The sequence below is a fragment of the Pseudomonas sp. RG1 genome (assembly GCF_025910115.1).
Classification (GTDB): Bacteria; Pseudomonadota; Gammaproteobacteria; order Pseudomonadales; family Pseudomonadaceae; genus Aquipseudomonas; species Aquipseudomonas atacamensis.
Genome location: NZ_JAPCIK010000002.1, coordinates 228,699 through 286,369 on the forward strand (window position 1 = coordinate 228,699; position 57,671 = coordinate 286,369).

The 57,671-nt window shown below is 60.8% G+C and carries 46 protein-coding genes and 1 pseudogene (2 of these 47 cut by a window edge); 30 read left to right on the top strand and 17 right to left on the bottom strand.

All coding sequences use genetic code 11. The features are described from left to right. Positions 1 to 1,097, bottom strand: partial view of a 2,3-bisphosphoglycerate-independent phosphoglycerate mutase gene (gene gpmI / locus OK411_RS02750; protein WP_016772117.1) — the 5' portion only. 433 nt of this gene lie to the left of the window's left edge; the window shows 1,097 of its 1,530 coding nt (coding positions 1-1,097); it begins with the start codon at positions 1,095 to 1,097; its stop codon lies beyond the left edge, outside the window. A 153-nt stretch (positions 1,098 to 1,250) separates the two neighbouring features. Between gpmI and OK411_RS02755 the strand changes: the two genes are divergently transcribed. Genes OK411_RS02755 through secB form a run of 3 tightly spaced genes read left to right on the top strand, consistent with a single transcriptional unit; the run spans position 1,251 to position 2,463 of the window. Further along, the gene (locus OK411_RS02755) at positions 1,251 to 1,664 is read left to right on the top strand and encodes a rhodanese-like domain-containing protein (RefSeq protein ID WP_016772116.1); all 414 of its coding nucleotides are present in this window, start codon (positions 1,251 to 1,253) and stop codon (positions 1,662 to 1,664) included. Between the two features lies 1 nt (position 1,665). Next, entirely contained in the window at positions 1,666 to 1,920 is a 255-nt protein-coding gene (gene grxC / locus OK411_RS02760) for a glutaredoxin 3 (protein ID WP_016772115.1), read from the top strand. 57 nt (positions 1,921 to 1,977) lie between these two features. After that, positions 1,978 to 2,463 (top strand): protein-export chaperone SecB, encoded by a 486-nt coding sequence (gene secB, locus OK411_RS02765; protein ID WP_016772114.1) that lies wholly within the window; start codon positions 1,978 to 1,980, stop codon positions 2,461 to 2,463. A gap of 96 nt (positions 2,464 to 2,559) precedes the next feature. Here the strand turns inward: secB and OK411_RS02770 are convergent, their stop codons facing one another. Beyond that, a complete protein-coding gene (locus tag OK411_RS02770; RefSeq protein WP_122699876.1) occupies positions 2,560 to 3,015 on the bottom strand; it encodes a tRNA (cytidine(34)-2'-O)-methyltransferase in 456 nt (151 codons plus the stop codon). On the opposite strand from OK411_RS02770, the gene OK411_RS02775 reads away from it, so the two are divergent. The 3 genes from OK411_RS02775 to OK411_RS02785 all read left to right on the top strand — a co-directional run bounded on the left by OK411_RS02775 (position 3,014) and on the right by OK411_RS02785 (position 8,189). Further along, a complete protein-coding gene (locus OK411_RS02775; protein ID WP_016772112.1) occupies positions 3,014 to 3,454 on the top strand; it encodes a hypothetical protein in 441 nt (146 codons plus the stop codon). The genes OK411_RS02770 and OK411_RS02775 overlap by 2 nt on opposite strands. Before the next feature lie 187 nt (positions 3,455 to 3,641). Beyond that, the gene (locus tag OK411_RS02780) at positions 3,642 to 5,633 is read left to right on the top strand and encodes a leucine-rich repeat domain-containing protein (RefSeq protein ID WP_257221675.1); all 1,992 of its coding nucleotides are present in this window, start codon (positions 3,642 to 3,644) and stop codon (positions 5,631 to 5,633) included. Between the two features lie 84 nt (positions 5,634 to 5,717). Beyond that, positions 5,718 to 8,189 carry a leucine-rich repeat domain-containing protein gene (locus OK411_RS02785; RefSeq protein WP_264364381.1) on the top strand — a complete coding sequence of 824 codons (2,472 nt, stop codon included), beginning with the start codon at positions 5,718 to 5,720 and terminating at the stop codon, positions 8,187 to 8,189. A 543-nt stretch (positions 8,190 to 8,732) separates the two neighbouring features. On the opposite strand, the gene ntrC is transcribed toward OK411_RS02785, so the two are convergent. From ntrC to glnA, 5 genes are all read right to left on the bottom strand, one after another. After that, the gene (ntrC, locus tag OK411_RS02790) at positions 8,733 to 10,169 is read right to left on the bottom strand and encodes a nitrogen regulation protein NR(I) (protein ID WP_016772108.1); all 1,437 of its coding nucleotides are present in this window, start codon (positions 10,167 to 10,169) and stop codon (positions 8,733 to 8,735) included. Next, positions 10,166 to 11,251 carry a nitrogen regulation protein NR(II) gene (gene glnL / locus OK411_RS02795; RefSeq protein WP_024011230.1) on the bottom strand — a complete coding sequence of 362 codons (1,086 nt, stop codon included), beginning with the start codon at positions 11,249 to 11,251 and terminating at the stop codon, positions 10,166 to 10,168. The genes ntrC and glnL overlap by 4 nt, the downstream gene beginning before the upstream one ends. A gap of 230 nt (positions 11,252 to 11,481) precedes the next feature. Further along, entirely contained in the window at positions 11,482 to 12,069 is a 588-nt protein-coding gene (locus OK411_RS02800; protein WP_206421212.1) for a DUF4124 domain-containing protein, read from the bottom strand. Positions 12,070 to 12,101: 32 nt separating this feature from the next. After that, a complete protein-coding gene (locus OK411_RS02805; protein ID WP_206421211.1) occupies positions 12,102 to 12,614 on the bottom strand; it encodes a DUF4124 domain-containing protein in 513 nt (170 codons plus the stop codon). Between the two features lie 257 nt (positions 12,615 to 12,871). Beyond that, positions 12,872 to 14,278: a type I glutamate--ammonia ligase gene (glnA, locus tag OK411_RS02810; protein WP_016772104.1), complete on the bottom strand. Its 1,407-nt coding sequence runs from the start codon at positions 14,276 to 14,278 to the stop codon at positions 12,872 to 12,874. Between the two features lie 327 nt (positions 14,279 to 14,605). Between glnA and thiI the strand changes: the two genes are divergently transcribed. Both thiI and typA read left to right on the top strand, forming a co-directional pair. Continuing rightward, the gene (gene thiI, locus OK411_RS02815; RefSeq protein WP_024011233.1) at positions 14,606 to 16,060 is read left to right on the top strand and encodes a tRNA uracil 4-sulfurtransferase ThiI; all 1,455 of its coding nucleotides are present in this window, start codon (positions 14,606 to 14,608) and stop codon (positions 16,058 to 16,060) included. Between the two features lie 139 nt (positions 16,061 to 16,199). Next, positions 16,200 to 18,020, top strand: coding sequence for a translational GTPase TypA (gene typA, locus OK411_RS02820; protein ID WP_016772102.1), 1,821 nt, complete (start codon positions 16,200 to 16,202; stop codon positions 18,018 to 18,020). A gap of 214 nt (positions 18,021 to 18,234) precedes the next feature. Here the strand turns inward: typA and OK411_RS02825 are convergent, their stop codons facing one another. Further along, the gene (locus OK411_RS02825) at positions 18,235 to 18,672 is read right to left on the bottom strand and encodes a YkgJ family cysteine cluster protein (protein WP_016772101.1); all 438 of its coding nucleotides are present in this window, start codon (positions 18,670 to 18,672) and stop codon (positions 18,235 to 18,237) included. Between the two features lie 259 nt (positions 18,673 to 18,931). On the opposite strand from OK411_RS02825, the gene OK411_RS02830 reads away from it, so the two are divergent. The 5 genes from OK411_RS02830 to OK411_RS02850 all read left to right on the top strand — a co-directional run bounded on the left by OK411_RS02830 (position 18,932) and on the right by OK411_RS02850 (position 28,484). Then, positions 18,932 to 21,382 carry a glycogen/starch/alpha-glucan phosphorylase gene (locus tag OK411_RS02830; RefSeq protein WP_206421210.1) on the top strand — a complete coding sequence of 817 codons (2,451 nt, stop codon included), beginning with the start codon at positions 18,932 to 18,934 and terminating at the stop codon, positions 21,380 to 21,382. Between the two features lie 251 nt (positions 21,383 to 21,633). Beyond that, positions 21,634 to 25,215 (top strand): DUF2339 domain-containing protein, encoded by a 3,582-nt coding sequence (locus OK411_RS02835; RefSeq protein ID WP_264364382.1) that lies wholly within the window; start codon positions 21,634 to 21,636, stop codon positions 25,213 to 25,215. Continuing rightward, on the top strand, positions 25,212 to 26,576 hold the full coding sequence (locus OK411_RS02840) for a DUF3999 domain-containing protein (protein WP_264364383.1): 1,365 nt from the start codon (positions 25,212 to 25,214) through the stop codon (positions 26,574 to 26,576). The genes OK411_RS02835 and OK411_RS02840 overlap by 4 nt, the downstream gene beginning before the upstream one ends. Positions 26,577 to 26,867: 291 nt before the next feature. Next, the gene (locus tag OK411_RS02845) at positions 26,868 to 27,878 is read left to right on the top strand and encodes a class 1 fructose-bisphosphatase (protein WP_016772098.1); all 1,011 of its coding nucleotides are present in this window, start codon (positions 26,868 to 26,870) and stop codon (positions 27,876 to 27,878) included. 3 nt (positions 27,879 to 27,881) lie between these two features. After that, positions 27,882 to 28,484 (top strand): DUF924 family protein, encoded by a 603-nt coding sequence (locus OK411_RS02850; RefSeq protein WP_136492411.1) that lies wholly within the window; start codon positions 27,882 to 27,884, stop codon positions 28,482 to 28,484. A 107-nt stretch (positions 28,485 to 28,591) separates the two neighbouring features. On the opposite strand, the gene OK411_RS02855 is transcribed toward OK411_RS02850, so the two are convergent. Then, positions 28,592 to 30,484 carry a methyl-accepting chemotaxis protein gene (locus tag OK411_RS02855; protein WP_264364384.1) on the bottom strand — a complete coding sequence of 631 codons (1,893 nt, stop codon included), beginning with the start codon at positions 30,482 to 30,484 and terminating at the stop codon, positions 28,592 to 28,594. A 282-nt stretch (positions 30,485 to 30,766) separates the two neighbouring features. Here OK411_RS02855 and OK411_RS02860 point away from each other — a divergent pair, with 282 nt between their 5' ends. Further along, positions 30,767 to 31,021, top strand: coding sequence for a hypothetical protein (locus OK411_RS02860; protein ID WP_016772095.1), 255 nt, complete (start codon positions 30,767 to 30,769; stop codon positions 31,019 to 31,021). A 29-nt stretch (positions 31,022 to 31,050) separates the two neighbouring features. After that, a complete protein-coding gene (locus OK411_RS02865; RefSeq protein WP_016772094.1) occupies positions 31,051 to 31,620 on the top strand; it encodes a lipocalin family protein in 570 nt (189 codons plus the stop codon). An 86-nt stretch (positions 31,621 to 31,706) separates the two neighbouring features. On the opposite strand, the gene OK411_RS02870 is transcribed toward OK411_RS02865, so the two are convergent. After that, positions 31,707 to 33,071, bottom strand: coding sequence for a formimidoylglutamate deiminase (locus OK411_RS02870; RefSeq protein WP_264364385.1), 1,365 nt, complete (start codon positions 33,069 to 33,071; stop codon positions 31,707 to 31,709). 146 nt (positions 33,072 to 33,217) lie between these two features. Here OK411_RS02870 and hutC point away from each other — a divergent pair, with 146 nt between their 5' ends. The 15 genes from hutC (at position 33,218) to mdoH (ending at position 53,030) form a co-directional block, all read left to right on the top strand. Next, the gene (gene hutC, locus OK411_RS02875; protein ID WP_162999786.1) at positions 33,218 to 33,928 is read left to right on the top strand and encodes a histidine utilization repressor; all 711 of its coding nucleotides are present in this window, start codon (positions 33,218 to 33,220) and stop codon (positions 33,926 to 33,928) included. Continuing rightward, positions 33,925 to 34,497: a HutD family protein gene (locus tag OK411_RS02880; RefSeq protein ID WP_136492409.1), complete on the top strand. Its 573-nt coding sequence runs from the start codon at positions 33,925 to 33,927 to the stop codon at positions 34,495 to 34,497. Before hutC ends, OK411_RS02880 begins: the two co-directional genes overlap by 4 nt. A gap of 474 nt (positions 34,498 to 34,971) precedes the next feature. Continuing rightward, complete coding sequence (gene hutU / locus OK411_RS02885; protein WP_110602115.1) at positions 34,972 to 36,660, top strand: urocanate hydratase; 1,689 nt, start codon at positions 34,972 to 34,974, stop codon at positions 36,658 to 36,660. A gap of 148 nt (positions 36,661 to 36,808) precedes the next feature. Then, positions 36,809 to 38,281, top strand: coding sequence for a purine-cytosine permease family protein (locus tag OK411_RS02890; protein ID WP_136492408.1), 1,473 nt, complete (start codon positions 36,809 to 36,811; stop codon positions 38,279 to 38,281). A 71-nt stretch (positions 38,282 to 38,352) separates the two neighbouring features. After that, the gene (locus OK411_RS02895; RefSeq protein ID WP_041477544.1) at positions 38,353 to 39,321 is read left to right on the top strand and encodes an ABC transporter substrate-binding protein; all 969 of its coding nucleotides are present in this window, start codon (positions 38,353 to 38,355) and stop codon (positions 39,319 to 39,321) included. A gap of 68 nt (positions 39,322 to 39,389) precedes the next feature. After that, on the top strand, positions 39,390 to 40,241 hold the full coding sequence (locus OK411_RS02900) for an ABC transporter permease (RefSeq protein ID WP_016772087.1): 852 nt from the start codon (positions 39,390 to 39,392) through the stop codon (positions 40,239 to 40,241). Further along, positions 40,238 to 41,068 (top strand): quaternary amine ABC transporter ATP-binding protein, encoded by an 831-nt coding sequence (locus tag OK411_RS02905; RefSeq protein WP_042608737.1) that lies wholly within the window; start codon positions 40,238 to 40,240, stop codon positions 41,066 to 41,068. Before OK411_RS02900 ends, OK411_RS02905 begins: the two co-directional genes overlap by 4 nt. Before the next feature lie 184 nt (positions 41,069 to 41,252). After that, on the top strand, positions 41,253 to 42,776 hold the full coding sequence (gene hutH / locus OK411_RS02910; protein ID WP_264364386.1) for a histidine ammonia-lyase: 1,524 nt from the start codon (positions 41,253 to 41,255) through the stop codon (positions 42,774 to 42,776). 116 nt (positions 42,777 to 42,892) lie between these two features. Further along, entirely contained in the window at positions 42,893 to 44,425 is a 1,533-nt protein-coding gene (hutH, locus tag OK411_RS02915; protein WP_264364387.1) for a histidine ammonia-lyase, read from the top strand. A 131-nt stretch (positions 44,426 to 44,556) separates the two neighbouring features. Then, a complete protein-coding gene (hutI, locus tag OK411_RS02920) occupies positions 44,557 to 45,762 on the top strand; it encodes an imidazolonepropionase (protein ID WP_264364388.1) in 1,206 nt (401 codons plus the stop codon). A 10-nt stretch (positions 45,763 to 45,772) separates the two neighbouring features. After that, the gene (gene hutG, locus OK411_RS02925; protein WP_217879167.1) at positions 45,773 to 46,576 is read left to right on the top strand and encodes an N-formylglutamate deformylase; all 804 of its coding nucleotides are present in this window, start codon (positions 45,773 to 45,775) and stop codon (positions 46,574 to 46,576) included. Between the two features lie 241 nt (positions 46,577 to 46,817). Beyond that, the gene (pip, locus tag OK411_RS02930; RefSeq protein WP_024011249.1) at positions 46,818 to 47,789 is read left to right on the top strand and encodes a prolyl aminopeptidase; all 972 of its coding nucleotides are present in this window, start codon (positions 46,818 to 46,820) and stop codon (positions 47,787 to 47,789) included. Beyond that, positions 47,786 to 48,223, top strand: a complete 438-nt coding sequence (dtd, locus tag OK411_RS02935) for a D-aminoacyl-tRNA deacylase (protein WP_016772080.1) — start codon at positions 47,786 to 47,788, stop codon at positions 48,221 to 48,223. Before pip ends, dtd begins: the two co-directional genes overlap by 4 nt. Before the next feature lie 462 nt (positions 48,224 to 48,685). Next, positions 48,686 to 50,467, top strand: a complete 1,782-nt coding sequence (locus tag OK411_RS02940; protein WP_264364389.1) for a glucan biosynthesis protein G — start codon at positions 48,686 to 48,688, stop codon at positions 50,465 to 50,467. Then, positions 50,460 to 53,030, top strand: a complete 2,571-nt coding sequence (gene mdoH, locus OK411_RS02945; protein WP_264364390.1) for a glucans biosynthesis glucosyltransferase MdoH — start codon at positions 50,460 to 50,462, stop codon at positions 53,028 to 53,030. The genes OK411_RS02940 and mdoH overlap by 8 nt, the downstream gene beginning before the upstream one ends. Positions 53,031 to 53,280: 250 nt before the next feature. On the opposite strand, the gene OK411_RS27070 is transcribed toward mdoH, so the two are convergent. From OK411_RS27070 to OK411_RS02975, 7 genes and pseudogenes are all read right to left on the bottom strand, one after another. Further along, positions 53,281 to 54,153 carry a methyl-accepting chemotaxis protein gene (locus tag OK411_RS27070; protein WP_371917811.1) on the bottom strand — a complete coding sequence of 291 codons (873 nt, stop codon included), beginning with the start codon at positions 54,151 to 54,153 and terminating at the stop codon, positions 53,281 to 53,283. Beyond that, a pseudogene (locus OK411_RS27075) lies at positions 54,136 to 55,197 on the bottom strand (methyl-accepting chemotaxis protein); the annotation flags it as partial. The gene OK411_RS27070 and the pseudogene OK411_RS27075, both read right to left, overlap by 18 nt. 204 nt (positions 55,198 to 55,401) lie before the next feature. Next, on the bottom strand, positions 55,402 to 56,109 hold the full coding sequence (locus OK411_RS02955; RefSeq protein ID WP_016772076.1) for a 16S rRNA (uracil(1498)-N(3))-methyltransferase: 708 nt from the start codon (positions 56,107 to 56,109) through the stop codon (positions 55,402 to 55,404). Then, complete coding sequence (tatC, locus tag OK411_RS02960; protein WP_016772075.1) at positions 56,106 to 56,897, bottom strand: twin-arginine translocase subunit TatC; 792 nt, start codon at positions 56,895 to 56,897, stop codon at positions 56,106 to 56,108. The genes OK411_RS02955 and tatC overlap by 4 nt, the downstream gene beginning before the upstream one ends. Next, positions 56,894 to 57,337 (bottom strand): Sec-independent protein translocase protein TatB, encoded by a 444-nt coding sequence (gene tatB / locus OK411_RS02965; protein ID WP_125917432.1) that lies wholly within the window; start codon positions 57,335 to 57,337, stop codon positions 56,894 to 56,896. Before tatB ends, tatC begins: the two co-directional genes overlap by 4 nt. Before the next feature lie 10 nt (positions 57,338 to 57,347). Continuing rightward, the gene (locus tag OK411_RS02970) at positions 57,348 to 57,629 is read right to left on the bottom strand and encodes a twin-arginine translocase TatA/TatE family subunit (RefSeq protein ID WP_016772073.1); all 282 of its coding nucleotides are present in this window, start codon (positions 57,627 to 57,629) and stop codon (positions 57,348 to 57,350) included. A 25-nt stretch (positions 57,630 to 57,654) separates the two neighbouring features. Beyond that, positions 57,655 to 57,671 carry the end of a phosphoribosyl-ATP diphosphatase gene (locus OK411_RS02975; protein ID WP_003220849.1) on the bottom strand. Its footprint extends 316 nt past the window's final position, so the window shows 17 of its 333 coding nt (coding positions 317-333); its start codon lies beyond the right edge, outside the window; its stop codon occupies positions 57,655 to 57,657.

Below are 57,671 nucleotides of genomic sequence, written 5' to 3' on the forward strand. Positions count from 1 at the left end.
TCATAAGTCGCGACTTTCGGCGACGGGATCAGGATGCGCTCTTCGCCCGGGAACGGTTCTTCACGACCGCCGGAGAAGAAGAAAGTCACGTGAGCGTATTTTTCGGTTTCAGCAATGCGCAGCTGGGTCTTGCCGTTTTTCGCCAGATAATCACCGAGAACGTTTTCCAGGCTGCCGGCAGCGAAGGCCGACGGTGCCGGAATGCTTGCGGCGTACTGGGTCAGCATGACGAAACCGGCCAGTTTTGGCTGGCGCGCGCGCGCGAATTCCTTGAAATCGTCTTCGACGAACACGCGGGTCAGCTCGCGGGCGCGGTCGGCACGGAAGTTCATGAACACCACGGCGTCGCCGTCTTCGACTTTCACCGGCTCGCCGATGGAGGTGGCTTTGACGAACTCGTCGCTTTCGCCACGGGCGTAGGCGGCTTCGAGACCTTCCTGAGCGGTGGCGGCGTTGAATTCGCCGTTGCCGTCGACGATCAAATTGTAGGCTTGGGCGACGCGATCCCAACGGTTGTCACGGTCCATGGCGAAATAGCGGCCGATGATGCTGGCGATCCGGCCTTTGCCCAAGGCCTGGAAAGTCGCGTCGAGCAGTTCGATCGACGAAGCGGCGCTTTTCGGCGGCGTGTCGCGGCCATCGAGGAAGGCGTGCAGGTAGATTTTTTCGGCGCCGCGCTTGAAGGCCAGTTCGGCCATGGCGATCAGGTGATCCTGGTGGCTGTGCACGCCGCCATCGGACAGCAGGCCCATGAAGTGCACGGCTTTGCCGGCGGCCACGGCTTTATCGACAGCGGCGCAGATGGTCGGGTTTTCGAAGAATTCGCCGTCGCGGATCGCTTTGGTCACGCGGGTGAAGTCCTGATACACCACGCGCCCGGCGCCGAGGTTCATGTGGCCGACTTCGGAGTTGCCCATCTGGCCGTCCGGCAGGCCGACGTCCATGCCGCTGCCCGAAATCAAGCCGTTCGGCACCGTGGCCCACAGACGATCCAGCACAGGTTTCTTCGCCGCGAACACGGCATTGGATTCGGGGCTGTCGCTGTGACCGAAGCCGTCGAGAATCATCAGGACCAAAGGTTTGGGCGTAGTCGTCATGGAATCCACTCGTGGCTGATAAAGAAGAGGGCGATGGAAAACGGAGTTGGAGTTTAAAGCGAAGTTCCGACCGCGTCACCGCCGGACGGGGTTTGGCCGACCATAGTGGCTGTGTATACTGGCCGACATTTTAACGCCCTGGAACCTCCTTCGATGGTTGCTCACCTGATTGAATTTGCCACTAACCACTACATTCTTGTCGGTATCTTCGTCGTACTTCTGGCTCTGTTGCTGGCGCACACGATGCAGGGCGGCGGCAAGAGCCTGAGCACCGGCGAGCTGACCGCACTGGTCAATAAAGACGCAGGCGTGGTGGTGGACATCCGTCCGGCCAAGGATTATGCCGCTGGCCACATCGTCGGCGCGGTGAACATCCCGCAAGACAAACTGGCTGCCCGCGTCGGCGAGCTGGAAAAACACAAGGCCAAGACCATCATTCTGGTCGACGCCCTCGGTCAGACCGCCGGTACTCACGCCCGCGAGCTGATGAAGTCCGGCTTCACCGCCGCCAAGCTGTCCGGCGGGATTTCCAGCTGGAAAGGCGACAACCTGCCGCTGGTGAAATGACATGAGCGAAGTCATCGTCTACTCCAGCGATTACTGCCCTTACTGCTCGCGCGCCAAGCATCTGCTCGCCAGCAAAGGCGTGGCCTTCGAAGAGATCAAGGTCGATGGCAAGCCGCAGCTGCGTGCCGAAATGACCAAAAAGGCCGGGCGCACGTCCGTGCCGCAGATCTGGATCGGCGCAAAGCACATCGGCGGTTGCGATGATTTATACGCCCTGGAGCGCGCCGGCAAACTCGACGCGCTGCTCAAGGGCTGAACGGCTGCACCCACGTACAGCACTCCCTAAAAGACCCAAGATCGATAAGGATCTGAGATGACTGACCAACAGAACACTGCAGCCAGCGAAGAAGAAACCGCACCGCAATTTTCCTTGCAGCGCATCTACGTACGCGACCTGTCCTTCGAAGCCCCGAAAAGCCCGGCGATCTTCCGCCAGCAGTGGGATCCGGCGGTCGGTCTGGATCTGAACACTCGCCAGAAAGCGCTGGAAGGCGATTTCTACGAAGTGGTGCTGACTCTTTCCGTCACCGTGAAAAACGGTGAAGAAGTGGCCTTCATCGCTGAAGTGCAACAGGCCGGTATCTTCCTGATCAAGAATCTGGACGCGGCTTCGATGAGCCACACCTTGGGTGCGTTCTGCCCGAACATCCTGTTTCCGTACGCCCGCGAAACCCTGGACAGCCTGGTTACCCGCGGTTCGTTCCCGGCGCTGATGCTGGCCCCGGTGAACTTCGATGCCCTGTACGCGCAAGAGCTGCAGCGCATGCAGGAAAGCGGCGAGACCCCGACTGTTCAATAACGGCTCGGATACGCATCGCGGGCAAGCCCGCTCCCACAGGTTTTGCACATTCCTGTGGGAGCGGGCTTGCCCGCGATTGTTTTGGTCAGACGAAAACTATTTGAAGTCGTTCTGCCGCCACGCTTCGTACACGGCGACCGCCACGGTGTTGGACAGGTTCAGGCTGCGGCAGCCTTCGCGCATCGGCAGGCGCAGGCGCTGTTCGGCGGGCAGGGCGTCGAGCACGTCCGCTGGCAGGCCACGGCTTTCCGGGCCGAACAGAAACGCGTCGCCGGGCACGAACGCGGCATCATGGAACGGCCGTGAACCCTTGGTGGTGAAGGCGAACACGCGCGGGTTGCCCAGGCTTTCCAGACAACTGGCCAGGTTAGCGTGACGCTGCAACGTGGCATATTCGTGGTAGTCGAGACCGGCACGGCGCAGGCGCTTGTCGTCCATCTCGAAACCCAGTGGTTCGATCAAATGCAGGTGGCAGCCGCTGTTGGCGCACAGCCTGATAACGTTGCCGGTGTTCGGCGGAATTTCTGGTTGAAAAAGGATGACGTGAAACATGCACGGCTCCGAAGGTAAAGATGAGCGGCATTCTACGCCGCCTGTGGACAACCGTTCGAAACTATTCCCGCGCGTCATCGGCTCGCTGGCGATTGTCGGCTTGATGATCGGCTTGATGATCGGCCGGCTGACCACGCCGGATCCGAGCGTGCTGGAGCAGGTCGAGGTTACCGATGGCGGCCTGGTGGTGTGGTTCAACAATGAGCCGAAGCTGCACGGCGAGATCATCGACGGCACCGTCGCGCTGCTGTTTCAGGCCGAAGGTCGACCGCAGAAAGGCCAGCTCAGGCTCAACGGCAAGGACGTCAACTGGCGCATGCGCAAGAGTGATGGCGGATTGTTGCTGACGGTGCTGGCAGCGCGTCCGTTGCGGGGCGACTGGGTCGGCAGCGAGGTCGATGATCGCTGGCGACTGGAGATCCGTTTGAGCGAGCCCTAGCGGCACTTCTTCATCACTGGGGCGCGCTCCCACACTTTTTGAGGTCGTTTCCCACTGCGACCGTCTTCCTTTCCCATCTCCAGCACGTGCTCGTGCACGCTATCGTTCGCCCCTACAAACGGCAGGATGCCGAAACCCGTCGTCCCCTTGCAGGAATGCAGGGGGCGTCTTTTTCAAGGATGAAAATATGCCAGTCAAACCCCCTCGCGGTGGCGGTACCCACGTGGACGCCTCGGGCAGCCCGCATCGGTCTGCGGACGTGGACACTTCGCTTCCCGGCCACTTGGGTCGCACAGACGTCGATGTGGATATTGCTCAGCACCATTTGCTGCCGCGCGCTGGATCATCCACCGACGCCACCCTGGATGCCGTGCCCCCCGCCGCGGCCGTTGTAGTTCGCGCAATCGCGGAGGGTATTGGCCCTCCCGCCACTCAGCCTTCGCTGGACAATTACGTCACCAACGCCCGAGCGATACTTCCACAGGTCAACAGCGAAGGTTTGCGGGTGATCAGTCGGCGAACCTACGCAGACCTGGCCAACGGTGACCTGGTGCCTGTCGCCGTGGATCCTGCGACGGGTTTGTACCGAGCCCGGCGGCCAAGCGAGTTGCTCCCTTCCGGCCCGGTGATGCTGCGCGATGTGGACAGCGGACTTTGGTATGCGCGTGAAGTCGCGGAGCCAACTACCCGGGAACAGATCCGCACCTACCTTCCCGACGCGACCGACGAGGACGCGGATGCCTTCATCGCCCGGTTTGATGACAAGGACGTGGCAGAGCTTGAGCTCAAGCATATCCAGCTTGGGCTTGCGCTATTGGACTCGACGGGTTTTGACCTGCCGATCAGTCGAGGTTCCATTTCATCGGACAACGAGTTTCATGAGGCGCGAAATATGTGGGCGACGTTTCGCCAGTTGTACCGATGGCAAGGCCAGCCCGAGCAGCGCGTCTACCGTGATGGGCGGCTCGTGGGCTTCAAGCTGGAAATCGATCTGACGATTTGGCCAGTTGCAAAGCCGCTTTCCTTGAAGTTCGGCTCAGTGGTTTCTCTGACGTTAAGAGGCCGTGGCCGGCTGGATCCGGACGTGTTTTGCGCACAATTTCCCAACCTTGAAAGTCTGACGATTACCAGTCAGGAAATCGGAGTGCAAGGCCGGTTTCAAGGATGGGACGTGATTAATTGGGTGCATTCAAAATTCAGTCTGGATTCGCGCTTTGCCGAGCAATTGAAAAGATTCCCGCGTCTGCAAAGGCTGCACTTTCAGGACTGTGAATTGACGTCTGACTTTTCCGTACGAGGCCTTGCCAGGCTACATGAGCTATGGCTTTGCAATACATTCGAGGCCCCGGTGAATAGCCTCGACATGCAAATGCGGCACCAGGAGCAAGTCACCTTTTTGCAAGTGGCAGCTGACCTCAGAGGGATGACTGAACTGCGAGTGCTGGATCTGAGCCGCACCGGAATACACCTGCTGCCTTCCGGTCTTGAGGCCATCGACGTGGCGTCGAAGCTTGAAGTGTTGAGACTGGGGGGCAATCCGCTTGCGGACAGCCTTTCACTCGAAAACATGACCGCACTGCAGGAGCTGGATCTTTCCAACACACGATTGCAACGATTTCCCGAGGGCGTTACCGACAGGATTCCCGCAAGAGAACTGAATCTTGCGGACAATCACATCAGGTCGATTCCCGAATCCGTGGAGCTCAGAGCGGGCTTCAATCTCATCGGCAATCCGATCACGGACCCGACCTCGCTACGGCGGTTGATACGAGCACGTGCCGAGACAGGCACCGATATCTGGCTTGGGCAGGAAAGCAGCGATGGGTCTGCCGATCTCTGGCTACGCAACGTGCCACAGGACCAGATAGCGGAAAAACAAGCGCTGTGGGACAGGCATAACGCCGCAATGCCACTGGCAGTGACCGGCATTCTTCGTCGGCTGAGTCGAACGCCCGAGTTTCACGTCGAACGCCCGCTGCTGCAGCGGCGCGTGTGGTGGTTTCTGGAAATGTATGACAGGGCCGACGTCACCGAGCGGGCCAGGCTCGACGCCATTCTTCATACGGAAACGAGTCCCGGGAGGATGCTGGACCGGCTGGAGAATGAAATCCGCAGCTATGACGCAGGGCGACAGAATCAACCGCTGCACCCTCTGCCCAAGCGTCCGCGTATTGCTTAGGGGGATGCAAACAGCGGGCGGCACGATGCCGACACTACTACCCCCTGCACAATAGCCGGGGCAACTTTTCAAGGATGAAAAAACATGCCAGTAAAACCACCTCGCGGGGGCAGCACCCACGTTGATACGGATGTCCACACGTTCCCGAAGCGAAGCTCTGATAAGGATTTCATAGCGGCGGATGTACCCGTCCGCGATGGCACGGTCCCCTGGGCTGGCCTCGATGATCTGAAGTCGCGAAGCACCAAACCTGGCGACGACGCAGGCCCGGTTGCGATCCTGCCGGCGCCGGTGCTCGAAGTTCGCCCGGCGCCGCACCTTGCTGCAAGCCCCGCTGTCATAAACCGGTCACTGGAGACCTACCGGATAACGTCAGCGATCGAGCTGCCTGATGCTGATAGCGAAGGCTTCAGGATGTACAAAAATCGCTGTTATGTTGACGTACCTGACAGTGGCCTCGTTCTCGTCGCAGTGGATCCGGATACGGGGTGGTATCGCGCTCGACATTCCAGCGAGTTGTTCCCTTCCGGCCCATGGATGTTGCGCGATAGCGAGAGCGGCATCTGGCATCCGCACAGCGACTTCAGCACCCGCACCAACCCCCTGACCGCCAAAAGCCTGGACGGCTTTCATGCCGGGCCGGATCTCAGCGGCGCGCAATCGGGCAGCGACGGCGTGATACGTCACGAAGGCAGGCTCTATGTGGTCATCCATGAACAGGCGTATCAGGTCATGCAGGATCTGGATGCCTCCCGCCCGGAATACAGGGTTTGGCGCCTGGTCAAACCCAACGATCCCATCGCTGCCGACAGCGCGAATATCTACCGCGCCAGCCTTGGCGGTGAAACCCTGGCTATCACCCGCAGCGCGCAGAACACTTGGGTTTCCATGCTCACCGGTTTGCGCGGTGGGATGGACGGCGCTGCACAGGCGCCTGCCAACCCGTTCAACTTTCACCGCCCCTGGCTCACCGGCGCCGGCCCCTCAGGGGCACAACCGCCGGTTCTGGTTGCGACCACGCGGGCGCAGGTCAAACGCTATTTTGCTGACGCGACGGATCAACATGCCGATGATTTCATTGCGCGATATGGAGAAGCGGGGTTGGCGGAAGTGGAACTCAAGCGGCTTCAGTTGGAGTTTCCTCGGTTGGACCGTGAGATCACTGCCTGGGAGACGGGCTACAAAGGCAAGGACAATGCAGAGCGCACGCGCCGGCTGGCAATAGGTGCCAACATGCGCCGGTTGTTCAAGTGGCAGGGAGAACACTCGGAAAAAGTCTACCGAGACGGGCGGCTGGTCGGTTTCAAGCTGGAGCTCGACCTGGGAAGTCGGGGCAATCTCGCGCCGCCGGGTTTTTCGGTTCCGCTCAGAGCCGTCGTATCCCTGGTCCTGGAGGGAAGTCCCTCAAGAAGTCTGGGCAATGTGTTCTCGATGCTTTCCCACATTGAAACCCTCGAAGTACGCAGATTCAAAGGCAAGAGTCATGAACTGTTAAGCGAAATCGGTAAACTCCCGGCGTTGAAAGTCCTGACGATGCAGGAAGCCACACTCTGGCTCCCGTCGGTCACTCTTGAACATTTCACGCAACTGACCCGTTTGCGGGAGCTGAGCCTGACGCACTGCAGTATCTGGCCGCCTTTTTCGGTGCGCGGTATGACCGAGTTGCGGGTCTTGCGCGCACGTTCCTGTGGACTGCGTCGTCCGCCTGACGGGGTGGGTGAATTGCCCGCGGCGTCAAGGTTGGAGGTGCTTGATCTGTTCCATAACCCCGATCTGACAGACGCGCCTGATGTGACTCATATGTCCGCATTGCGAGAGTTGAATCTGGCCCATAGCTACATATCTTCGCCGCCGCCCGGGCTTGATTTGCCCAGCGGTCCGACGCGGCTGGAGAAACTGGATTTGTCGCAAAGCCGGCTGGCTGTGGCGCCTTCACTGCGGGGAATGACGGCGTTGCTGGAGGTCGATCTCAACCGTACTCGTATAAAGAGTTTCCCGGACGGCGTTACATCCGATATTCCCAGGACGCGTCTGGATCTGGCCCATACCGGGATCAGCGCAATTCCTGAAAACATTGAGCTGAGAAAGGGTTTTGACCTCACTGGCAGCCCGATTGCCGACCCCGCTTCTCTGCGACGTCTGATAGCTGCACGTCGGCAGACGGGTAGCGATCTATGGCTGGGAAGAATCGAGTCTGATTTGGGGATCCATCACTGGATGCACCATGTTCCCCAAGCACGACACGCTGAAAAGTCTGCGCTGTGGGATGCATTTGTCCTTGAAGCGAACTCCGCAATGATGAAACGAATCAGAAATCTGGTGCGTACGCCGGAATTTCAGGTTGAGCGGCTGCTTTTGCAGCGCCGGGTCTGGTCGTTTATCGAGCGTTTCCAAAACGCCAGTTACGGTGAGCAAAGAAGTTTGCTGCGTATTGCAACTGATGAAGCCAGCCCTGGAAAAATGCTGGACAGGCTGGAGGAGGAAATAAGGAGGTCTGACCCGACGTGGCAAAACCAGCCCCCACATCATGCGCCCGGGCGCCCGAGACTCGAGTAGGGGCGGGGGCGCTGCAGTGTAAAAGCGGGAATCCCTGACCTGCCTGTATCAGGGTTCCCAAAAGCATGGGCGTCGCGTTCAGCGTCGGCCCGGTGTAAAGAGGGAACCCCCGGCCTGCCTGTACCAAGGATCCCAAAAGGGTGGACTCATCCGTTGCGGTCTGAGCCCGATGTAAAGAGGGGAATCCCCGGCCTGCCTGTACCAAGGTCCCCGAAACGGGTGGTGAAACGAATCACCTGAGATAGGTATTGCAGGGTGCGTGCCAGGTTTAAATTTGCTGAAACAAAAAACGCTTTGGGAAAGCGAAAGCCCCGGAATACGGGGCTTTCGCTTATTTGAAGTCTGGAATTTTCAACACTTTGCAACTGGGCGATGAGCATCGGGCTCTGCGCGATCCCGGGTCATCGTGCATTGATGCGGTGCATGCTGCGCAAAAAGCTTCGTCGGAACGCCGCCAGGAGCAGGCTCGTTCCCACAGGGGAAGCGCATTCCAATTGTGGGAGCGAGCCTGCTCGAGAATGGGTTCAGCGGAGAACCGGAGACTTAACCCTCTTCCCCCTCATCATCATCCCCACCATCAACCTTCATCCCCAGTTCCTTGATCTTGCGCGTCAAGGTGTTCCGCCCCCAACCCAGCAGCACCGCCGCATCACGCCGACGTCCTGCGGTGTGCTTCAAAGCAGTCTCGATCATGATCCGCTCGAACGCCGGCACTGCGCTGTCGAGCAGGCTCGACTGGCCACGGGCCAGGGCCTGATCGGCCCACTGGCGCAGGGCCTGTTCCCAGTTGGTCACTGGCGCCGAATCCTGCGGCAGGTTGAGCAGTTCCGGTGGCAAGTCACTGATGTGCACTTCACGGCCGGAGGCCATGACGGTGATCCAGCGGCAGGTGTTCTCCAGCTGGCGCACGTTGCCCGGCCACGGCAGGTTTTTCAGGTATTCCTCGGTTTCGCTTTTCAGCAGCTTCGGCTCGACCGCCAGTTCCTGCGCGGCGCGGCTGAGGAAGTGCCGGGCCAGGGTCGGGATGTCTTCGCGACGATCCGACAGGCGCGGGATGTGGATGCGGATAACGTTGAGGCGGTGGAACAAGTCCTCGCGGAATTTGCCGGCGTGGACGAGCGTTTCCAGATTCTGGTGGGTTGCGGCGATGATGCGTACATCGACTTTCACCGGCACATGGCCGCCGACGCGGTAGAACTCGCCATCGGCCAGCACACGCAGCAGACGGGTCTGGGTGTCCGCCGGCATGTCGCCGATTTCATCGAGAAACAGCGTGCCGCCGTCCGCCTGTTCAAAACGACCGCGACGCAAATTCGCCGCGCCGGTGAACGCGCCTTTCTCGTGGCCGAACAGTTCCGATTCCATCAGATCCTTGGGAATCGCCGCCATGTTCAGGGCAATGAACGGCGAAGCCGCGCGTGGGCTGTGACGGTGCAGGGCGTGGGCCACCAGTTCTTTACCGGTACCGGATTCGCCGTTGATCAGCACGGTGATGTTGGAGTGGCTCAGGCGCCCGATGGCGCGAAACACTTCCTGCATCGCCGGCGCTTCGCCGATGATTTCCGGGGTGCGGGTCAGGGCTGGCACAACCTCCAGGCCTTGCTGTTCCTGGGCATGCTGATTGGCGCGTTTGACCAGCGATACCGCCTCATCGACGTCGAAAGGCTTGGGCAGGTACTCGAAAGCACCGCCCTGATAGGAGGCGACAGCGCTGTCCAGATCGGAGTGAGCGGTCATGATGATGACCGGCAGCCGTGGGTGCTGTTCGCGAATCCGCGCCAGCAGATCCAGGCCACTGGCGCCCGGCATGCGGATATCGGAAATGATCACGTCCGGCTGCTGCCGGGCCAGACGACTCATCACGCCATCGGCGCTGTCGAAGCTCTGGGTGGTCATGCCTTCCTGCTGCAAGGCCTTTTCCAGGACCCAACGGATAGAACGGTCGTCATCGACGATCCACACGGTTTCACTACGGCTCATGTCGATGTGGCTCCTTGTTCCAGTGGCAGGAAGATCGAGAAGGTGGTGTGGCCTGGATGGCTCTCACACTCGATCAGGCCCTGGTGCTGACTGATGATGTTCTGGGTAATGGCCAGGCCCAGCCCGGTACCGTCCGGGCGGCCGCTGACCATGGGAAAGAAAATGGTTTCCTGCAGTTCCGCCGGGATGCCCGGGCCGTTGTCGATGATCTCGATCTTGGTCACCAGACGATGGCGGATGTGGCCGATGGTGAACTGGCGCATGGCGCGGGTGCGCAGGCTGATGCGGCCCAGGCGCAGCTCGTTCTGGCTGCTGATCGCCTGCATCGCGTTGCGCACGATGTTCAACACCGCCTGAATCATTTGCTCGCGGTCGATCAATACGTCGGGAATGCTCGGGTCGTAATCACGCACCAGGGTGATGCAGCCCTGGCTTTCGGCTTCGACCAGATGACAGACGCGTTCGAGCACTTCGTGGACGTTGCACATGGCCAGCGACGGCAGTTTGTTCGAGCCGAGCATGCGATCGACCAGATTGCGCAGGCGGTCGGCCTCTTCGATGATCACATTGGTGTAGTCACGCAGGCTTTCTTCGGGCAATTCGCGAGCGAGCAATTGCGCAGCGCCGCGGATGCCACCGAGGGGGTTCTTGATCTCGTGGGCGAGGCCGCGCACCAGCATCTTGCTGGTTTCCTGCTTGGACAGCTGGGCCTCTTCCTTGGTGATCCGCAACAGGCGATCACGTGGGTGCACTTCAAGCAAAAGCAAAGTCTCGCCGTTGCTGAGGATTGGCGTCACCGCGTAATCCACGGTCAGCGTCTGGCCGGTGAGGGCGGTGAGCATCGCTTCACGCTTGGTGAAAGGGTGCGCCTGCTCCACCGCCTGGCGCAGGGAATTGAGCGCCTCGGGGGATTCGGTGAACAGCTCGCTGATGAACTGGCCGTGACTGCGCTGACCGCTGACCGCCAGCAGCATTTCCGCCGCCGGGTTCATGTACTCCAGGCGCAGCTCGGCGTCGAGCAGGATGGTCGCCGTGGTCAGGTTGTCGAGCAGCAAACGGTGAATAGCGTCGCTTATGGTCATCTGGACCCCTTTTGGAGCAAGGCGTGCGCGAGAACAAAGCGCTGATATCGGGAAAATGCAAAAACCAAACCAAGGCTCCGAAAAGAAGCGTTTAAGCCCTGAAACAGGCGTTTGACGCGCGTTTGTATGGCATGAAGCCAGCTCAAACGGGAAGTTTCGAACCAAAATGGGTTGGGTTGTGGGCGGGATGCAGTTTAGTGCACCAATAGAGTGCGCGCGGCCAGCGGGCGTTAAAAGAAGCGCAGAAAGGGGTTTTTCGGCTCAGCAGGTTTGTCCTTGAGCGGGCATTCCGGGCGCACACCATAGTCGTCGGCGACACAGGGTTTGACCTGACGTTTCTGCGCCAGGGAAATGCGCAGCATGTGGAACGGCTGATTGGCGGTGCGTTCCACGGTACGCCCGGCGGCGTCGAGGATTTCGATCGAAAGGCTGTGGCTGCCGCGATCGATATTGCTCAGCGCAAATACCGGGCTGACGCCGGGCTCGCCAATGGCCTTGCCATCCAGCAGCAAGCGATAACGATGGCCGCTTTGCAGGCCGGGCTCGCTGGTGACGCTGACGATCAGCTCGCCGGCGCTGTTGCGCAAAGTAGCATCGGGCTCCGGGATCAGAATGCGCAGCATGTCGTAGTGAAAGGGCGCTGGTTCGGCGGATTTTTTCGCGGTGCTGACCGGCGCTGCGGTGCTGGCAGGGACCGGCATGCGATTGCTCGTCGCGATCGGCACTCGCTTGGCGTTGGCGCGCGGCTGGTCGGTGTAGACGCGGTTGCCCTGTGCGTCGATGTAGGTAAAGACCTCCGCCGAGGCGGACGTCGACATCAACACCAGGATGAGTGCCAGCCCCGCGCGAATCACGGCGTATGCACCCGTTGCACGGTGAAGACCGCGGGTGGGCTCTGCTGGATGACAGTCTGGCCGTCGATCACTTGCACGGCCAGGCGATGCTCGCCGCGATCGATGTTGATCAATTGCAGGACCGGCACGTTGCTCGGCTGGCCATAGGGCTGGTCGTCGAGTAGCAGCCTTAATTGATGCGGCGGTTGCAGGCGCGGTTTGATCAGGACATTGACCGTAAAGGTGCCGTTATTGGCGCGCAGGGCCTCGTCAGTGGGCAGACCGGCGAGTTCGAGGATTTCATAGGCGTTGCGCGCTGGTTGCGGTTGTTCTGCGTGGGGTGCCTGCGGCGCGCTCGGTGCTTGCGGCTCGACCCGATTGAGTGGCGGCAGCTCGACCGGTTGCGCCTGCACGCCGTCCGGCGGCTGATTGCTGTACGCCGTGTTGCCGTTGGCGTCGGTGTACTTGTAGATCTGCGCGGCGGCGGGCAGGGCGATCAGCAGCAGAATGTAGAGAAACGTGCGACCCATGAAATCGACCGGGATTGGAAACGATGGGTAGCAGCATAGGACAGGTGGGGCGGTTGGCCAAAACCGTTAATAACTGGAATTGAAAAGACTGGTAGCCAAAACACGGATCGTTCCCACGCGGAGCGTGGGAACGATCAATGACACACCGCTTTCGCGAGCAGGCTCGCTCCCACAGGGTAAATGAACTGCGCCGAGCAATAAAAGAGGCCTCCCGAAGGAGGCCTCTTTTGTCACGCCACTTACGCAGCGCTACCGGATCAGCAGCTGTAGTACAGCTCATATTCCAGTGGGTGTACGAAGGTGCGAACCTTGATTTCTTCTTCCGATTTCAGCGCGATGTAAGCGTCAATGAAGTCGTCGGAGAACACGCCGCCCTTGGTCAGGAAGGCGCGGCCCTTGTCCAGCTCTTCCAGGGCTTCTTTCAGGCTGCCGCAAACCTGTGGAATCTCTTTCGCCTCTTCAGGCGGCAGGTCGTACAGGTTTTTGTCGGCAGCATCGCCTGGGTGGATCTTGTTCTGGATACCGTCCAGACCGGCCATCAGCAGTGCTGCGAAGGCCAGGTACGGGTTGGCAGCCGGATCCGGGAAGCGTGCTTCGATACGGCGGGCTTTCGGGCTCGACACGTATGGAATACGGATCGAAGCGGAACGGTTGCGCGCCGAGTAGGCCAGCATTACCGGAGCTTCGAAGCCTGGCACCAGACGCTTGTAGGAGTTGGTCGCCGGGTTGGTGAAGCCGTTCAGGGCCTTACCGTGCTTGATGATGCCGCCGATGAAGTACAGAGCGGTGTCGGACAGGCCGGCATAGCCTTCACCTGCGAAGGTGTTCTTGCCGTCTTTCCAGATCGACATGTGTACGTGCATGCCCGAACCGTTGTCGCCGTACAGTGGCTTCGGCATGAAGGTCGCGGTGCGGCCGTAAGCGTCGGCAACGTTGTGCACAACGTATTTCAGGGTCTGAACTTCGTCAGCTTTCTTCACCAGGGTGTTGAACTTGACGCCGATTTCGTTCTGGCCGGCAGTCGCCACTTCGTGGTGGTGAACTTCAACCGACTGACCCATTTCTTCCAGTGCGTTGCACATGGCGGTACGGATTTCGTGGTCGTGGTCGAACGGTGGAACCGGGAAGTAGCCGCCTTTCACGCCTGGACGGTGACCCTTGTTGCCGCCTTCGATGTCCTGGTCGGACATCCACGAACCTTGCTCGGAGTAGATCTTGAACATCGAGCCGGAGATGTCCGACTTGAATTTCACCGAGTCAAAGATGAAGAACTCAGGCTCTGGACCGGCGAATACGGTGTCACCGATACCGGTGGCTTTCAGGTGCTCTTCGGCGCGCTTGGCGATCGCACGTGGGTCGCGATCGTAGCCCTGCATGCTCGAAGGCTCGATGATGTCGCACACCAGAATCAGGGTTGGGTCTTCGGTGAACGGATCGAGTACGGCAGTTTCGTCGACCGGCATCAGGATCATGTCGGAGGCTTCGATGCCTTTCCAGCCGGAGATGGAGGAACCGTCGAACATCTTGCCGACTTCGAAGAAGTCGTCATCCAGCGCATCGCGAGCCGGCATGGTCACGTGGTGCTGAGTGCCTTTGGTGTCCGTGAAGCGCAGATCAATCCACTTGACGTCATGATCTTTGATGAGTTGAACCGACTTCGACATAGTGTCCTCCGGGTGAATTAGGGCGGGTAGTGGATGCCCTTAATAATGGTGATGCCGGCGCGAATACTCTGCCAAGGCAACCTGCCTCACAAGGGAGCAAATTGCATGCCAGTGCCCCAGCATGGGTTTTTTGCCCCAAATTCACCCTTATTAAGGCGTGCGAGATACTTAATCGACAAATCCCGCCCCTTAATGTTGCGTTTAAATTCAGAAATGACCTGTTTTGGTGCAAGCAAAACCTTCTGCACATTAACTGGTTAAACCTTGAGCAATTTCCGCTATAATCCGCGCCCCCCTTTTTCGGCTGGCCGTTCGCGCGCTGTTTTCATGAAACTTATCGTAAAAGTCTTCCCCGAGATCACCATCAAAAGCCGACCTGTCCGGACGAAATTCATCCGCCAGTTGGCCAAGAACATCCGCACCGTGCTCCGTGACCTGGACCCGGCCGTGGTGGTGAACGGCGTGTGGGACAATCTCGAGCTGGAAACCCGCGTTACCGACCCCAAAGCCTTGAAGGAGATGGGCGAGCGCCTGACCTGCATGCCGGGTATCGCGCACTTTCTGCAGATCGACGAGTACCCGCTGGGCGACTTCGACGACATCACCGAGAAGTGCAAACAGCACTACGGCGATGCGCTGGCCGGGAAGATTTTCTCGGTGCGCTGCAAGCGCGCAGGCAAGCATGCGTTCAGCTCGATGGACGTGGAAAAATACGTCGGCAGCAAGCTGCGTCGTGAGTGCGGTGCGGCCGGAATCGACCTTAAAGCGCCGCAAATCGAAGTCCGTATCGAAGTTCGCGACAAACGGTTGTTCGTGATTCACAGCCAGCACAACGGCATCGGCGGCTACCCGCTGGGTGCGCTGGAGCAGACGCTGGTATTGATGTCCGGCGGCTTCGATTCGACCGTGGCGGCTTACCAGATCATGCGTCGCGGCCTGATGGCGCACTTCTGCTTCTTCAATCTCGGCGGGCGTGCCCACGAATTGGGCGTGATGGAAGTCGCGCACTTCATCTGGAAGAAGTACGGCAGCTCGCAACGCGTGCTATTTGTCAGTGTGCCGTTCGAGGAAGTGCTGGGCGAAATTCTCGGCAAAGTCGATAACAGTCATATGGGCGTGGTTTTGAAGCGTATGATGTTGCGCGCCTCGTCCGAGATCGCCGAACGCCTGCACATCGATGCACTGGTGACCGGTGAAGCGATCTCCCAGGTGTCGAGCCAGACGCTGCCGAACCTGTCGGTGATCGACTGCGTGACCGACAAGCTGGTGCTGCGACCGCTGATCGTCGCGCACAAGCAGGACATCATCGACACCGCCAACGAGATCGGCACCGCCGATTTCGCCCGGCACATGCCGGAATATTGCGGCGTGATTTCGGTCAACCCCAAGACCGCCGCCAAGCGGGGCCGGGTTGAGCACGAAGAGAAAGAATTCGACATGGCGGTACTCGAGCGTGCGCTCGCCAACGCCAAACTGGTACCGATCGATCGGGTAATCGACGAGTTGGGCCAGGATTTGCAAATTGAAGAAGTCAGCGAAGCGCTGGCCGGTCAGATCGTCATCGACATCCGCCACCCGGATGCCGCCGAGGATGACCCGCTGGAACTCGCCGGCATAGAGGTACAGACGATGCCGTTCTATGCAGTGAACGCACGTTTCAAGGAACTGGACCCTACTCGCCAGTACCTGCTGTATTGCGACAAAGGCGTGATGAGTCGCCTGCATGCCCACCATTTGCTCAGTGAGGGGCATGCCAATGTGCGCGTTTATCGACCGAGCTAAGTGCCCGGGGCTGTTTGCCTGTGGCCTGCGTCACCGGCCCCCCGACACCGCCGTCAAGCTGTAACGGCCATGCCGGACACTACTGCTAATCGCTGCCATGACTTGTCAGCAAACCGAATCCTCTGATCGAGATACACAAGTGATCGAAAATCTACGCAACATCGCCATCATTGCCCACGTTGACCACGGTAAAACCACCCTGGTAGACAAACTCCTGCGTCAATCCGGCACCCTGGAGCGCAACGAGCTCAACGACGAGCGCGTGATGGACTCCAACGACCAGGAAAAAGAGCGCGGTATTACCATTCTGGCGAAGAACACCGCCATCAACTGGAACGGCTACCACATCAACATCGTGGACACCCCGGGCCACGCCGACTTCGGCGGCGAAGTTGAACGCGTAATGTCGATGGTCGACTCCGTTCTGCTGCTGGTTGACGCTCAAGACGGCCCTATGCCGCAAACCCGTTTCGTGACCAAGAAGGCTTTCGAAGCCGGCCTGCGTCCAATCGTGGTGATCAACAAGGTTGACCGTCCAGGCGCACGTCCGGACTGGGTTCTGGACCAGATCTTCGACCTGTTCGACAACCTCGGTGCGACCGAAGAACAACTGGACTTCCAGGTTGTTTACGCTTCGGCCCTGAACGGTATTGCCGGTCTGGACCACACCGCCATGGCGGAAGACATGACTCCGCTGTACCAGGCGGTAGTCGACCACGTTCCGCCTCCGGCCGTTGACCGTGACGGTCCGTTCCAGATGCAGATCTCCGCTCTGGACTACAACAGCTTCCTGGGTGTTATCGGTGTTGGCCGTATCGCTCGCGGTCGCGTCAAGCCGAACACCCCGGTTGTCGCTATCAGCGCCGACGGCAAGCGCCGCAACGGTCGTATCCTGAAGCTGATGGGTCACCACGGTCTGCACCGCATCGACGTTGACGAAGCAGCAGCTGGCGACATCGTCTGCATCAGCGGCTTCGACGAGCTGTTCATCTCCGACACTCTGTGCGATATCAACACCGTCGAGGCGATGAAGCCGCTGACCGTTGACGAGCCAACCGTTTCCATGACCTTCCAGGTAAACGACTCGCCATTCTGCGGTAAAGAAGGCAAGTTCGTGACCTCCCGTAACATCAAGGATCGTCTGGACAAAGAGCTGCTGTACAACGTTGCACTGCGCGTTGAAGAAGGCGACTCGGCTGACAAGTTCAAGGTTTCCGGCCGTGGTGAGCTGCACCTCTCGGTACTGATCGAAACCATGCGTCGCGAAGGCTTCGAGCTGGCCCTGGGCCGTCCTGAAGTGATCATCCGTGAAGTGGACGGCGTGAAGCAGGAACCGTTCGAAAACGTCACCATCGATATCCCTGAAGAATCGCAGGGCAAGGTCATGGAAGAGATGGGTCTGCGTAAGGGCGATCTGAGCAACATGGTGCCGGATGGCAAGGGCCGTGTTCGTCTGGAATACAACATCCCTGCTCGCGGTCTGATCGGTTTCCGTAACCAGTTCCTGACCCTGACCAACGGTGCTGGCATCCTGACCTCGATCTTCGACCGTTACGCTCCAGTGAAGTCGGGCCACATGTCCGGCCGTCAGAACGGCGTTCTGGTTTCGGTTGAAACCGGCAAGGCTCTGACCTACTCGCTGGAAACCCTGCAGGCTCGTGGCAAGCTGTTCGTAGAACACGGCCAGGAGATCTACAACGGTCAGATCGTTGGTCAGAACAGCCGCGACAACGACCTGGGTGTCAACCCAACCAAAGGCAAGAAGCTCGACAACATGCGTGCTTCGGGTAAAGACGAAACCATCGCTCTGGTCCCACCTGTTCGCTTCACCCTGGAACAGGCTCTGGAATACATCCAGGAAGACGAGCTGTGCGAAGTTACGCCTAAGTCGATCCGTCTTCGCAAGAAGATCCTCGACGAAAGCGAGCGTACCCGCGCTGCCAAGAAAGCCAAGGCGTAATCCAGCCCTGGAATAGAAAACGCCCCCGGTCGCGAGACCGGGGGCGTTTTTGTTTGTCTGGCTTTTATTCGGTATTTGCGCTGGCCTCTTCGCGAGCAGGCTCGCTCCCACAGGGATTTCGGGTGAACAGAAAATCTGTGTTCACTGATCTCTATTGTGGGAGCGAGCCTGCTCGCGAAGGCGGCCGATCAGCCGCCGTAAACTTCAGCAGCGATCAAAATTTGTCGATGGCCCGGAAATTCTGCACCCGCTCGACTTCTTTCGGCTTATAAGCGCAATACCCCGGCCGCGGGCCGATCTTCGGGTGGTTGCGGCAGGTGTCCGGGCGCTTGTCATAAATGGTGCACAGGCGGGTTTTACGATCCAGGTAATAGCAGTCGTTATTGCTCATGCGCTGGAGGGTGAAGATTCCCGACTTCTGATTGAAGCGCTCAACCAGACCTTCCTTTTGCAGACGCTTGGCGATGTTCTTTGGCGGATCGCCCAGTTCGAACTCGTCGACCACACCGATGCGCACCAGATCCTTGATCTTCACTTCGACCGGCAGCGTGCAGCAGCTGGACATGCACGAGCCGCACATCGGTGCCGAATATTTGGCCCACGTATCGAGACGATCAATCTCGGCGGCGGCGATCAGGTTGGGCTTCATCATCGGGAGTTACCAGGCGTGTATGCATCAGGGCGCGCGATAATACCGGGAGCGGTGGAATTTTGAACAACCTTTCGCCGGATATTTTCGCAGCGGCCGCATTTTGCCCGACAGGACGGCACGGCCCCTGCATTCATTGGCTCATCCGCCAGGGTTATGTCGCACTGGCGCACAGTCCGCGCAAATACTGCCGAACCAGAGCCGTTAGCGCCGGTCAGACCGTCTAGGCTCAGAAAATTCCCGCTCGCTCGAGGTCCTGTTGATGACTCAAGAACCACTAGTTCGCGAAGCAGAGGTGGCCGCATTCCGCGACGCCGTCCTGACCAAACTCACCTACGCCGTGGGCAAAGACCCCGATCACGCCTTCGACCATGACTGGTTCGAAGCCATCGCCCTGGCTGCGCGTGATCACATGGTCGAACACTGGATGGACCACACCCGACAGATCTATCGCAAAGGCCAGAAGCGGGTTTATTACCTCTCGCTGGAATTTCTCATCGGCCGTTTGCTCTACGACAGCCTGAGCAACCTCGGCCTGCTCGACGTCGCCCGTGAAGCGCTGACCGAACTGGGCGTCGATCTGGAGCGCATCCGCCTGCTGGAGCCCGACGCCGCTCTGGGCAACGGCGGCCTTGGTCGGCTCGCGGCGTGCTTCATGGAAAGCATGTCGACCCTCGGCATCGCCGGCCATGGCTATGGCATTCGTTATGAGCATGGCTTGTTCCGTCAGGCGATTGTCGATGGCTGGCAACAGGAGCAGACCGAACACTGGCTGGATTTCGGCAACCCTTGGGAATTCGAACGGCCGGAAGTGGCGTACCCGATCGGCTTCGGCGGCAGCGTCGAAACCGTCACCGACGCCTCCGGCAAGACTCGTCAGGTCTGGTCGCCGGCGGAAACCGTGCGCGCCATTGCTTATGACACGCCGGTGGTCGGCTGGCGCGGGGCGAGTGTCAACACTCTGCGTCTGTGGCGTGCCCGCGCCATGGAAGACCTGCACCTGGAACGCTTCAACGCCGGTGACCACCTGGGCGCCGTGGCGGAAGTGGCCCGCGCCGAAAGTATCTCCCGCGTCCTTTATCCGGCCGACAGCACCGAAGCCGGGCAAGAACTGCGCCTTCGTCAGGAATACTTCTTCGTCGCCGCTTCGTTGCAGGATCTGCTGCGCCGTCACCGCAACATGCACACCTCGGTGCTGACCCTCGGTGACCACGCGGCGATCCAGCTCAACGACACTCACCCCTCGATCGCCGTGGCCGAACTGATGCGCCAACTGGTCGACGTCTACGACGTGGCGTGGGACGCAGCATGGCAAGTCACCGTCGACACGCTGTCGTACACCAACCACACGCTGCTGCCGGAAGCGCTGGAAACCTGGCCGGTCGGGCTGATGGAACGCATGCTGCCACGGCACATGCAGATCATTTACCTGATCAACGCGCAGCACATCGATTCGCTGCGGGCCAAGGGCATTCATGACTTCGACGTGTTGCGCGCGGTGTCGCTGATCGAAGAAGACAACGGCCGCCGGGTGCGCATGGGCAACCTCGCGTTCCTCGGTTCGCACAGCGTCAACGGCGTGTCCGGTCTGCATACGCAGCTGATGCGCAAAACCGTATTCGCCGAACTGCACAAGCTCTATCCGGAGCGGATCAACAACAAAACCAACGGCATCACGTTCCGCCGCTGGTTGTATCAGGCCAACCCGGAACTGACTTCGATGCTGGTCGATGCCCTCGGCCCAGACCTGCTCGATCATCCTGAAGAGCGCCTGCTCGAACTCGAGCCGTTCGCCGAGAAAACCGCGTTCCGCAAAGCCTTCGCCGAGCAGCGTTTGCACAGCAAGAAGGCGCTGGCCTATCTGATTCACGAGCGCCTCGGGATCGCGGTCAACCCGGCGGCGATGTTCGACGTGCAGGTCAAACGTATCCACGAATATAAACGCCAGCTGCTCAACCTGATGCACACCGTGGCGTTGTACCAGGCGATTCGTGCCGAGCCGGAAGTCGACTGGGTGCCACGGGTGAAAATCTTCGCCGGTAAAGCGGCGGCGAGTTATCACCAGGCCAAGCTGATCATCAAGCTGACCAATGACATTGCTCGGGTGGTGAACAACGACCCGACCGTGCGCGGCCTGCTGAAAGTGGTGTTCCTGCCCAACTACAACGTCAGCCTGGCCGAAAGCATTATCCCCGCGGCGGACCTGTCCGAGCAGATTTCCACCGCCGGTTTCGAGGCGTCGGGCACCAGTAATATGAAGTTCGGCCTCAATGGCGCGCTGACCATCGGCACCCTCGACGGTGCCAACGTGGAAATGTGCGAGCGCATCGGTGCCGAGCACATGTTCATCTTCGGTCTCAGTGCGCAACAGGTTGAAGCGCGCAAGCACAACAACGAGTTCAGCGCCGTACCCGACATCGCCGCCTCCCATCGTTTGAACGATGTGCTGCAAGCGATTCGCAGCGGTGTGTTCTCGCCGGACGACACTTCGCGTTATACCGGCCTGATCGACTCGTTGATCGACTATGACCGCTTCCTGGTCTGCGCCGATTTCGACTCCTACTGGGAAGCGCAGAAGCGTGTCGATGCGCACTGGCATGACTCGCAGAACTGGTGGCGTTCGGCGGTGCTCAACACCTCGCGGATGGGCTGGTTCTCTTCCGATCGGACGATTCGCGAGTACGCCACGGATATCTGGAAAGCGCTGGAGTAACTTTCCCCGACAAATCTGCGCAAGGCCCAACGTTTGTTGGGCCGGATCGATATACTGAGCGCCGGTTAAAAGGCATCAATCACGGCCGTACCCTGTGGGAGCGAGCCTGCTCGCGAAGCGATCGTCGACTTAAACAGAAATGTTGGCTGACAATCCGCCTTCGCGAGCAGGCTCGCTCCCACACGGTTTGTGCCTAGACTGAAGCCATCGCCGGACTCGCCCCGCCCCGGGGCTGCTTAGGGATATCGACCATGCAATGGATGTTCATGTTGATCGGGCTGGTGCTCGGTGGACTGCTCGACGAGTCGTTCGGTGGCGCGCTGTTGGGTGCGCTGCTGGGGCTGGTCATCGGCCAGGCGCTGCGCATTGCGCGCCTTGGCTCGCAGGCGGCGGAGCAACAGCGTCAACTCGAGCAGGTGCGCGAAGCCTTGCAAGGCGTGGCTCAGCGGCTGTTTGTGCTGGAGGGTTCGCCCTCGCATGCGCCTGCGCCGTCACCTGAAGCCGAGCCAGTCGCCGAACCTGTCGACATGGTTGAGCAGGCTGCCCCGACCCCTGAACTGATCTGGGAACTGCCTCCCGAACTCGAACCGATTTCCGCCGTCGCCCGCGCAACCAGCCAGCCGCTGCCGGCGGATGTCTGGCGCGCCGAACCGGCTCCCGTTGCACCACCGCAAAAACCCGCCGAACCCCGTGGCCCGAACCTGATCGAACGCGGCATCGGCGCTGCACGCAACTGGCTGTTTGGCGGCAATACAGTGCTGCGCGTCGGTGTGGTGCTGCTGTTTTTCGGTCTGGCATTTTTACTGCGTTACGCCACCGAAGGCATGGTGGTGCCGATCGAGTTGCGGTACGCCGGCGTCGCGGCAGCGGCTTTGGCTCTGCTTGCGCTGGGCTGGTGGCTGCGCCGACGCAACAGCAACTATGCATTGATGCTGCAAGGCACCGGGATCGCGGTGTTGTACCTGACGGTGTTTGCGGCGATGCGTCTGCATCCGTTGCTTGATCCGTCCGCTGCACTCGGTTTGCTGGTCGCGGTGACGGTGTTCTCGGCCATTCTGGCAATTACCCAGGACGCGCTGGGGTTGGCCGCAGCGGCAGCTTTGGGCGGTTTCGCCGCGCCGATTCTCACCTCTACAGGCGAAGGCAATCACATCGCACTGTTCAGCTATTTCGCTCTGCTCAACGCGGGCATTCTTGCTATCGCCTGGTTCAAGGCTTGGCGCCTGCTCAACCTGATCGGTTTCGTCGGCACCTTCGGTATCGTTTTCGCCTGGGGCCTGCGTTCCTACACGCCGGAAGTGCTGTGGAGCACCGAGCCGTTCCTGATTTTGTTTTTCCTCATGTACCTCGCCATCGGCCTGCTGTTCGCCCGGCGCAAATTGCGCGACCTGCAGGATGCTCCGGCGGAGGCTGATCGCGAGGCGCTGCTGCAATGGTCTGCACGCAAGGGTGATTATGTCGACGGCACCATGCTGTTCGGCCCGCCGATCATTGGCTTCGGTTTGCAGTTTGCCTTGGTCCAGCACCTCGAATTTGCGGCGGCGTTCAGTGCGTTGGCGCTGGGCATGATCTATATGGCGCTGGCCAAAGTTTTGATGGGCGGGCGCGCGATGCTGCTGGGCGAAACCTGCCTGGCGCTGGGAGTGATTTTCGCCAGCCTGGCGATTCCGCTGGGGCTCGATGCGCGCTGGACTTCTGCGGCGTGGGCCGTGGAAGGCGCGGGAATTTTCTGGCTCGGGTTGCGTCAGCATCGACCGTTTGCCCGGGCCTTTGCCTTACTGCTGCAACTGGGTTCGGAACTGGCGTTTCTCAGCCAGTTGCAGCCCGGCGAGAGCAGCCTGCTCGACGGCGCACCGCTGGGCGCGCTGATGCTTGGCGCCGCGCTGCTGTTCAGTTTCTTCCAACTGCGCAAGGCTACGCCCGAGCAGACATCGCCATGGGAAAGGCAAGGCCTGCCAGTGCTGGCGTGTCTGGGCCTGACGTTCCTGTATTTGCTGGCGCCGTTGTTCCTGTTCATCCAGGGCACGGCAATCAGTTGGGCCTTGGCCGGGTTGGCGACCTTGTTTGTTGGCTTGCGAATTCAATCACGCACATTCCTGTTCACCGCATTCGCCGTGCAGTTGCTGGGCGGCGCGTTGTTCCTGCTGCGCCTGCAAACGGCCGGCGAAAATTCGACGGCGGTGTTCAGCGCTGGCTGGAGCGGTTTGCTCAGTGCATCGCTGATCGGTCTGGCCTTGATTGGCGGCATGCTGCTGGCGGCGCGGGCCGAGATGGTGCGCGGCGATGTGCGCCTGCTGCGCGGCTTGTCGGTGGTGCTGCTGGCCGGCTTGGTGCTGATCAATCTGGCGGTGCTGTTCGTGCTGCCGTGGCAAACCGCGAGTGCAGTGTGGGCGGCCAGCGGTTTGCTGATCATCTGGCTGAGCCTGTACCTGCAACAGCGTCTGAGTTTCGTTTTCGGGCTGCTGTTGCAGGTGGTCGGCGGCGCGGCGTTTCTGCTCGCCGGGCCTGAATGGCTCGGGCCGTTGTCTAGCGAAGGATTGCAACCATTGGCCCATGGCGGCTTCTGGACACCGCTGGTGCTGGGGCTGGCCGCGCTGATCGGTGCGTGGCGCTTGCAATTGGGCAACCATGCCACGGCTTTTGATGCCTTGAGTTTGCAGCGCTTGTCGCAAGTGCTGCTGGTCTGGGGCGCCGGTTGGTGGACGCTGGCGTGGGTCAGCGAAATCCTGCGTTTCGCCTCGCCGAACCTGCAAGGCACATTGTTGCTGCTGGTCGCTGCGATCAGTGTGGCGCTGTGGACGCTGTTGTCACTGCGCTTGAAATGGCCGGCGCTGGGGTTGCTCTGCACCTTACTGATTCCGGCGGCGGCGCTGGTTTTGCTCGGCGCTTGGCATTCGCGCTACCACCCGGCCGCCGACTTCGGCTGGCTGGCGTGGCCGGCGCTGTTCGCGGTGCACTTCTTCAGCCTGCGCCGCTTGGCGTCGATCTTGCCGGCGCGCGCATTGAGCGTGGCCCATGTGCTCGGTTGCTGGCTGCTGATTGGCGTGCTGGCGCTGGAGTTGCGTTACGGTCTGCTGCTGTTGTCCGAGCAGTACAATGCTTGGCGCTGGCTGGGTTGGGCGATTCTGCCGAGCCTCTATCTGTTGCTGATGGCTGCTCCCCGTACGTGGCCGTGGCCGGTGGCCGCGTTTGCCCGCGAGTACCGCTTGTATGCGGCGGCACCGCTGGCGGTGCTGATGCTGGCGTGGTTCTGGCTGGCCAATGGCGTCAGCGATGGCAATGCCGAACCGTTGCCTTACGTGCCGCTGCTCAACCCATTGGAGCTGGGGCTGCTGTTTGCGCTGTTCGGCGTTTATGTCTGGTCGCGCAGCGCCGTTGCGCAGTTGTCGATCCGTCAGGATCATGCCGACCACGCCACGCAACTGATCGCCGGGGTTTCGCTGTTCGCCTTCTGCACCGCGCTGGTCACCCGTGCGGCACATCACTGGGCCGGCATCCCGTTCGAGCTTGATCAACTGCTCGCGTCGATGCTGGTGCAGGCCGGCCTGTCGATCGTCTGGACGTTGATGGCGCTGGGGCTGATGATCGGCGGCCATCTGCGCCATCGCCGCGAAGTGTGGCTCATCGGCGCGGCACTGATTGCGCTGGTGGTGGCCAAACTGATTTTTGTCGAACTGAGCAACCGTGGCGGTCTCGCCCGGATCGTCTCGTTTATCGGTGTCGGCGTATTGCTGCTGGTGGTCGGCTACTTCGCGCCGCTGCCACCCAAACGCGTCGAGGCTGAACCGGCGGCGGACAAACCCGCGCCGGATACCGAAGGAGTTGCATCTTGAGTCGCATGCTGAATCTGGGGTGGTTGGCGCTGGGCGTGGTGATGGTCGCTGGTGCTCAGGAAAAACCGGCGGACTTCGCCACGCAAGTCCCGTTGACGGTGAGCGGCAATGGCCCGTGGTATCGCCTCGACCTGCCGCTGAGCGCGCAATTGCAGGCGCGCCAGACCGATCTCAGCGACTTGCGTGTGTTCAACGCCGCCGGCGAAGCGCAGGCCTACGCCTTGGCTCGCGAATCGGCGCAGACCCGCGACGACGGCAAGCTGCACGAGGTCAAATGGTTCCCGCTGTACAACGCTGCCGACGCCAGCGAGCGTGCGCCGAATGTGCGCGTGCAGTCGACCACCAACGGCACCCTGGTCGAAGTGCAACCGTCCTCGCAACTGGAGGCGGGCGAAGAAGTGCTGCGCGGCTGGCTGCTCGATGCCAGTGCGATCAAGGCACCGTTGCAGCAGTTGATCCTCGACTGGACCAGCGAGCGCGACGGTTTCCAGCGTTTCAGCATTGAGGCCAGCGACGATCTGCAGCACTGGCAGTTATGGGGCGAGGGCCAGGTGGCACGGCTGACCTTTTCCGATGAGCGCATCGAACAGCACGAAGTAACCCTGCCGGGGCAGAGCGCGCGCTATGTGCGCCTGTTGTGGGAGTCGCCGGGCTCGGCGCCCGTCCTGACGTCGGCACAATTGAAAAGCAGCGACCCGCGCAACCTGCCGCTGCCTTTGGTGTGGTCGCCCAGCGTGGCCGGCAGCAGCACCAAATCCGGGGAATACATCTGGCAGTTGCCGATGGGGCTGAATGTCGAGCGGGTGCAGATTGAGCTGAAGCAGCCGAACAGTCTGGCGCCGGTGACGTTGGCAGGCCGGCGCGAGAGCAACTTGCCGTGGCAGACGCTGAGCAGCGGTTTGTTGTATCGCCTGAGCCAGAACAATCAGGACGTGGTGCAGAACGAAATCCCGCTGTCCGGGCAGACCGTGCAGCAACTCAAGCTGACCGTGGATGAGCGCGGCGGCGGTCTGGGTGAGCAGGCGCCGGACCTGAAATATGCGGTGCGCGCCACGCAAGTGATCTTCCTCGCCCGGGGCGAAGGGCCGTACAGCCTGGCCTTGGGCAATGCCACGGTGAAAACGGCGAACCTGCCACTGGCAACGTTGATTCCGGACTTCAAGCCAGAAAAGCTGGCGAGCCTGGGCAAGGCGACGGTGCAGGACGAAGCAGTGGCCACGCAAACCTCAACGGCGACGACGGCTGCGGTGGCCGGAACCAATTGGAAGAAGTTCGGGCTGTGGGCGGTGTTGCTGCTCAGTGTGGTATTTCTCGGGGCGATGGCGTTCAGCCTGTTGCGCAAGCCGCCAGCCAATACCTGAGCATGGCGGCGCTTTGCGCCATTCGCGAGCGGGCTCGCTCCCACAATGGAATGCATTGCCCTGTGGGAGCGAGCCTGCTCGCGAAAGCGCCCGGGCAGACACTGAAAATCTTCAATCGCTCATGCCGAACCGAACTACGCTCAATCCGACACCTGAACTCTCCACCAACAATCACGTCTCATACAGGCAAATACACCCAGGCGCACGTTAGCCGGCGTCTTCGCTCGCTAGGTTTTCAGACTCCCTGTAAACTGCGCGGGATTTCCGCCCCCCATTCCACCGGAGCCGTCCATGTCCCGCGTTACCTTGAGTCGCTATTTGATTGAACAGACCCGCAGCAACAACACTCCTGCCGATCTGCGCTTTTTGATCGAAGTGGTAGCGCGTGCCTGCAAGGAGATCAGCCACGCCGTGTCCAAAGGCGCCCTGGGTGGTGTGCTGGGCAGCATGGGCACCGAGAACGTGCAAGGCGAAGTGCAGAAGAAGCTCGACGTGATCTCTAACGAGATCCTGCTCGAAGCCAACGAATGGGGCGGTCACCTGGCCGGCATGGCGTCCGAAGAAATGGACAACGCCTACCAGATCCCGGGCAAATACCCGAAAGGCGCATACCTGCTGGTCTTCGACCCACTGGACGGCTCGTCGAACATCGATATCAATGCCCCGGTCGGCACGATCTTCTCGGTACTGCGTTGCCCGAACGAGTACCTGAGCCAGAACGAGCCGCTGAACGAAAAAGCCTTCCTGCAGCCAGGCACTCAGCAAGTGGCCGCCGGTTACGCCATCTACGGCCCGCAGACCATGCTGGTGCTGACCCTGGGCGACGGCGTCAAAGGCTTCACCCTCGATCGCGAAATGGGCAGCTTCGTCCTGACTCACGAAGACATCACCATTCCTGAAACCACTCAGGAGTTCGCCATCAACATGTCCAACCAGCGTCACTGGGAAGCCCCGGTGCAGCGCTATGTCGGCGAGCTGCTGGCCGGTGAAGAAGGTCCACTGAAAAAGAACTACAACATGCGTTGGGTCGCGGCGATGGTTGCCGACGTCCACCGCATCCTGACCCGTGGTGGTCTGTTCATGTACCCGCGCGACAGCCGCGAGCCGTCGAAACCGGGCAAGCTGCGCCTGATGTACGAAGCCAACCCGATGTCGTTCCTCGTCGAACAAGCCGGCGGCGCGTCCACTGACGGTCACCAGCGTATTCTCGACATCCAGCCGGAAGGCCTGCACCAGCGCGTTGCAGTGTTCCTCGGTTCGAAAGAAGAAGTCGCCCGCGCCACGGCTTACCACAAGGAATAAACCATGCACGCGCCCTGGCAGCCGTTGCTCGACTGGTGGTTCGGACACGCCGAATCAGCCAGCGAAGTAGCGGCCGAAAAGGGCAAGTTGTGGTTCGGCAAGCGAAACAGCCAAGACCTCGAAGCGCAGACGCGTTTCGGGGTCTTTGTCGATCAGGCCCTTGCCGGCGAATTGACCGAGTGGACGCAATGTCCCGAAGGCTGGCTGGCGGTGGTGCTGTTGCTCGATCAACTGCCACGCATGATCTATCGCGAAACCCCCAAAGCGTTTTCCGGTGATCTGCGCGCACAGAAGCTCGTCGCCCAAGGCATTGCAGCGGATTTCGATCGGCAGTTGAAACCGATTCAGCGGGTATTCATTTATCTGGTATTCGAACACTGCGAAAACCTCGCAGTGCAGAACGAAGCCGTTTCCAGATTTATTGAATTGGTGGCTGAACAGCCAGAGTCGGAGCGGGCGGTGTTTGCCGATAACCTGGACTATGCCGAGCGGCATCGGAAGGTGATTGCGCAGTTTGGAAGATTTCCGCACCGCAATTCGGTGTTGGGGCGGAAGTCTACGACTGAGGAATTGGAGTTTCTGTCCAGGCCCGGTTCAAGATTCTGAATCTTCAGTGCGGCTTATGCCGCTTTCGCGAGCAGGCTCGCTCCCACAATTGAAATGCATTCCACTGTGGAAGCGAGCCTGCTCGCGAAGAGGCCTGAGGCCGCAGCTTAAATCCTGAAGCTGCCGACCAGATGCTTCAACCGCGCGGCTTGCTGCTCAAGGTCCGAACAGGCGCGCAACGTTGCCTGCAAGTTCTCTACCCCTTCCTGATTCAGCGTGTTGATCTCGTTGATATCAACGTTGATCGACTCGACCACGGCGGTCTGTTCTTCGGTCGCGGTGGCCACCGACTGGTTCATGCCATCGATTTCGCCGATGCGCTGGGTCACGCTGCCCAAGCGCTCGCCGGCCTGGTTGGCGATGCCGACGCTGCTTTCGCTCTCGCGCTGGCTCTCGGTCATGATGGTTACTGCCTGACGTGCGCCGACCTGCAGCTCTTCGATCATCTTCTGTACTTGCTGCGCCGAATCCTGGGTGCGGTGCGCGAGGTTGCGCACCTCGTCGGCGACCACGGCGAAGCCACGACCGGCCTCACCGGCGCGCGCAGCTTCGATAGCCGCGTTGAGTGCCAGCAGGTTGGTCTGCTGCGAGATGCTGGTGATCACTTCGAGAATCTGGCCGATGTTCACCGTGTTGCTGTTCAGGGTTTCGATGTTGCCGCAGGAGTCGCTGATCTTTGCCGACAGTTGCTGCATGGCCTGAATGGTTTTATTCACCACCTGCTGGCCATCGACCGCGAGGCTGCGCGCATCGCTGGAGTGTTGCGAGGCGAGGGCGGCGTTCTGGGCGATTTCCTGAGCGGCGGCGCCGAGCTGATTGATCGCTGCCGCAACGCTGTTGGTGCGGCTGGCCTGCTGGTCTGAGTTGTACATCGACGAGTTCGAGGCAGCGACCACACGCAGGGCGACTTCGTTGACCTGGCCGGTGGCCGAGGACACTTCGCGGATCGACGTATGAATGCGTTCGACGAAGCGGTTGAACGAAGTGCCCAGCGCGCCGAATTCATCGTTGCCGTGAATCACCAGACGCTTGGTCAGGTCGCCTTCGCCTTCAGCGATGTCATGCATCGCGCGGCCCATGGTCAGCAGTGGCTGCATCAGCACGCGAATCAGCATGCCGAGCAGGCCGATAATGATCAGCACCGCGATGACCATGGCGATCAGTGCCGAGGTGCGGAATTCACTGAGCATCGAGAACGCGGTGTCTTTGTCGAGCACCAGTGCCACGTACCAGTCAGCCGAAGGCACGCCGTTGACGCGAGTGAAGGAAATCAACTGGGTTTTGCCGTCGAAGTCGACTTCTTTCAAGCCCGGACTGACTTGAGGCGCGCCGTTCGGATAGGCCTCGGCGAGGGTCTTGAGCACCAGCTTGCTGTCCGGGTGAATCAGGATCTTGCCTTCGGCGCTGACGATGAACGCATGACCGTGGCCGCCGAAGTTCAGCGAGTTGATGATCGCGCTGACGCTGGTCAGATCGATGTCGGCCCCGGCCACGCCGAGCATCTGGCCCTGACGCTGCACCGGCGTCGCGACGGTGATCACCAGTTTGCCCGACGAAGCGGCAATGTACGGTTCGGTGACGATGGTCTGCTGTGCGCTATTGGCGGCTTTGTACCAGCCGCGCGCCCGTGGATCGTAGTCCGGCGCGCGGTTGCCGGCCGGCACCGAGAACATCACACCGTCAGCGCCACCGAAATAGCTGAGCTGGAAATTGCCGGTGTAGGCGGGCAGGTCAATGATGCGCTTCAGGCTGGCGGGCGCATTGCCATCGACGGCGACTTGCTGCGACAGCGATTGTAGCAATTGAATGCGGCTTTCCAGCCAGGTCTGGATGTTGCTGGTGGTCAGGCTGCCCAGTTCCTGCATGGTCGCTTCGGTGCTGCTGCTCAAGGCCTGACGCTGGCGATAGTCGTTGAAGAAGATGAAACAGGCGAACGCAACGGCCACCACAAGGGCAGCAGCCAGCAGAATCTTGTGGCTGAATTTCATGTTTCTGGTCATCGAATGAACTACCGCGAAGGGGCTGGTCAGGAAAGGGCGGCAATTTGCCATATTCGGCAGCGTTGCGCTGCTCTTATTTTCGACCGCGCCGCGCCAAAGATTAGGCGTTTGCAGGGAAAGTCGACGAAATGCTCGACGGCTTCACAAAGTTTTTGATTTACCGGCAAAAGCCGGACGGGCGGGCTGATAAATAGGCGTTCGGTCACGGAACCAGATGACACTTTTCTCTTCTAAGCTTCTGGTTGGCACCATGCCATCCCCCCTCGTTCCAGGAGTTTCACCATGTCGCTGCGATCTATCGCCCTGCTGTCGTTTTGCGTGCTATTGGCCGCATGCAGCAAGGTCAATCAGGAAAACTACTCCAAGCTCTCGGCCGGCATGGCCAAGTCCGAAGTGGAAACCCTTCTCGGCAAGCCCACTGATTGCTCGGGCGCGCTCGGTATGTCCAGCTGTACCTGGGGCGACAAGAACAGCTTTATCAGCGTGCAATACGCCGGTGACAAAGTGCTGATGTTTTCCGGCCAAGGCCTGAAGTAAACCGGGGCTTCGCGCCCACGGAGAAAAAAATGAAGCGGTTATTGCTGATCCTTTTTGCTGGCCTGGTACTGGCTGGCTGCGCCACTTCCGGCGTCGACCCGTTGGCGCCCAAGACCGTCAACAGCGTCAATCTCAAGCGTTATCAGGGCACCTGGTATGAACTGGCACGCTTGCCGATGTACTTCCAGCGCCACTGCGCGCAATCCGAAGCCCATTACACCCTCAAGCCTGACGGTAACGTCGGCGTGCTCAACCGTTGCCTGACCCCGGAGTGGCAGTGGGAAGAAGCCAAGGGCACGGCTTATCCACAAGTGCCGGGCAAGACCGACAAGCTCTGGGTCGAATTCGATAACTGGTTCTCGCGCCTGGTGCCGGGTGTGGCGAAGGGCGAGTACTGGGTGTTGTACGTCAGCGACGATTACAAGACCGCCATCGTCGGCGATCCGAGTCGCAAGTACCTGTGGCTGCTGTCACGCACGCCGACCGTCAACGGTGTAGTGCGTGAAGAATTGCTGAGCAAGGCGCGTCAACAGGGTTACGACACCACACGCCTGATCTGGCGCGCGTCGGATCGGCAGATGGCCAAGACGTCTAATTAAGAGCGAAAAGATCGCAGCCTTCGGCAGCTCCTCCATGAGAATGCGTTCGTGTGGGAGCTGCCGAAGGCTGCGATCTTTTGCTTTTCTTACCCTAAAAGATCGCGCAGGACCCGGGTGAAGGCTCGGGCGCTGTGCTCTTCGCCGGCATGCCGGCCATCGCGCACCACCCACTGACCATTGACCAGCACATCGCGCACCTGGCGATCGCCGCCGGCGAACAACCAGCGATTGAGAATCCCGTCCCCCGAAGCCGTCGCCAGATACGGATCGTTGCCATCCAGCACAATCCAGTCCGCGCGCTTGCCCACTTCCAGCGCGCCGATCGGCTGCCCCAGCGCCTGCGCGCCGCCGTCCAGCGCCGCGTCATACAGGGTGCGGCCGACCATCGGCTGCTGCGCGCCATACAAGCGATTGCGCCGCTGATCACGCAGGCGCTGGCCATATTCCAGCCAGCGCAACTCTTCCACCACGCTCAACGACACATGGCTGTCGGAGCCAATGCCCATGCGCCCGCCCTGGGCGAGGAAATCCACCGCCGGGAAAATCCCGTCGCCCAGATTTGCTTCAGTGGTCAGACACAGCCCGGCGATCGCGCGACTGTTGGCCATTAGCGTGACTTCTTCCGGGTTGGCGTGGGTGGCGTGGACCAGACACCAGCGCTGATCGACTTCAGCGTTCTCGTAGAGCCATTGCAACGGACGGCGACCGCTCCAGCTCAGGCAATCGTCGACTTCTTTCTGCTGCTCGGCGATGTGGATGTGCACCGGGCATTGTTTGTCACTGGCCGCCAACACTTCGCTGATCTGCTGCGGCGTCACCGCACGCAATGAGTGGAAACACAGGCCCAGCGATTGCGCCTTTTGCTGCGCCAGTAACGGCTGCAACCGCGCTTGCAGATTCAGATAGTTCTCAGTGCTGTTGATAAAGCGACGCTGGCCATCATTTGGCGTCTGCCCGCCGAAACCGGAATGACTGTAGAGCACTGGCAGCAGGGTCAGACCGATACCGCTTTCGCTGGCGGCCTGGCTGATGCGCAACGCCAGTTCCGCCGGATCGGCGTACGGTTGGCCGTTGCTGTCGTGGTGCACGTAGTGAAATTCGGCGACCGAGGTGTAACCGGCCTTGAGCATTTCGATGTACAGCTGACGGGCGATGATGCCGAGCTGATCCGGGCTGATTTTTCCGACGAGGCGATACATCAGATCGCGCCAGGTCCAGAAACTGTCGTTGGGGTTGCCGGCCACTTCGGCCAATCCAGCCATGGCACGCTGGAAGGCGTGGGAGTGCAGATTGGGCATTCCCGGCAGCAACGGCCCGCGCAGCCGTTCGGCGCCGTCTGCGCTGGAATCGGCCTGGATTCGGGTCAACAGGCCATCGGCGCTGACCTCGAGACGTACATTGTTGGCCCATCCGTTAGGCAGCAGTGCGCGTTCGGCAAAGAAGGCGGACATCGTTCGGCACCCCATCGTGTGTTATTTGTATATACATATACAGACGTTTGCCTGCCCGGTAAACTCCGGCAAGCTAGTCACTTTCATCCAATGAACAGGGATCAACCGTGCCGACTCCGCCTCCAGTTTCTCCGTTGGCCGCGAACATGGGCGACAGTCCGGCGCCCTTGTACGCCCGCGTCAAACAGATGATCACCCAGCAGATCGACAGCGGTAACTGGCCGCCGCACTACCGCGTGCCGTCCGAAAGCGAACTGGTAAGCCAGCTCGGCTTCAGCCGCATGACCATCAACCGCGCCCTGCGCGAGATGACCGCCGACGGCCTGCTGGTGCGCATGCAAGGCGTGGGCACGTTTGTCGCCGAACCGAAGAGCCAGTCTGCGCTGTTCGAAGTGCACAACATCGCCGATGAAATCGCCTCGCGCGGCCATCGCCACACCTGCCAGGTCATCACCCTCGAAGAAGAAGCTGCCGGCTCCGAACGCGCGCTGGCGCTGGACATGCGCGAAGGTCAGAAGGTCTTCCACTCGCTGATCGTGCATTACGAAAACGGCATTCCGGTGCAAATCGAAGACCGTTTCGTCAACGCCCTGGTCGCGCCGGAATACCTCAAGCAGGATTTCACCCTGCAAACGCCTTATGCCTATCTCAACCAGGTCGCGCCGCTGACCGAAGGCGAGCACGTGGTCGAAGCGATTCTTGCCGAGCCGTCGGAGTGCAAGTTGCTGCAGATCGAAAAGGGCGAGCCGTGCCTGCTGATCCGCCGGCGAACCTGGTCGGGGCGTCAACCGGTGACGGCGGCGCGTTTGATCCACCCCGGTTCCCGCCATCGTCTGGAAGGGCGCTTTCATAAATGAATTATCAAGTGAAGGTTCTACGCGCCGAAGGCTACCCGCGCATGCCGTGGAAAAACGGCGGCGGCAGCACCGAGGAAATCACCCGCGATGCGGGCGCTGGCCTGGACGGTTTCGGCTGGCGCCTGTCGATTGCCGACATCACCGAATCGGGCGGTTTCTCGACATTCGCCGGTTACCAGCGAGTGATCACCGTGTTGCAGGGCGACGGCATGACCCTGTGCGTCGACGGTGACGATACCCGTCCGCTGTTACCCTTGGACCCGTTTGCTTTCAGCGGCGAAAGCCAAGTGTCCTGCACTTTGCTCGGCGGTGCGATTCGCGACTTCAATCTGATCTACGCGCCGCAACGTTACAGCGCGCGGTTGCAGTGGCTGGCCGGTGAGCAGCGGTTTTTCAGCTCGGCATCGACGCTGCTGGTGTTCAGTGTCAGTGAGCTGATGGACGTGCGTGTTGGCGACGGCGTTTCGCAGCTCGGTCGGCATGATTGCCTGCAACTGGACGGTAACAGTGGGCTGGTCGAAGTCTCCACCAACGCGGCATGCTGCGTGATCGAACTCCCCCAGAACTGAACACACCCTGTGGCGAGGGGATTTATCCCCGCTGGGTCGCGAAGCGGCCCCATTCCTGATTTAAAAAGCGGTCTGCTGCGCAGCCCAGCGGGGATAAATCCCCTCGCCACAAAAGCCAACCCCACTCTTGTTTCCCTCCACGCACCAACTTGTTACCGAACGCCCCAGCGTGGCGCAAAACCACGCTCACTTGGCCCTGCCGCATCTCCTCAGAATCCCCACCCGAAAAATTTCATCCACGCCAGAACCCTCGATTCAGGCGGTCTCCAGCCATGCCCGTGATTTTTCCTGAACACGCCTCCAACAAGTTGGCCGCTTGATTGCATATGCTTGTATGTACAAGTAAAGACGTATGCGTATGAGTCGGTCGAGACTCTCCGCAGCGTCCACTGATTCGCTTGTCGCGCAGCACAGCGCGCAGGCTGCTGCCCACTGCCAGGGTTGGTTTGAATTGATCGCTGAGGAGTCTTTTTCGTGACTGACAATACCCAGAACAGCAACAAGTTTCGTGACGTGCAGATCCGCGCCGCACGCGGTAACACGCTGACCGCCAAGAGCTGGCTGACTGAAGCGCCGCTGCGCATGCTGATGAACAACCTCGACCCGGAAGTCGCCGAGAACCCGAAAGAACTGGTGGTCTACGGTGGCATCGGTCGCGCGGCGCGCAACTGGGAGTGCTACGACAAGATCGTCGAAAGCCTGACCAACCTGAATGACGACGAAACCCTGCTGGTGCAATCGGGCAAGCCGGTCGGCGTATTCAAGACTCATAGCAACGCGCCGCGCGTGCTGATCGCCAACTCTAACCTGGTGCCGCACTGGGCGAGCTGGGAACACTTCAACGAACTCGACGCCAAAGGCCTGGCCATGTACGGCCAGATGACCGCCGGCAGCTGGATCTACATCGGCAGCCAGGGCATCGTTCAGGGCACCTACGAAACCTTCGTCGAAGCCGGGCGCCAGCATTACAACGCTGACCTCAAGGGGCGCTGGGTGCTCACCGCCGGCCTCGGTGGCATGGGAGGCGCGCAACCGCTGGCCGCCACCCTGGCCGGCGCCTGCTCGCTGAACATCGAATGCCAGCAGGTCAGCATCGATTTCCGCCTGAAAAGCCGTTACGTCGATGAGCAAGCCAAAGACCTCGACGACGCTCTGGCGCGCATCGACAAATACACCAAAGAAGGCAAAGCGATTTCCATCGCCCTGCTCGGCAACGCGGCGGAAATCCTGCCGGAGCTGGTCAAGCGTGGCGTGCGCCCGGACATGGTCACCGACCAGACCAGCGCCCACGATCCGCTCAACGGTTACCTGCCGGCCGGCTGGAGCTGGGACGAATACCGCGCCCGCGCCAAGACCGAACCGGCCGCTGTGATCAAAGCCGCCAAGCAGTCGATGGCGGTGCATGTGAAAGCCATGCTGGAGTTCCAGAAGCAAGGCATCCCGACCTTCGACTACGGCAACAACATCCGTCAGATGGCTCAGGAAGAAGGCGTCGAAAACGCTTTCGATTTCCCGGGCTTCGTGCCGGCCTACATCCGTCCGCTGTTCTGCCGTGGCATCGGCCCGTTCCGTTGGGCGGCGCTGTCGGGTGATCCACAGGACATCTACAAAACCGACGCCAAAGTCAAAGAGCTGATCCCGGACGACGCGCATTTGCACAACTGGCTGGACATGGCCCGCGAGCGCATCAGCTTCCAGGGTCTGCCGGCACGTATCTGCTGGGTCGGTCTGGGCCAGCGCGCCAAGCTCGGTCTGGCCTTCAACGAAATGGTCCGTAGCGGTGAGCTGTCGGCACCCGTGGTGATTGGTCGCGACCACCTCGACTCCGGCTCGGTGGCCAGCCCGAACCGCGAAACCGAATCGATGCAGGACGGTTCCGACGCCGTCTCCGATTGGCCGCTGCTCAACGCCCTGCTGAACACCGCGAGTGGCGCGACCTGGGTGTCTTTGCACCACGGCGGCGGTGTCGGCATGGGCTTCTCGCAGCATTCGGGGATGGTGATCGTCTGCGACGGTAGCGACGAAGCCGCCGAGCGCATCGCTCGCGTGCTGCATAACGACCCGGCGACTGGCGTCATGCGCCATGCCGATGCCGGTTACCAGATCGCCATCGACTGCGCGAAAGAGCAGGGGCTGAATCTGCCGATGATCACTGGCGGGTAACACGCTCTGGTTTATGTGGGCGCGAGCCTGCTCGCGAAGGCGTCGTGTCAGCCGCTACTGCTGTGCCTGATACACCCGATTCGCGAGCAGGCTCGCTCCCACAGAGGAATTTCAGTGAACCCGAATAGCAATCCACAGAGGTTGAATCATGGCGGTTAACAACGAACGTGCAGGCAGTACTCCGTTGATCGAAAGGCGTTCGATCGACTACATCCCGGAAGCGGAAAGACACGGTCGTCTGTTCAGTCAGTTCACCCTGTGGATGGGCGCCAACCTGCAGATCACTGCGATCGTCACCGGGGCCTTGGCCGTGGTGCTCGGCGGTGATGTGTTCTGGTCGCTGATCGGTCTATTGATCGGTCAGTTGCTCGGCGGTGGTGTGATGGCGCTGCATGCCGCGCAGGGACCGAAACTGGGCTTGCCGCAGATGATCTCCAGTCGTGTGCAATTCGGCGTTTATGGCGCTGCGATTCCGATCGTGTTGGTGTGCCTGATGTACCTCGGCTTCACCGCCACCGGAACGGTGCTGTCCGGGCAAGCGCTGGGGCAGTTGTTCGGTGTCAGCGACAGTGTTGGCATCCTGATTTTCGCCAGCGTCATCGTGCTGGTCACAGTGCTCGGCTATCGGGTGATCCACTGGATCGGCCGCGTCGCCAGCGTGATTGGCGTGATCGCTTTCGTGTTCCTGTTCTGGCGGCTGATGAGCCAGACCGACGTCGGTGCGCTCCTGCAGATTCGTCACTTCAGCTGGAGCAGTTTCCTGTTGGCAGTGTCGTTGGCGGCGTCCTGGCAGATCGCCTTCGGCCCGTACGTGGCGGACTACTCGCGCTACCTGCCGAGCGCCACTTCATCGGTGAAAACCTTTTTCGCCGCTGGCGCAGGCTCGGTGATCGGCGCGCAGGTGGCGATGGTCCTCGGCGTGTTTGCCGCCGCTTCGGCCAACGGTCAATTCGCCGGCCATGAAGTCGCCTACATAGTCGGGCTCGGCGGTACCGGCGCCACGGCCGCGCTGCTGTATTTCAGCATCGCGTTCGGCAAGGTGACCATCTCGACGCTGAACTCCTACGGCAGCTTCATGTGCATCGCCACCATCATCAGTGGTTTCAAAGGGCACCTGACGGTTACTCGCATGCAGCGGCTGATCTTCGTGCTGTTCATCGTCGGCGCGGCAACCCTGATTGCCCTGCTCGGGCAGCACTCGTTCCTCGGTGCGTTCAAGTCGTTCATCCTGTTTCTGCTCGCCTTCTTCACCCCGTGGAGCGCGATCAATCTGGTCGACTACTACTGCATCACCCGCGAGCGTTACGACGTGCCGGCGCTGGCCGATCCGAACGGTCGCTACGGCCGCTGGAACCTGCTCGGTATCAGCGTCTATGTGTTCGGCGTGCTGGTGCAGCTGCCATTCATCTCGACCAAGTTCTACACCGGGCCGCTGGTGGCCGCCCTCGGTGATGTGGACATTTCCTGGATCATCGGCCTGATTCTCCCGGCCGCCGTCTATTACTTCTGCGCAAAGAAATGGCACAGCACCGTGCCCGATCGCCTGATTCTGCCGGTCGAGCAGAACAGCACCCAACAAGCAAAAACGAGCGGGGCCGGTCGCGCTGCGGCGCAGGCCTGATCTGGACGTGGACCAGGCTGGATGCCTCTTGAACTGCCGTAAGCCCATTCATGATTAGGAGCGTCACGACAATGAAATCGAACAAGACCCTGCTGACCACATTGCTGTCCATGGGCCTGTTGGCCAGTGCCGGTGCGACGCAAGCCGCCGGCTGGTGCGAATCGGGCAAACCGGTGAAATTCGCCGGGCTGAACTGGGAAAGCGGCATGCTCCTGACCGACGTTATGCAAGTGGTGCTGGAGAAAGGTTACGGCTGCAAGACCGACAGCCTGCCGGGCAATTCCATCACCATGGAAAACGCCCTGAGCAGCAACGATATTCAAGTGTTCGCCGAAGAGTGGGTCGGCCGCAGCGAGGTCTGGAACAAGGCCGAGAAGGCCGGCAAGGTCGTCGGCGTCGGTGCACCGGTGGTGGGCGCTGTCGAAGGCTGGTACGTGCCGCGTTACGTGATCGAAGGCGACGCCAAGCGCAAGCTCGAGGCGAAAGCCCCGGACCTGAAAAACATCGCTGATCTGGGCAAGTATTCCGCCGTGTTCAAGGATGCCGAAGAGCCGTCCAAGGGCCGCTTCTATAACTGCCCCGCCGGCTGGACCTGCGAGCTCGACAACAGCGAAATGCTCAAGAGCTACGGCCTCGAAAACAGCTATACCAACTTCCGCCCGGGCACCGGCCCTGCGCTGGATGCAGCGGTGCTGTCGAGTTACAAGCGTGGCGAGCCGATCCTCTTCTACTACTGGTCGCCGACGCCGCTGATGGGCCAGATCGATGCGGTCAAACTGGAAGAGAAACCCGGCGTCGACAAGACCGTCAGCATCAAGGTCGGCCTGTCGAAAACCTTCCACGACGAAGCCCCGGAACTGGTCGCCGTGCTGGAAAAGGTCAACCTGCCGATCGACCTGCTCAATCAGAACCTCGGGCGCATGGCCAAGGAACGTATCGAGTCGGCAAAACTGGCGAAAATCTTCCTCAAGGAACATCCTGAAGTCTGGCACGCATGGGTGAGCGACGACGCAGCCAAGAAAATCGACGCGGCCTTGTAGGTCAGGTTTCCCGGCTGCCAGCACGGCAGCCGGACGCTTGATCGCAACCCCTTGATTGAGAGTCCCTTATGTTTCCCGAAAGCTTTACCTTTTCCATCGCCGACTGGGTCAACGGTTGGGTCGATTCGCTGGTGACCAACTACGGCGACGTGTTCCGGCATATCTCCGACACGCTGCTGTGGGCCATCGTCAGTCTCGAAGGTTTGCTGCGTGCGGCGCCGTGGTGGTTGATGCTGGCAATCGTTGGTGTCATCGCCTGGCACGCCACGCGCAAAGTCGTGACCACCGCCGTGATTGTCGGTCTGTTGTTTCTGGTGGGCGCGGTCGGCCTCTGGGACAAACTCATGCAGACCCTGGCGCTGATGATGGTCGCGACGATCATTTCGGTGCTGATCGGCATCCCGCTGGGGATTCTCTCGGCGCGCAGCAATCGCCTGCGTTCGGTGCTGATGCCGCTGCTCGACATCATGCAGACCATGCCGAGTTTCGTTTACCTGATTCCGGTGCTGATGCTGTTCGGCCTGGGCAAGGTGCCGGCGATTTTCGCCACGGTGATCTACGCCGCGCCACCGCTGATCCGTTTGACTGATCTGGGTATTCGCCAGGTTGACGGCGAAGTCATGGAGGCGATCAACGCCTTCGGCGCCAACCGCTGGCAGCAACTGTTCGGCGTGCAACTGCCGCTGGCGCTACCGAGCATCATGGCCGGGATCAACCAGACCACGATGATGGCCCTGTCGATGGTGGTGATCGCCTCGATGATCGGCGCCCGTGGCCTCGGTGAAGACGTACTGGTGGGGATTCAGACCCTCAACGTCGGCCGTGGTCTCGAAGCCGGGCTGGCGATCGTGATTCTCGCGGTGGTCATCGACCGCATCACTCAAGCGTACGGTCGGCCACGCCATGAGGTGAGCAAATGAGCAACGCAAGCGTGAGCAAGATCGAAGTACGCAACGTCTTCAAGATTTTCGGCAACCGCGCCAAGGATGCGCTGGCCATGGTCGGCCAGGGCAAGAGCAAGGATCAGGTGCTCAACGAAACCGGTTGCGTGGTCGGCGTGAACGACTTGTCGCTGAGCATCGGCACCGGCGAAATCTTTGTGATCATGGGCCTGTCCGGCTCGGGCAAATCCACTCTGGTGCGCCACTTCAATCGCCTGATCGATCCCACCAGCGGGGCGATTCTGGTCGATGGCGAGGACATCCTGCAGTACGACATGGAGGCCCTGCGCGAATTTCGTCGACACAAGATCAGCATGGTGTTCCAGAGCTTCGGCCTGCTGCCGCACAAGACCGTGCTCGATAACGTCGCCTACGGTCTGAAAGTACGCGGCGAGAGCAAGCAGGTCTGCGCCGAGCGCGCGCTGCACTGGATCAACACCGTCGGCCTCAAAGGCTACGAAAACAAATACCCGCACCAGCTCTCCGGTGGCATGCGTCAGCGCGTCGGCCTGGCCCGTGCGTTGGCGGCGGACACCGACATCATCCTCATGGACGAAGCGTTCAGTGCGCTGGACCCGCTGATCCGCGCCGAAATGCAGGACCAGTTGCTGGAACTGCAAAAGACCCTGCACAAAACCATCGTCTTCATCACCCACGACCTCGACGAAGCCGTGCGCATCGGCAATCGCATCGCGATTCTCAAGGATGGCCGGTTGATCCAGGTGGGTACGCCAAGAGAGATCCTGCATTCGCCGGCCGATGAGTATGTCGACCGGTTCGTGCAGCGGCGGGCGGCGGTGGTGTGACGCTGAGTGGCCGTTGTGGTGAGGGGATTTATCCCCGTTCGGCTGCGAAGCAGTCGTAAAACCGGCCACTGCGGTCTGTCTGACGGATTTGCGGGCATGGTTTGGGGCGGCTTCGCCACCCAACGGGGATAAATCCCCTCACCACAGGGTTACCGGCATCAACAGAATTGGTATGAGGTTAGAGATGTCCCAGGCTGAAAAAATCGTTATCACAGGCAGCCCTCTGCGTTGGCAGGACGTGGTCGCTGTCGCCCGTCACGGTGCGCCGCTGGATCTGTCCAGCGACACCTGGGCGCGCATCGACAATGCTCAGGCCATCGTTCAGCGCATCGTCGCCAGCGGCGAGCGCGCCTATGGCGTCAACACCGGTCTCGGCGGTCTGTCCAACGTTTCGCTGCAAGACGAACAGCTCAGCCAGCTTTCGCGCAACACCCTGCTCAGCCATGCCTGCGGTGTCGGCCCGGTGCTCAGCGACGAGCAGACCCGCGCGATCATCTGCGCCGCGATCCACAACTACAGCCACGGCAAATCCGGCCTGCATCGGCGCGTGGTCGAAGGGCTGCTGGCGCTGCTCAATCTCGGCATTACCCCGCAGGTTCCGTCGCAGGGTTCGGTGGGTTATCTGACGCACATGGCGCACATCGGCATCGCGCTGCTCGGCGTCGGTAATGTCAGCTATCGCGGGCAGATCACCTCGGCGCAACAGGCGTTGGCCGAAGAAGGCCTGCAACCAGTGCAACTCGGTGCGAAGGATGGCTTGTGTCTGGTCAACGGCACGCCGTGCATGACTGGCCTCAGTTGCCTGGCGATTGCCGACGCTACGCGGCTGTTGCAATGGGCCGACGTCATCGGCGCGATGAGTTTCGAAGCCCAGCGCGGCCAGATCGATGCGTTCGATGCCGAGATCATTGCGCTCAAGCCGCATCCGGGCATGCAGCAGGTCGGCAACAACCTGCGCGCCTTGCTCGATGGCAGCGAAGTGATCGCTGCGAGCAAAGGCATTCGCACTCAGGATGCGCTGAGCATTCGTTCGATCCCGCAGGTCCACGGCGCCGCCCGTGATCAACTGAAGCATGCGATCAAACAGGTCGAAGCCGAACTCAACGGCTGCACCGACAACCCGTTACTGCTCGGCACGCCGGACAATTTCCGGGTGATGTCGCAGGCCAACCCGCACGGTCAATCCGTGGCGATGGCGGCGGATCTGCTGGCGATTGCCATGGCCGAAATCGGCTCGATCGCCGAGCGCCGTCTCGATCGCTTGGTCAACCCGCACGTCAGCGGTTTGCCGGCGTTTCTGGTGGCCAATCCCGGGGTCAACTCGGGGATGATGATCGTGCAATACGTCGCCGCCTCGCTGTGTGCGGAAAACCGTCAATTGGCGCAACCGGCGGTGCTCGACAACTACATCACCTCGGGCCTGCAGGAAGATCACCTGAGCATGGGCACCAACGCCGCGCTGAAGCTGCACCGCGCGCTGGAAAACTGCACGCAGATCCTCGCAATTGAATACCTGCTGGCGGCGCAGGCGTTTGAATTCCTCAAGAAACAGCGCTTTGGCGTGGGCACCGACCGCGCGTGGAAACTGCTGCGCGCAACGGTCCCGGCCTACGATCAGGACCGCTGGCTGGCGCCGGATATCGCTGCCGCTGCGACCGTGTTGAAAAACCCGAATCTGCCGCACAACGTTCTTCCGAATTTGCACTGACAACTACCCATACCAGCGTGCCAAGGCGTGGATCGTTCACAAGACGAGAAGCGACGGATAACGGAATGCTCCGGAGCGACTGGTAGTTAATAACAATGCCTGACAGGAGCATTTTAATGACTGCGCTGAACCTGATCCCCGGCCAACTGAGCCTGGCCCAACTGCGTGACGTCTACCAGCATCCGGTCACACTGACTCTCGACAACAGCGCCAGCGCGCAGGTCGAGGCCAGCGTCGCCTGCGTCGAACAGATTCTTGCGGAGAACCGCACCGCCTACGGCATCAACACCGGTTTCGGCCTGCTGGCCTCGACGCGCATCGCCAGCGAAGACCTGGAGAACCTGCAGCGTTCGCTGGTGCTCTCGCACGCTGCCAGCGTCGGCCAGCCGATCAGCGATGAGCTGGTGCGACTGATCATGGTGCTCAAGGTCAACAGCCTCAGCCGCGGTTTTTCCGGCATCCGTCGGCAGGTGATCGATGCGTTGATCGCGCTGATCAATGCCGAGGTCTATCCGCACATTCCGCTGAAAGGTTCGGTCGGTGCGTCGGGGGATCTGGCGCCGTTGGCGCACATGTCGCTGGTGCTGCTGGGCGAGGGCAAGGCGCGCTACAAGGGCGAATGGCTTGAAGCCACCGAAGCACTGAAAGTCGCCGGCCTGGCGCCGCTGACTTTAGCGGCTAAAGAAGGTCTGGCGCTGCTCAACGGTACCCAGGTTTCCACAGCCTTTGCCCTGCGCGGTTTGTTCGAAGGCGAGGATCTGTTTGCCGGTGCAGTGGCGCTGGGCAGTCTTACTGTTGAAGCCGTGCTCGGTTCGCGCTCGCCGTTCGACGCGCGCATTCATGCCGCACGTGGGCAGAAAGGGCAGATCGATGCCGCTGCGGCCTACCGCGATCTGCTCGGTGAGCGCAGCGAAGTCTCCGCCTCGCACCAGAATTGCGACAAGGTCCAGGACCCGTACTCGCTGCGCTGCCAGCCACAAGTCATGGGCGCCTGCCTGACCCAGTTCCGCCAGGCCGCTGAAGTGCTGGCGGTCGAAGCCAACGCGGTTTCCGACAACCCTCTGGTATTCGCCGCTGAAGGCGACGTGATTTCCGGCGGCAACTTCCACGCCGAACCAGTGGCCATGGCCGCTGACAACATGGCCCTGGCCATCGCTGAAATCGGCTCGCTGAGCGAGCGGCGCATCTCGCTGATGATGGACAAGCATATGTCGCAGCTGCCGCCGTTCCTCGTCGCCAATGGCGGGGTGAACTCCGGTTTCATGATCGCCCAGGTCACCGCTGCGGCGTTGGCCAGCGAAAACAAGGCGTTGTCCCATCCACATTCGGTGGACAGCCTGCCGACCTCGGCCAACCAGGAAGATCACGTATCGATGGCCCCGGCCGCCGGCAAGCGTTTGTGGGAAATGGCCGAGAACACTCGCGGCATTCTCGCCGTGGAATGGCTGGCAGCGGTGCAGGGCCTGGATCTGCGCAACGGTCTGAAGACCTCGCCGAAGCTGGAACAGGCACGGGCGATTTTGCGCAAGGAAGTGCCGTTCTATGAGAAGGACCGCTTCTTTGCGCCGGACATCAATGCTGCGACGCAATTGCTGGCGTCGCGGTGTTTGACCGAGCTGGTGCCGGCGAAGCTTTTGCCGAGCCTTTAACCCTACCCACTGATCGTTCCCACGCTCTGCGTGGGAATGCCTCAAGGGACGCTCCGCGTCCAGTGACGCGGAGCGTCACGGGCTGCATTCCCACGCAGAGCGTGGGAACGATCACTATAAGAGGAACCGGGATGAAAACCCTCTGGCAACACTGCCACGTCGCAACCATGGCCAACGGCGCCTATTCGATCATCGAGGATGCCGCGATCGTGACGTCCGGCACGCTGATCGAGTGGATCGGCCCACGCACTCAATTGCCGTCCGGCGAATACCCGGCGGTCAATGATTTGCAGGGTGCGTGGGTCACCCCCGGTCTGATTGACTGCCACACCCACACCGTGTTCGGCGGCAACCGCAGCGGCGAGTTCGAGCAGCGTCTGCAAGGCGTCAGCTATGCCGAGATCGCTGCGCAGGGCGGCGGCATCGCCAGCACCGTGCGCGCCACTCGCGAAGCCACTGAGGACGAGCTGTTCGCCAGCGCCGCCAAACGCCTGAAAAGCCTGATGCGCGACGGCGTGACTACGGTGGAAATGAAATCGGGCTACGGTCTCGATCTGGCCAATGAGCGCAAGCTGCTGCGAGTCATCCGGCGCCTGGCCGAAGAGCTGCCGATAAGCGTGCGCAGCACTTGCCTGGCGGCGCACGCGTTGCCGCCGGAGTACAAGGATCGCGCCGACGACTACATCGATCTGGTCTGCGAGCAGATGCTCCCGGCCCTTGCCGCCGAAGGTCTGGTCGATGCCGTGGATGCGTTCTGCGAATATCTGGCGTTCTCGCCGGAGCAGGTCGAGCGGGTGTTCGTCGCCGCGCAACAACTCGGACTGCCGGTGAAACTCCACGCCGAGCAATTGTCCTCGCTGCACGGCTCCAGCCTCGCCGCGCGCTACAAAGCCTTGTCCGCCGATCATCTGGAGTTCATGGACGAGGACGATGCCATCGTCATGGCCGCCGCCGACACCGTCGCCGTACTGCTGCCAGGCGCGTTCTACTTCTTGCGCGAAACCCAGTTGCCGCCGATGGAAGCGCTGCGCAAGCACAAGGTGAAAATCGCCATCGCCAGCGACCTCAACCCCGGCACCTCGCCGGCGCTGTCGTTGCGTCTGATGCTGAACATGGCCTGCACCTGTTTCCGCATGACCCCGGAAGAAGCTCTGGCCGGAGCGACCATCCATGCCGCGCAGGCGTTGGGCATGGCGCAGACCCATGGCTCGCTGGAGGTCGGCAAGGTCGCCGACTTTGTCGCGTGGGACATCGAGCGTCCGGCGGATCTGGCCTATTGGCTCGGTGGCGATCTGGACAAGCGCGTCGTGCGTCACGGCGTCGAATCGAATTTCTAGGAGGGTGGTTGTGGACAAGGTACTGAATTTCAAACAAGGCCGTGTGCCGCTGCTGATCAGCATGCCCCACGCTGGCGTGCGTCTGACCCCGGCTGTCGAAGTCGGGTTGATCCCCGCCGCGAAGAGTTTGCCGGACACCGACTGGCATATCCCGCAGCTCTACGATTTTGCCGAGGAACTGGGCGCGAGTACCCTGGCGGCTGAGTATTCGCGCTTCGTCATCGACCTCAACCGGCCGTCCGACGACAAGCCGTTGTATGCTGGGGCGACCACCGGGTTGTATCCGGCGACGTTGTTCGACGGTATTCCGTTATTTCAGCAAGGTCTGGAACCGTCGAAAGAGGAGCGCGCGACTTACCTGGAGCAGATCTGGACGCCGTACCATCGCACCTTGCAGCAAGAGCTGGCGCGACTGAAAGCCGAATTCGGCTACGCGCTGTTGTTCGATGCGCACTCGATCCGCTCGATCATCCCGCACCTGTTCGACGGCAAGCTGCCGGACTTCAACCTCGGCACCTTCAATGGCGCCAGCTGTGATCCACAATTGGCCAGTCAACTGGAAGCGATCTGCGCGCAGCACGAGCAGTTCACCCATGTGCTCAACGGTCGCTTCAAGGGCGGACACATCACCCGCCAATACGGCGACCCGGCGCAGAACATCCACGCCGTGCAGCTGGAACTGTGCCAGTCCACCTACATGGAAGAGTTCGAACCGTTCCGCTACCGCGCCGACCTCGCCGAACCGACGCGGGTGGTGCTCAGGGAATTGCTGCAGGGCTATCTGGCCTGGGCAAAATCTCACTACAGCGCCTAACCGCTGTGGGAGCGAGCCTGCTCGCGAAGGCGTCCGTTCAGCCGACAACCAGGCCGAATGACACACCGCGTTCGCGAGCAGGCTCGCTCCCACAGGATCGCGCTCAGCCCGTGAGGGTGATGGCTGACAAACGGTGACAGCGTACAGGCATGCTCATTGACGCAAATCGGGTTTATGATGCCCAACGGCAGAATAATACGAGTCCCCCCAGGGATGACCTCGACCCCTTACGGAGCGCGCAATGCAGACTTTGTTTCCGCAGATCAAACCCCACGCCCGGCACGATCTGGCTGTCGATGACACCCATACGCTGTACGTCGATGAAAGCGGCTCGCCGGAGGGTTTACCGGTGGTGTTCATCCACGGTGGCCCCGGCGCCGGCTGTGACGCCCAGAGCCGACGCTATTTCGATCCGAATCTGTATCGCATTGTCACCTTCGACCAGCGCGGCTGCGGTCGCTCGACGCCGCACGCGAGCCTGGAAAACAACACCACCTGGGATCTGGTCGAAGACCTTGAGCGCATCCGCAAACACCTGGGCATTGAAAAATGGGTGCTGTTCGGCGGCTCGTGGGGTTCGACCCTGGCGCTGGCCTACGCGCAAACCCACCCGGAGCGGGTCCATGGTCTGATTCTGCGCGGGATCTTTCTCTGCCGTCCGCAGGAAATCGAATGGTTCTATCAAGCCGGCGCCAGCCGTCTGTTCCCCGATTACTGGCAGGACTACATCGCGCCGATCCCGCTGGACGAGCGCGACGACCTGCTCAACGCTTTCCACAAACGCCTGATCGGCAACGATCAGATCGCCCAGATGCATGCGGCGAAGGCGTGGTCGACCTGGGAAGGGCGCACCGCGACCCTGCGCCCGAACCCGCTGGTGGTCGATCGTTTCTCCGAGCCGCAACGCGCGCTGTCGATCGCGCGGATCGAATGCCACTACTTCACCAACAATGCCTTCCTTGAGCCGAACCAGTTGATCCGCGACATGGGCAAGATCGCTCATCTGCCCGGCGTGATCATTCACGGTCGCTATGACGTGATCTGCCCGCTCGACAACGCCTGGGAGCTGCACCAGGCCTGGCCGAACAGCGAATTGCAGGTGATCCGCGACGCCGGCCACGCCGCGTCCGAGCCGGGCATCACCGATGCGCTGGTGCGCGCCGCGAGCAAAATGGCCCAGCGCCTGCTCGACCTGCCGCTCGAAGAAGCATGAAGGCGCTGTTACAACGCGTACGCGGTGCGCGGGTAGAGGTCGCCGGCGAGGTTGTCGGCGCGGTCGATCAAGGTTTGCTGGTGCTGGTGGCGGTAGAACCCGACGACACGCGTACCAGCGCCGACAAACTTCTGCATAAGCTGCTTAACTATCGGGTATTCAGTGACGCCGAGGGCAAGATGAATCTGTCCCTGGCGGATGTGCGTGGCGGGTTGCTGCTGGTCTCTCAGTTCACCCTCGCCGCCGACACCAAAAGCGGTCTGCGTCCGAGCTTTTCCACGGCCGCACCGCCGGCGCTGGGTGAAGAATTGTTCGACTATTTATTGAGTCAGGCGAAACAGGTGCATGGCACTGTGGCATCAGGTAGATTCGGCGCCGATATGCAGGTGCACTTGGTCAACGATGGCCCGGTAACCTTCCTGTTACAGACCTGACAGTGCCTGAAACATGTTTTTAGGCAATTTCGACTGTTTTTAGGCTGTTTTCGCGATAAATACTTTGTTACCCCTGATGCGTTGTCATCCGGGCTACTAGATAATCGCGCGCTGCGGGGATCGACATTCGTTGATCCGTTTTGACTTAGGTAGAGACTTGTCTGGATCCGATTGGGGAATCATTTTGCCCTGGCGGAGTCGGAACAATGCTCGCCAACCTGGCATGAGCGGTCTGTACGGCCATTTTTGTCAGCATTATTTCGAGGGCCATGAAGCCAGAGGCAAGGCGCTGCGACGACTCATAGCTCGCTATGGGGAGGAGCAGCAACGCAGTATCTGGCTTCATGGAACCGAAATAAGCTGACTAAAAATGGCCACACAGACGGCTTGCTGGCCGTTGGTTTATTGATCTGTTTTCGGCGAGGGTTGCTCGTGATTGTTAGTCCCTGTAATGCAGCAAAAATGTCTGCCAAACGCATGCGAAGTGCTCTGGTAGCGGGTTCGGCGCTCCTGTGCCTGCTCAGCGCCGGTCAGCTTTGGGCGTTCAATCTTGACGACGTATCGGCCAAGGCCAAAGAGCTGGCCGGGCAGAAGTTCGAAGCCCCGCGCAGCAACCTGCCGAACGAATTCCGCGAAATGAAGTTCGCGGACTACCAGAAGATCCGCTTCCTCACCGAAAAGGCTGAGTGGGCCGATCAGAAGACGCCGTTCAAGCTCTCCTTCTATCACCAGGGTATGCACTTCGATACACCGGTGAAAATCAACGAAATCACCACCAATACCGTCTCGGAGATCAAATACGATCCGAGTCGCTTCGATTTCGGCGATCTGAAATTCGATCCGAAAGCCACCGAGCAACTGGGCTATGCCGGTTTCCGTGTGCTGTACCCGATCAACAAGGCCGATAAGCAAGACGAGATCATGACCATGCTCGGCGCGAGTTACTTCCGCGTCGTCGGCAAGGGCCACACCTACGGTCTGTCGGCCCGTGGTCTGGCGATCGATACCGCGCTGCCGTCGGGTGAAGAGTTCCCGCGTTTCCGCGAGTTCTGGATTCAGCAGCCCAAGCCGGGCGACAAGCACCTGGTGATCTTCGCTCTGCTCGACTCGCCGCGTGCCACTGGTGCCTACCGCCTGATCCTGCGTCCGGGCAGCGACACCATCGTCGACGTCAAGGCGCAGATGTTCCTGCGTGACAAGGTTGGCAAACTGGGTATCGCGCCGCTGACCAGCATGTTCCTGTTCGGCGCCAACCAGCCGTCGAAAGTCCTCAACTACCGTCGTGAACTGCACGACTCCAACGGTCTGTCGATCCATGCCGGCAACGGCGAATGGATCTGGCGTCCACTGAACAACCCGAAACATCTGGCCGTGAGCAACTTTAGCGTCGAGAACCCGCGTGGTTTCGGTCTGCTGCAGCGTGGCCGTGACTTCAGCCACTACGAAGACCTCGACGACCGCTACGACAAGCGCCCAAGCGCCTGGATCGAGCCGAAGGGCGAGTGGGGCAAGGGCACTGTCGATCTGGTAGAGATTCCGACCGCTGACGAAACCAACGACAACATCGTTGCGTTCTGGAGCCCGGAAAAAATGCCGGAGCCAGGCCAGCCGCTGGACTTCGCCTACCGCATGCACTGGACCATGGACGAAGCAGCACTCCACGCGCCGGACAGCGCCTGGGTGGCACAGACCCTGCGTTCGACCGGTGACGTCAAGCAATCGAACCTGATCCGTCAGCCCGATGGCAGCGTTGCCTATCTGGTCGACTTCGAAGGTCCATCGCTGGCGGCACTGACGCCGGATGCCGACGTGCGCAGTCAGGTCAGCGTCGGTGACAACGCCGAACTGGTCGAGAACAGCGTGCGCTACAACCCGGAAACCAAGGGCTGGCGTTTGACCCTGCGGATGAAGATCAAGGATCCGAGCAAAGCGACCGAAATGCGTGCCGCCCTGGTTCAGCCGGTAGTCACCGCAGATCTGGGCAAATCGGTGCCGGCGTCCAATTCGTCGGTCGCCAAGGCTGACAAGGTTGCCGCCAAGCAACAGGAAAAACTCGACAAGGAAGCCAAGGCCGCCGAAGCCAAACAGGCTGAAGCCAAGCCAGCAGCCGACGCCAAGGACAAGGCCAACAAAGACGCCAAGCAGCCAGTCGCTGCCGACGCGGCCCCAGCCACACCGGAATCGGCGCCGACTGAAGAAGTCCTGACCGAGACCTGGAGCTATCAGTTGCCTGCCGATGAGTAATTCACCAGTACAGCCAGAGACTCTGTCCGAGTATCTGGCGCATCTGCCGATGACCGACGAGCAACGCGCGGAACTCGCGGGTTGCCAGTCGTTCAGCGAGCTGCATGAACGCCTGTCGTCCTCGACATTCGACGCTCCTGCCGAAGCCGCCCAGGCTTCGGTGGGCAAACGTCTGACCCTGAGCACTGCCGAAGAACTCGCTGAAGCGGAAATGCTGGTGCTCGACGCCAGTGGTCGGGTCAGCCTCAAGGCGACCCCGCCGATCCGCCGCACCAAGGTCGTGCCGGAGCCATGGCGCACTAATATCCTGGTGCGTGGCTGGCGCCGTCTGACCGGGCGCACCAATCCGCCGCAGCCGCCAAAGGACGCCAATGTCCTGCCGGCCGCGCGCTGGCGCACCGTCGGTTCGATCCGCCGCTACATTCTGTTGCTGCTGATGCTCGGCCAGACCATCGTTGCCGGCTGGTACATGAAAGGCATCATGCCGTACCAGGGCTGGTCGTTCGTCGATCTGGAAGAAGTCCTGCATCAGCCGCTGCTGCAAACCGCCACGCAAGTGCTGCCGTACGCGCTGCAAACCAGCATCCTGATTCTGTTCGGGGTTCTGTTCTGCTGGGTCTCGGCCGGTTTCTGGACCGCGCTGATGGGCTTCCTCGAGTTGCTCACCGGCCACGATAAATACCGTATCTCCGGGAAAAGCGCCGGTAACGAGCCGATTCCCAAAGATGCGCGTACTGCGCTGGTAATGCCGATCTGCAACGAAGACGTGCCGCGTGTATTCGCCGGTCTGCGTGCGACGTTCGAATCGGTCGCCGCTACAGGTGATCTGGATCGCTTCGACTTTTTCGTCCTCAGCGACAGTAACGACACCGATATCTGCGTCGCCGAGCAACAGGCCTGGCTGGATGTCTGCCGCGAGGCCAAGGGCTTCGGCAAGATCTTCTATCGCCGTCGTCGCCGTCGTGTGAAACGCAAGAGCGGCAACCTCGACGACTTCTGCCGTCGTTGGGGTGGTGACTACAAGTACATGGTCGTGCTCGACGCCGATTCGGTGATGAGCGGCGAGTGCCTGACCAGTCTGGTACGTCTGATGGAAGCCACGCCGGACGCCGGGATCATCCAGACCGCGCCACGTGCGTCGGGCATGGACACCCTGTATGCGCGGATGCAGCAGTTCGCCACCCGCGTGTACGGCCCGCTGTTTACTGCCGGTCTGCACTTCTGGCAGCTGGGTGAATCCCACTACTGGGGTCACAACGCGATCATCCGCATGAAGCCGTTCATCGACCACTGCGCTCTGGCGCCGTTGCCGGGCAAGGGCGCGTTCTCCGGTGCGATCCTTTCCCACGACTTCGTCGAAGCTGCGCTGATGCGCCGTGCCGGCTGGGGCGTGTGGATTGCCTACGACTTGCCGGGCAGTTACGAAGAGTTGCCGCCGAACCTGCTCGACGAGCTCAAGCGTGACCGTCGCTGGTGCCACGGCAACCTGATGAACTTCCGCCTGTTCCTGGTCAAGGGCATGCACCCGGTGCACCGCGCGGTGTTCCTCACCGGCGTGATGTCCTACCTGTCGGCGCCGTTGTGGTTCTTCTTCCTGGTGTTGTCGACCGCGCTGCTGGCGGTGAACACGCTGATGGAGCCGCAGTACTTCCTCGAACCGCGTCAGCTCTATCCGCTGTGGCCACAATGGCACCCGGACAAGGCCATCGCGCTGTTCTCGACGACCATCGTGCTGCTGTTCCTGCCGAAGCTGTTGAGCATCATCCTGATCTGGGCCAAGGGCGCGAAAGAGTTCGGCGGCAAGTTCAAGGTGACCCTGTCGATGCTGCTGGAGATGCTGTTCTCCATGCTGCTGGCGCCGGTGCGGATGATTTTCCACACCCGCTTCGTCCTCGCCGCGTTCCTCGGCTGGGCCGCGACCTGGAACTCGCCGCAGCGTGACGACGACTCGACGCCGTGGAGCGAAGCGGTCAAGCGCCACGGTCCGCAGACGTTGCTTGGCTTCTTGTGGGCGCTGCTGGTGATCTGGCTGAACCCGAGCTTCCTCTGGTGGCTGGTGCCGATCGTCGGTTCGCTGATGCTGTCGATCCCGGTATCGGTGATCTCCAGCCGTGTCGGCCTGGGCCTGAAGACCCGTGACGAGAGCCTGTTCCTCATCCCTGAGGAATACAATCCGCCACAGGCGCTGCTGGCAACCGATCAGTACACCCACGAGAACCGTTACCACGCCCTCAACGACGGCTTCGTCCGCGCCGTGGTCGATCCTCAGCAGAACGCCCTGGCGTGCTCGCTGGCGACCTCGCGTCATGGCCAGGCCGAGCCGATCGAGTGGCTGCGTCAGGAACGTGTGCGTCACGCGATCAAGGTCGGCCCGGCCGGGCTGAACAACCATGATCGCCTGCAACTGCTTAGCGACCCTGTCGCACTGGCACGCCTGCACGAGCAGGTCTGGGCCGAAGGTCACGCCGAGTGGCTGGACGCCTGGCGCGCTTCGGTGAAAGCCGATCCGCATGCCCCGTTGCTGCCGCTGCGACCTGTGAGCCTGCAGGCTCAGCCGGCCTGATGAGAAAACCCCGCTGATTCAGCGGGGTTTTTTTATGTCCGCTGATTTGCGAACAAATCCGGATAAAGCCTAAAACCAGTGCATAGCATCCGTCGCCAAATTGGCGCGCCCGTTATCTACGACGCGCAGACCGCGCCGCTGCCTTCGCGAGCAGGCTCGCTCCCACCTTGGAATGCGTTTCCCTGTGGGAGCGAGCCTGCTCGCGAATGGCATCACCTCGGTTCCAGGCGAACCGAGGTCGTGCATCAACTCAGACTTTGAAACGGCCCACCAGCATCTGCAGATGCGTGCCCAACCGCGCCAGTTCAACGCTGGACGCAGCGGTCTCCTCGCTCGCCGCCGAGGTCTGATCGGACACATCGCGCACGTTCAGTACGCTGCGGTTGATCTCTTCGGCCACGGCGCTCTGCTGCTCGGCGGCTGCGGCGATCTGCTGGTTCATTGCCTGGATCGCCGACACAGTGCGGGTGATGCTCTCCAGTGAGCCACCGGCACGCCGGGTCAGTTCGACGCTGCTGTCGGTGAGGCTGCGGCTGTTGTCCATGATCGTCGCCACTTGCTGGGTACCGTTTTGCAGACCGACGATCAGCTCCTCGATCTCTTCCGTGGACTTCTGCGTGCGCTGGGCGAGGCTGCGAACTTCGTCGGCAACCACGGCGAAACCACGTCCGGCTTCACCGGCGCGGGCCGCTTCGATGGCGGCGTTGAGGGCCAGCAGGTTGGTTTGCTGGGCCACCGACTTGATCACATCGAGGACGCTGCCGATCTTGTCGCTTTCACGCTTGAGCTCGCCCATGGCTTCGGTGGAGTGGCCGACCTCGACCGCCAGACGTTCGATCTGGGCGATGGCTTCGCCGACGACCTTGTCACCTTCGCGGGCCTGTTGATCAGCGGCGACAGCGGCCTCAGAAGCTTCTTCAGCGTTGCGCGCGACTTCCTGCACGGTAGCCGCCATTTCGTTCATAGCGGTGGCGACCTGATCGGTCTCGATCTTCTGATTATTGACCCCGGCGCTGGTCTGCTCAGTCACCGCGGATAGCTCTTCAGCGGCGCTGGCGATCTGCGTGACGCCGTCGCTGATACCGCCGATCAACTCGCGAAGGCCCTGGGTCATGCTTTGCATCGAGCGCTGCAATTGTCCGAGTTCGTCGCGACGCAGGGAAACCAGGTTGTGGGTCAGGTCGCCAGCGGCCACGCGCTCGGCGACTTTCAGGGTCTGGGTCAGCGGAATGATGATTTGTCGGGTGATCGCCCAAGCGGCAATCAGACCGAAGGCCAGTGCCAGCGCAGTGGCGACCAGCAGCATGTTCTTGGCATGGGCAGCATCGGTGTCGCGCACCACGGTTTGCGATTCAGTGAGCTTCTTGCTGACCGACATCAGGATCTCGCCCTGAGCCGACATGTTCGCCAGTGCAGCAGTGTTCTTGACCTGCGAATCACGGAATTGAGCGACGGCGGCGCGATAGGCCTTGAGCGAGTCGGTGGCCTGCTGCAGGTTGGCGATGTGCTGCTCTGGCACGCGGGTCGGCAGGCTTTCGAGGTTTTTCAGGGCGTTGTCGATGGCGGTCAGCGCCGGTTGCTCGGCATCGGCCTTGCCGCTGTAGGTGTAGCCGCGCACCTGATAGCGCGCCTGCTGCAACAGTTTGCTCAGCTCGATCACCGCGTTGTACTGCGCAACGCTGTCACCTTGCAGCAGTGCACTTTCGACTTCGCCGACCTTGGCCACGGCATTATCGGCATTGGCGCCAAGCTTGCTGCGCGCATCTTCACGCTGGACGGTGGCCTGGGTCATTTCGCCGAAGGCGCGTTTGTATTCGGCGACCGCAGCAAGCTGTTGATCGACCATCGCCACATCGGATGGCTGCTCGATCATGCCGCGTGCCGATTGCAGACCGCTTTCGAGTTTGCTGAGCAATTCATTGACCGCGCCCGGACCCTGTTCACCACGACGCATGTCGTAGTCCATGCGCGCCAGGCGCAGGTCTTTGGTCAGCTCATTGAGGCTGGAAATGAAGCCGAGCTTGTCGCCACGGCTGATGATGCCGCTCATGCCGGTCCAGCCGGTGAAAGTGATCAACAGCGTCAGCAACAGCACCAGGCCGAAACCGATGCCCAGCTTGCGTTTGACGCTGACGTTTCCAAGACTCTCGGCTAACCAACGGTACATGCGACCACTCCCTTCGGACCACTTAATTGGACTTATAGGGGCTGTATCGGCTGGGTGATGGCAATCTGTAACGCCACTTGTCTGCGACTGTAGGGGCTTGTAGGAGCTGACGAGTGCAACGAGGCTGCGATCCTTTGATCTTGTTTTTAAACAAGATCAAAGGATCGCAGCCTTCGGCAGCTCCTACACAGGATCGGTGTCGCGCTAGAACAGGCGTGCAAGCAGGGCGGTGACGGCGGTTTCGACGCGCAGGATGCGCTCGCCCAGTTGCACCGGTTGCAGGCCGGATTTGGCCAGCAGATCGATTTCGTAGGGAATCCAGCCACCCTCGGGGCCGATGGCCAGGGTCACCGGTTCGCTCAGAGCGCGCGGGCAGGGCGGGAAGTTGCCGGGGTGGCCGACCAGGCCGAGGGTGCCCTCGGCGATCGCCGGCAAGCGATCTTCAACAAAAGGCTTGAAGCGCTTTTCAATGACGATCTCCGGCAGCACCGTATCGCGAGCCTGTTCGAGCCCGAGGATCAACTGCTCACGAATCGCTTCCGGCTCCAGAAATGGCGTCTGCCAGAAGCTTTTTTCGACGCGATAGCTGTTGACCAGAATCACCTTGGCCACGCCCATGGTCGCGACGGTCTGGAACACGCGGCGGAGCATTTTCGGCCGGGGCAGGGCCAGCACCAGGGTCAGCGGCAGTTTGGCCGGCGGTGGCTGATCGAGGTTGACGCGCAGCTCCGCTTCGCCGGCTTCCAGACGCAGCAACTCGGCCGAACCCATCAACCCGTTGATGCGCCCGACGCGCAGGCTGTCGCCGACTTCCGAACGATGCACTTCCTGCATGTGGATCAGGCGGCGATCACGCAGAATCACGCGGTCGGCCGCAATGAAGTCGGCCTCTTCGAGCAGCAGCAGGTTCATGCCTGGGTCGCTGGCGGCTGGTCGTTGTGGTCGTCGGCCGGCGTTTCGTCCGGGCGTTCGCGCTTGCTGACCAGCGCGCCGAAAAGGATGCCGATTTCGAACAGCATCCACATCGGCACAGCCAGCAGGGTCTGCGAAAAGATGTCCGGCGGGGTCAGGATCATGCCGACCACGAAGCAGCCGATGATCACGTACGGGCGGATCTTCTTCAGGTATTTGACGTCGACCACGCCGATCCACACCAGCAGGACTACGGCCACCGGAATCTCGAACGCCACGCCGAAGGCGAAGAACAGCGTCATGACGAAATCGAGGTAGCTGGCGATGTCGGTCATCATTTCCACGCCGGCCGGGGTGGCAGCGGCGAAAAACTTGAAGATCAGCGGAAATACGAAGTAATAGGCGAACGCCATGCCGATGTAGAAGAGCAGGATGCTGGAGATCAGCAGCGGCACCGCGACGCGTTTTTCATGCTTGTACAGGCCTGGCGCAATAAAGCCCCAGATCTGATGCAGGATCACCGGAATCGCAAGGAACAGCGAAACCATCATCGTCAGTTTCAGCGGCGTCAGGAACGGCGACGACACGTCGGTGGCGATCATCGTCGCGCCGACCGGCAGGTACTGGCGCAGCGGCGTCGAGACGAAGGTGTAGATCTGCTGGGTGAACGCGAACAGCCCGGCAAAGATAATGAAGATCGCCGCCACGCAACGCAGCAGGCGGGTGCGCAACTCGGTGAGGTGCGAAACCAGCGGCATGTGCTGGTCGTTTTCGGGGAGATCGCTCATGGGGCTCGCGGCGGCAGTGTAGGGTCTTGAGGCGCTGGTGTAGTCGGCGCGGCGGAGGGCGCTACGTGTTCAACCGATGTATTCGCAGTAACCGGCGCCGGTCCTGGCGGTGTTACAACAGGTGCAGGAGTCGGAGCGGCAGCGCTGTGAATCGTCTGCTCGCCCACAGGCTCGACCGGCGACGGCTCCTGCTGGTTCGGATTGAAGATCTTCCGCGCCTCTTGCTCCAGCGACAGAATATGTTCGTTGTGCAGTTGCCGACGGATCTCGTCGGCACCGATTTCACGTTCAACTTCCTGTTTGATCGCGTTGAAGCTGCGCTTCAGGCGGCCGACCCACAGACCGGCGGTGCGCGCCGCGCCCGGCAGACGCTCGGGGCCGAGCACCAGCAGGGCGACGAGGCCGACGAGCAGCAGTTCAGAGAAGCTGATACCAAACATTAGTCAGTGCTCACACGTCTTTGCGGATCGGCTCTTCGACTTTTTGCGCCTGCACGTCGATGGTGTGCGGCGGGTTGGCCTGAGCGGTGGTTTGCGGCTGCACCGGTGGCACAGGCTGGGCCGGCGGGGTCACGCTAGGCTCGGCCGGTTTTTCGTCGTCGTTCATGGCTTTGCGAAAGCCCTTGATCGATTCGCCAACGTCGGTGCCGAGGTTTTTCAGTTTCTTGGTACCGAATACCAGCACCACGACAATCAGAATGACGACCCAGTGTTTCCAGTCAAAAATGCCCATGTGGCGATTCCTCTCTAAAAGTTGTTCAGGCGGACGGACGCG

Bases quoted from the DNA above. Each gene is read 5' to 3' on its own strand.
- tatB (WP_125917432.1), bottom strand. From the start codon at position 57,337: ATGTTTGGTATCAGCTTCTCTGAACTGCTGCTCGTCGGCCTCGTCGCC.
- hutH (WP_264364387.1), top strand. From the start codon at position 42,893: ATGACTGCGCTGAACCTGATCCCCGGCCAACTGAGCCTGGCCCAACTG.
- OK411_RS02865 (WP_016772094.1), top strand. From the start codon at position 31,051: ATGAAGCGGTTATTGCTGATCCTTTTTGCTGGCCTGGTACTGGCTGGC.
- OK411_RS02890 (WP_136492408.1), top strand. From the start codon at position 36,809: ATGGCGGTTAACAACGAACGTGCAGGCAGTACTCCGTTGATCGAAAGG.
- OK411_RS02880 (WP_136492409.1), top strand. From the start codon at position 33,925: ATGAATTATCAAGTGAAGGTTCTACGCGCCGAAGGCTACCCGCGCATG.
- pip (WP_024011249.1), top strand. From the start codon at position 46,818: ATGCAGACTTTGTTTCCGCAGATCAAACCCCACGCCCGGCACGATCTG.
- OK411_RS02805 (WP_206421211.1), bottom strand. From the start codon at position 12,614: ATGGGTCGCACGTTTCTCTACATTCTGCTGCTGATCGCCCTGCCCGCC.
- thiI (WP_024011233.1), top strand. From the start codon at position 14,606: ATGAAACTTATCGTAAAAGTCTTCCCCGAGATCACCATCAAAAGCCGA.
- OK411_RS02895 (WP_041477544.1), top strand. From the start codon at position 38,353: ATGAAATCGAACAAGACCCTGCTGACCACATTGCTGTCCATGGGCCTG.
- OK411_RS02755 (WP_016772116.1), top strand. From the start codon at position 1,251: ATGGTTGCTCACCTGATTGAATTTGCCACTAACCACTACATTCTTGTC.
- OK411_RS02785 (WP_264364381.1), top strand. From the start codon at position 5,718: ATGCCAGTAAAACCACCTCGCGGGGGCAGCACCCACGTTGATACGGAT.
- OK411_RS02780 (WP_257221675.1), top strand. From the start codon at position 3,642: ATGCCAGTCAAACCCCCTCGCGGTGGCGGTACCCACGTGGACGCCTCG.
- OK411_RS02850 (WP_136492411.1), top strand. From the start codon at position 27,882: ATGCACGCGCCCTGGCAGCCGTTGCTCGACTGGTGGTTCGGACACGCC.
- OK411_RS02940 (WP_264364389.1), top strand. From the start codon at position 48,686: ATGTCTGCCAAACGCATGCGAAGTGCTCTGGTAGCGGGTTCGGCGCTC.
- OK411_RS02800 (WP_206421212.1), bottom strand. From the start codon at position 12,069: ATGTCGACGTCCGCCTCGGCGGAGGTCTTTACCTACATCGACGCACAG.
- glnL (WP_024011230.1), bottom strand. From the start codon at position 11,251: ATGACCATAAGCGACGCTATTCACCGTTTGCTGCTCGACAACCTGACC.
- secB (WP_016772114.1), top strand. From the start codon at position 1,978: ATGACTGACCAACAGAACACTGCAGCCAGCGAAGAAGAAACCGCACCG.
- hutI (WP_264364388.1), top strand. From the start codon at position 44,557: ATGAAAACCCTCTGGCAACACTGCCACGTCGCAACCATGGCCAACGGC.
- OK411_RS02835 (WP_264364382.1), top strand. From the start codon at position 21,634: ATGCAATGGATGTTCATGTTGATCGGGCTGGTGCTCGGTGGACTGCTC.
- OK411_RS02900 (WP_016772087.1), top strand. From the start codon at position 39,390: ATGTTTCCCGAAAGCTTTACCTTTTCCATCGCCGACTGGGTCAACGGT.
- OK411_RS02845 (WP_016772098.1), top strand. From the start codon at position 26,868: ATGTCCCGCGTTACCTTGAGTCGCTATTTGATTGAACAGACCCGCAGC.
- OK411_RS02955 (WP_016772076.1), bottom strand. From the start codon at position 56,109: ATGAACCTGCTGCTGCTCGAAGAGGCCGACTTCATTGCGGCCGACCGC.
- tatC (WP_016772075.1), bottom strand. From the start codon at position 56,897: ATGAGCGATCTCCCCGAAAACGACCAGCACATGCCGCTGGTTTCGCAC.
- OK411_RS02830 (WP_206421210.1), top strand. From the start codon at position 18,932: ATGACTCAAGAACCACTAGTTCGCGAAGCAGAGGTGGCCGCATTCCGC.
- hutC (WP_162999786.1), top strand. From the start codon at position 33,218: ATGGGCGACAGTCCGGCGCCCTTGTACGCCCGCGTCAAACAGATGATC.
- dtd (WP_016772080.1), top strand. From the start codon at position 47,786: ATGAAGGCGCTGTTACAACGCGTACGCGGTGCGCGGGTAGAGGTCGCC.
- grxC (WP_016772115.1), top strand. From the start codon at position 1,666: ATGAGCGAAGTCATCGTCTACTCCAGCGATTACTGCCCTTACTGCTCG.
- OK411_RS02825 (WP_016772101.1), bottom strand. From the start codon at position 18,672: ATGATGAAGCCCAACCTGATCGCCGCCGCCGAGATTGATCGTCTCGAT.
- OK411_RS02775 (WP_016772112.1), top strand. From the start codon at position 3,014: ATGCACGGCTCCGAAGGTAAAGATGAGCGGCATTCTACGCCGCCTGTG.
- ntrC (WP_016772108.1), bottom strand. From the start codon at position 10,169: ATGAGCCGTAGTGAAACCGTGTGGATCGTCGATGACGACCGTTCTATC.
- OK411_RS27070 (WP_371917811.1), bottom strand. From the start codon at position 54,153: ATGCAAAGCATGACCCAGGGCCTTCGCGAGTTGATCGGCGGTATCAGC.
- hutH (WP_264364386.1), top strand. From the start codon at position 41,253: ATGTCCCAGGCTGAAAAAATCGTTATCACAGGCAGCCCTCTGCGTTGG.
- OK411_RS02905 (WP_042608737.1), top strand. From the start codon at position 40,238: ATGAGCAACGCAAGCGTGAGCAAGATCGAAGTACGCAACGTCTTCAAG.
- glnA (WP_016772104.1), bottom strand. From the start codon at position 14,278: ATGTCGAAGTCGGTTCAACTCATCAAAGATCATGACGTCAAGTGGATT.
- OK411_RS02970 (WP_016772073.1), bottom strand. From the start codon at position 57,629: ATGGGCATTTTTGACTGGAAACACTGGGTCGTCATTCTGATTGTCGTG.
- OK411_RS02860 (WP_016772095.1), top strand. From the start codon at position 30,767: ATGTCGCTGCGATCTATCGCCCTGCTGTCGTTTTGCGTGCTATTGGCC.
- mdoH (WP_264364390.1), top strand. From the start codon at position 50,460: ATGAGTAATTCACCAGTACAGCCAGAGACTCTGTCCGAGTATCTGGCG.
- OK411_RS02770 (WP_122699876.1), bottom strand. From the start codon at position 3,015: ATGTTTCACGTCATCCTTTTTCAACCAGAAATTCCGCCGAACACCGGC.
- OK411_RS02870 (WP_264364385.1), bottom strand. From the start codon at position 33,071: ATGTCCGCCTTCTTTGCCGAACGCGCACTGCTGCCTAACGGATGGGCC.
- OK411_RS02855 (WP_264364384.1), bottom strand. From the start codon at position 30,484: ATGACCAGAAACATGAAATTCAGCCACAAGATTCTGCTGGCTGCTGCC.